This window comes from Neobacillus cucumis, assembly GCF_023715505.1.
In genome coordinates, this window is sequence record NZ_JAMBOH010000009.1 from 172,237 (window position 1) to 213,860 (window position 41,624).

The following is a 41,624-nucleotide window of genomic DNA, read 5'->3' on the forward strand; positions in this document are numbered from 1 at the left end:
TCCCTCTTTTAGGTTCTTCTTTAATACAGACTTCCCAAATTTATATTGTTCCTTTGAAGAGAGAGGAAGAGTGATTTTAGCAGCAGACTTTTTAAAAACATATTTCGTATACCCAGAAGCATCAAATCCTTTAGATGTTGTACCACCCCATTTAAAAGGTGTCCCAATATATAGTTTAGCCACTGTTGTTACTTCCTGTCCCCAAGATATTGAAGCTTCAGCCTTGTGTAAAAAAGGTGTAAACAAAAAAGCCATTACTAAAGCCAATGTTGTAAATCCTGCCATCATCCATTTTGGTAAACGCAATACTTGAATCATTCTCCAGCCTCCTAATAATTGGTATTTGTTGATCAACATCTAAATAGACTCAAGAAAGCATAGTTTAGTTTCAATATTAAAAAAAGATTTCAATCGACAAACTTCCTGCATTAAGTTTTAAACATCTGTTAAAAAGTAAATTAAGTTTTTATTAGACTTTAAGAATTTAAATAAAAATGGAAATTAAATCTTGACAGTTATTGGCAAATACAATATTATCATTATTGATAATGATAATATTAAGGGGAAGGCTGGAATAAGGGGGAGAATAGAATGGTTAGTACAGCAAAGATTATTTCGATGTTTGTGCCAATTATGTTTTCGTTTGTGTTGTTTATTGGGTTGATTTTGTATTTTCGAAAGAAAACAGGTATCGCGGTTAAGCCGTTAATTGCAGGTGCGATTGGATTTGTACTAATGACACAGGTTTTGGAAAAAGCGCTCCATCTTGCGGTCATTACGGCTTTTCCAAATTATGCGGACCACCCTTGGGCATTTGGGCTATATGGTGGTTTGGCAGCGGGTTTATTTGAAGAACTTGGGCGCTGTCTTTTATTCACTTGGCTGTTAAAAAAGTTCCATGACTACAAAGGCGGAATTTCTTTTGGAATCGGCTGGGGCGGCATAGAGGCTGTTCTACTGATGTTAACACTGATCGTGCCAAACATCATGTTTGCTTTTATGATTAATGCAGGTACACTAGAAAAAACTTTGGCAGGACAAATGCCAGTGGACCAGGTCGCAGCTATTAAAGAAACCGTGTTAAACAATGGTGTATCCTTTTATTTATTAGCCTGTGTCGAACGGTTTTTCGCTGTATTCATGCAGATCGCCTTGAGTTTATGGGTATTGATTGCGGTAGTAAAGAAGAAATTTGTTTACGTTATTTATGTTATTCTAATTCATGCAGCAGTTGATTTCCCGCTCGTATTCGTGCAGACCGGCCATTTTAGAAATTTATGGGTTGTGGAATTATATATAGCCATAGTGGGGATGATTTCATTTTGGTTGATTAAGAAGGGGAGAGCTTTGTTACCTTAACTATTGAGGGAGTTTTACGCCGAATTGGGCTCTACCTGTCAGTATGGAGAAAATTAAATAAAAACTAGTCTCTCGATTTACTTATGAAGGAGGGCAATACCGCATCCTTCATAAGTATATCTTTTATAAAGTCTGATTTTGCAAAGTTTGTTCCTCTCTTTACCACAATAACTTGAAAACCTAACCGCTATAAACAGTATCACATGTTCCAGCTTTCGGTTCATAATAACAATGATTTTTAAATTGACCAGATTGTGGTTGACCGTACCATGTTGGAGGGCATGGAGCATGTGGATTAAAATACCAAAGGGCATATTTCCCTGGGTGTTGTCTCCAATAATCCAAATTCTGTTTTGCTAATCTTCTTTCAGAAGTTCTCGCTCTTTGATAAAATACATTTCCTTTTTGAACAGCTTCAAAGGAAAAATTTCCTCCTTGTACTTGAAAAATAACTTGGTTAATCGTTCGTAAACCTTTAAAGTCTAAACAATTGGCGATAAGACGATTAACAATGACATTTCCAACATATAACATTCCCTGTTTTCCTTCACCTTCGGCTTCTGCTCGCATCATCCTTGCCATTAAATCAACGTCAGAACTTCTGTAATTTACTCTTGGCATTGTTTCACCTCCAAAATATAGTATGAAAAAAAGCCTACATTGATGTAGACTTTTTTAAATAAAATCACATTTCACCTATGTCCAAGACTTTTCAGTTTTACTGTTCGAATTCTGTACAAAAAATTTATATTAGTCTTTAGGAACTAAGTGAATTATAATGACAACTATGACATTTTCTATAACAGGGAGGAAAAACGAATGAAATTTCCAAATGATGCGGATGGAGAAGCTTTACAAAGTCTATATAAAGATGGAGTGAATTTTAAGAAACAGCAATCTGTCGAATTTTTTGTAGCTGTACCCGATCAAACAACAGGTGAAAAATTATTGGAAGTATTAAAAGGAGAAGGATTCAATGGTTTCTTAGAGCAGGATGACGAAACGGATGAGTGGGCATGTTGTTGCTCTAAAAGAATGCTTTTAAATTACAATGAAATAATTAACATACAAAAGAAATTAAATAACTTAAGTAAACCACATGGTGGATATTCGGATGGCTGGGGTGTTTTTGTAGATTAATTAAAAACGTAAAGCCTTAAAACAGGAATTATTTTAATAACGCTAGAGGTTTCATTAAAGGGGGCAATGATGATCTTCATCACTGCCTATTTGCGTTATTAAAATTATTTCCCTAATAATCCAGACAATTTGGTCTGATCAAATCCGAGGATAACTTCCTCACGGTCTTCGTATTTGATAATGGTTGCTGGTGTAGCAGCAGCACCTAATTCAATAAGTTCATAGAGATATTGATCGTTTTTACGTACGTCTCTTTCTTCAAACTCAATCCCATTTTCTTTAAACCATAGTTTTTCCGCATGGCATGGCGGGCACGTTTCTTGTGTATAAATAATCACTTTTCTCATTTCACAACCTCCTCTTCCTTAAGGTCATTGTACAACGATTTTTGTTTCCATACCATGAGTACGATTCATTTGGCCGGCATTAACTGATTTAACGTGGGTTTCCCTCTAACTCGATAGTTTTAGCAAGGAATAATTCGAGCTAACGTAAAATATTTATATAAGAGACAAATGGAAGTTAGTACATTTCCCTGTAACTGTTCTAGAAGGGAGCAAATAGTTTGAATCGAAATAAAAATGTACAGTTAACCATTTTCTTGCTTTCTTGCTTATTAATCATCCTTATTGTTCATGCCATACTTCATATAAAAATTTACTTTGTTTACTCTACGAGTCTTGGTCCTATTTTCTTAATCGGATTGATTATTTTCCTAATTGCTATTTTATATTATAAAGGCTAAAACACACGTGAATGGAATAAAAGTTCTCTGAATGGCATCTTCATAAATATTCCCATAAAAAAACATTGGTTCCTATCCACCAATAAGCAACAAATAGTTTGTATTATCATGTATCAAATGGTAAAATATAGCTCCATTATGAATGAAAGCATCTACAAAAAATTGTAGATGTTTCTTTTTGTTGCAGCCTTTACCATAAAAAAAACCTTCCTACTTGAGAGGTGACGAATAAAGAATGAGTCAGAAAAAACAAAAATCAGTTCGAGAACATAAAGATTATCAATCGGAAGTTGAGCGTTTAGAGTTTACAAAGGAATATATTAAAAGTGTTTTGGAAATGTCAAAAGGCAATAAAGAACAGATTGTTGAGAACTTGAAAGAGGCTTTTGCTGAACTTGATACATCAGATAGTAGTTTAAGCTACATGACCCTCCTTACCAATGCACAATATTTAGAATTGGCCGAAAGCGAATTGGAAAGGTTAGCAAGCGTAATTGGCAAACCGTACTTTTCAAGAATTAACTTTACCAGCTCGGGTGACAGCAAAGAAGAGATTCTGTATATCGGGAAAGCCTCATTGTTTGACCGTGTTAATCAGACCCCCATTATTGTCGATTGGCGTTCACCAATTGCGAATGTTTACTATGATGGCCGTCTGGGAGATGTATCCTATGACGCCTATGGGGAAATGCAAAGTGGTTATTTATCGTTAAAGAGACAATATGAAATCGTGAATGGAATATTAAAAGAGATTAGAGATATCGATTTAACTACACACGATGAACTACTCCAGAAATCTTTAACAGGAAAAGCAGACAATCGCTTAACTGAAATTGTCGCTACCATTCAAAATGAGCAAAACGAAGTGATCAGAGCCTCTCTTAAACACCCCATTATCGTACAAGGAGCTGCTGGAAGTGGTAAAACAACCATTGCTCTCCATCGAATTTCTTATTTTCTATACTCTTCTGGATATCGATTTCCTCCAGAAAAATTAATGATTCTTGCACCAAATAAATTATTTATCGATTATATTTCTGCCGTTCTCCCTGATTTAGGGGTAAATAAGATAAACCAGACTACTTATATTGAATTTATGAGAACTTGCTTAGGGAAGAAAATAAAATTGTTATCCCCTAATTCCAAATTAATGATGTTGATTAACAGTAACGAAAAATCAAAAAGGGTCCAATGGGTTTCTAGTTATAAAGGATCTTTGGAATTTAAAGGGATCATCGATCGCTATTTGAAAGAAATTGAATTAGATTTGGCACCTACCGAGGATTTTATTATTGAAAAATCCCGTTTAATGAGAGGGGATAAACTAAAAAGGTTATTCTTAAAAGAATTTAAATACTTACCGATCTATAAAAGACTGGATAAAATAAAAAATTTATTAGCAAATGATTTAAGAATAAAAAAGTCCATCATCCTGACTAAAATTAACAGTAAATATGACGATGCTTTAGAAAAGGCTCTATACAGCACAAGGCTGGATGCAGAAAAAAGAAGGGAAAAAGTAGTCAGCATCATGGATTCAAAAGAATTAAGAATAAAGGCAGTAGAGCAAGAGTCAAAAGTGGCTGTAAAAAATTATATGGATTCCTTTGTTGAAAAAGATATTTTTAGCTTATATAAGGGACTAATGACTTCGCCTGAACGATTACAAAAATATTCAACGTCGCTTTCAGAGATTGAATGCAAGAAATTAACTAACTATTGTCAACAGGTTTTTGCTAAAAATGCGTTAGAACTTGAGGATTTAGCACCATTATTTTATATGAAAGCAAAACTGGAAGGTATCGAAGAACAGTATAAAATGAAGAGTATATTTATTGATGAAGCCCAGGACTATAGCTATTTCCAATTTGCAGCACTAAAAGAAGGTTTTGAAACAGATTTGTTTACAATCGTCGGAGATTTGGCTCAAGGGATTCATTCTTACCGGGGGTTAAATAGCTGGGAACCATTAGTTAAGGAAATTTTCCCAAATGCTAATTATCAAGCATTACAAAAGAGTTATCGAACGACGGTCGAGATTATGCATTTAGCAAATGACATTCTTTCGATTATGGATAAAGACTTACCAAAGGTTGAACCAGTCATTCGACATGGAGACAAACCACGTTATACGAATATTGATCCAGCCAATCTGCATCAAGTAAAAGAAATACTTGAACATGATATCCATTTATTAAAAGAGGAAGAACTTAACTCCATTGCGATTATTGGAAGAACCGACAAAGAGTGCTTACGAATTCATAAAATGCTGGAAAATAGTAATCTGCCAATTCAGCTATTAGAAGAAAAAGAGGATATGAAAAAGGGATGCATAGTGATCTTACCCTCTTACCTTTCAAAAGGGTTAGAATTTGATGCTGTACTGATTCTAAACTTGGATGAATCGTACAGTGATGAAGAATTAGACATCAAATTGTTGTATGTAGCCATGACTAGACCAATGCATCGATTGTTTTTATATGCGAGTGCGCCATCGGATTTATTATTAAATAGGGTTAATTCCGATAATTTTGAAAATGAATAAATAAAGTGCCAGGAACCATTCAAAAATAATGGGGTGCCTGGCACTTATTTTACCAAGAATAGAAAAATGGTAAAGTAGGAGTGTATATATCGGTTAATCAAAAAGGTGTGTGAATTTCACATGTTTTTTTATAAAATAATACACTCTTAAGTAGATTAGAAGTAAATATGGGGGATAAAGAAAATGGATGAACAGGACTGGATCATCTTAAAGGTGCTATACGAAAAGAAGAATATCACGAAAACAGCTGAAAGTTTATATATATCCCAACCATCATTAACGAAAAAAATTCAACAAATAGAGAAGGAATATCAAGTAGAAATCGTCATACGGGGTACAAAAGGAGTTCATTTTACACCTCAAGGAGAATACCTAGCTCAGTGTGCAGATGAAATGCTGAATCGTCTCCAACAGATTAAAGATAGAGTACTTAATATGGGTGAAGAAGTTAGTGGAACCTTACGCTTAGGGGTTTCTAATTACATAACAAGGCACAAGCTGCCACAGCTTTTAAAGCTTTTTCGTGAACAGTTCCCAAAAGTAAATTATAAAGTTACAACGGGATGGAGCAGGGATGTGTTTAATCTTGTTTATTATGGGGATGCTCATATTGGGATAGTCCGTGGGGACTATCAGTGGCCAGATTAAAATACTACTCTTTGAAGAAAATCTCTGTGTAACTTCATTAGGAAAAATTGAACTTTGTGATTTGCCTTCTCTGCCGCGAATTGAATATGAAACAGATGCTTTACTAAAGACGATGATTGATAATTGGTGGAGTGGGGAATTTTCTCAGCCGCCTTTTATAGGTATGGAAGTGGATAAAGCCGATACATGCAAGGAAATGGTATTGAATGGATTGGGATACGGAATACTTCCTAGTGTTCTTGTTCAAGAGCATCAAAACCTTCATCAGATCATTCTAAAAGATAAAAAAGGGAATCCTATAGTGAGAAGAACTTGGATGTTGTATCATGAAAAATCACTTGGAACCAAAGTAATTAAAGAGTTTGTAGAATTTGTGAAAAAATTGGATTTTAAATCTACTATTTAAGAAAGCGTGGGCAAATGCTCAGGCTTTTTTATTGTTAAAGAAATTATAAAATTTTCTAGCCCCTCGATGGCCTACAGCCACTCAGGGAATGTTGTCATTCCTTTTTTGAATGACTGTCAATAATTTATTTGTATTTCAACTGTTTAGATATTGTTTTTAAAATGAAATGGAGGAGGAGGAAAGGAAATGGAGGACAATGCAAAGAAACTTCTTACATATTTAATAGAGCAGGAAGGGAAAGATTTCGATGCACTAATAAAGGATGAGATCGAAGGGATCGTTGGATTTAGTTTTATGACCTACATTAAAAGGGCAAGAATTCATATTCAAGCCGGGAGAATAACAGTTAGCGAACCTAAAACAGGAAAATACTTTTGCTTACCGGTCTTCGGCATCAAACAGATCTACGACGAAACCTGTGGAGAGTATGATAAGGCATTAACAATAAAATATATCAATGACTATTGCATCTTCATACAAATAGTTGAGCCGTCTTGGATGGAAAAAGGCAGATAAAGCGTAATAAGAGTTTTAATATTTCACAATCACAAGGTAACATAGCATTTTGATTCTTAAAAAAGCGAGGATTATTTTATGGGCGTTTTATTTCATATTATGTTAAATGTTATTTTACCAATATTTGTTCTTATTGGTGCTGGTATATTTCTTCATAGACAATATAAATTAGACATGAACACCTTATCTAAATTAAATTCATATTTACTAATGCCTGCTGTGAGCTTTACCAATGTATATCAGAGTAAAATAAAAGGAGATACGCTCCTTGAGATTCTTAGTTTCCTTGTAATACAAGGTCTTTGTTTAATGATCGTCAGCACAGGATTATCTAAAATGGCGAAATTTGAGAGCAGTCTTTCATCTACCTTTAAAAACAGTGTTGTACTAAGCAATTCGGGGAACTTTGCATTACCTGTCAGTCAAATGGTATTTCAGAATAATCCTCTGGGTCTATCAATCCAAGTTGGTCGTCATGGTTTTTCAAAATCTCTTAACTTATACATATGGATTATTTAATTCTGTTTCTGTTGATAAAGCAAAATTCCAAGCGATAAAGGCATTTTTAAAAAATCCTGTCATCTACGCTTTTTTGTTTGGGGTTTTTCTCCATGCCTTTTCAATAAGAATACCAGAATACATATGGACACCTATAAAAAATACTTCAAACGCATTTGTAGCGATCGCACTTGTTACACTTGGTGCACAAAGTGCTTTTCTAAAAATAAGTCGTTTTTCTCTGCCTTTAATTCTAAGTCTAATTGGAAGGCTAATTCTTTCACCCTGTATTGCGTACATCATCATATTAGCATTGAAGCTGGACGGTACGATCGCACAGTCATTGTTTATTGCGAGCTCTTTTCCAACTTCAAGAAATAGTTCGTTGTTTGCACTAGAATATGGAAATCATCCTGAATATGCTGCACAAGTCGTTTTATTGTCTACTGTATTCAGTATGATGACAGTAACCACAGTTATTTTTTCTGCTCATATGTTATTTTCTTAATTTTTTTATTAAAAAGTTATGTACATTTTAAATGTTCATTATTTTAAAAAGATTGACACTTTTGATCGAATCATGATATAAGCAATAATAATAACAAATAATATGACGAATGAACATACCACAGGGGGAGTTGCAATTATGGTACATAGCAGCAAAATATTAGACTGTACGATCCGTGATGGAGGGTTAGTCAACAATTGGGATTTCAGTGTTGAATTTGTTCAGGACCTTTATAACGGACTAAGTGAAGCCGGTGTGGAATATATGGAAATTGGCTACAAAAATTCCGCCAAGCTTCTTAACGCAACCGAGCCAAATCCATGGAGATTTCTAGATGATCATTTCCTAAAAGAAATCATTCCGGAGAAAAAGTTCACGAAGCTATCTGCTCTAGTAGATATTGGCCGAGTGGATCCGAATGACGTCCTGCCCCGTGAACAAAGTGTATTGGATATGATCCGGGTCGCATGCTATATTCGTGAAGTAGATAAAGGTTTAGAACTAGTACAAATGTTTCATGATTTGGGTTATGAGACTTCACTTAACATTATGGCTTTATCCAGCGTGCCAGAACATCAGCTGATCGAAGCAATGGAAATGGTGAAAGAAAGTCCTGTAGATGTTGTTTATATCGTTGACTCATTCGGAAGCTTGGATCCTGCGGGAATTGCGCATCAAGTAAAAAAATTCCAGTCATTGCTCCCTAATAAACAACTGGGAATCCATACCCATAATAATATGCAGTTAGCATTCGCCAATACGTTGACTGCGTACCAAAATGGAGTAACCTTCCTAGATTCATCTGTTTATGGTATGGGACGTGCGGCAGGTAACTGTAACACAGAGCTCCTCGTTAGCTATATTCAAAAAACAAGCTATGAACTACGGCCGGTACTTGGCATAATCGAAAAGCACATGGTAGAGATGAGACAGAAGTGGGAGTGGGGCTATATCATTCCATACATGATCTCTGGAGTGCTTAATGAACATCCACGTGTCGCAATGGCTTATCGTAATAGCGACGAACGAGACAAATTCGTGGATTTTTATGACAAGGTAACAACACCTGAATCTACTTTAGCGACGGCTTCGAAGTAGATTAAATTCATTATTCATAAGTGGTTTTTACCGCCGCCTACGGGCGGTTATTTTTTTTGAAATTTTCATCTTGATGAGTATGTGTTGTTACTCTAATATAAACAAGTACAAAGATTTTAAAATAGAGGTGTATTTATGAAGTTAGATGAATTTTCAATTGGACAGGTGTTCACAACTAAGTCCTTCAAATTAACAAAAGAAAATATTATGGGCTTTGCAGGGGAATTTGACCCTCAGTATATGCATTTGGATGAGGAAAAAGCAAATCAGGGAAGGTTTAATGGAATCATTGCTTCTGGTATACATACATTAGCCATTTCATTTAAGCTTTGGGTTGAACAAGGCGTCTACGGTGATGATGTTATTGCGGGAACACGGATGAATAATATAAAGTTCATAAAGCCCGTTTATCCTGATGATGAATTACACTCCGTAGTTGAGGTTATTGAGAAGAAAGCGAGAGAAAATGAAACGGGAATCCTTACTGTTTTGATATCAACATTCAATGATAAAGAAGAAAAAGTTTTTGAAGGTGATTTGTCCGCTTTGATAAAGCGATAATGGCTGTGAGTTTATGTGAAAAAGCAATTGAAGATTTTAACGAATATTAAAATGAATTTTAAATGAATTTCAAAGAATAATAAAAAAGATAAATTTTATTAGGATTATCTCAGGCGAAACCAATCTAGTGGTTTAACTGCTAACATACTAATGATATATTATTATCCGGAGGGGAAATCATGAGCAAAACAGAAGAATTAAAACAGGATTTGAAACAGGAATTACAAGTCTTAAGTAGTCGACGTGATCGGATGCAGAAGAATCTTTATGAGGTGGAAAAACGCATTAATGAGATTGTTAAAGAATTGAAAAAACAATAAAAAGAGAGATTGTGAAAAATTGTACGACTATAAAGTGCTTTAACGTAATAATCATAATAAAAGAGAAGGGACTAGGAGTATACCTCAGTCCTTTTTTTGTGACTAAGACAAGAATGTATGTTCTATAATGAAATAGATAATAATAAAGAGGTGCATAAGTATGGAGTTTAACCTGGAAGTACATTTAAATATTGATGAAACTGGTCTATTAGCTAGAGGAAGATTTTCAGCAAGGAAAAGAGAAGAAATGTCAAACGTTGCCCACCAGTACATACAAAGCATAAAACGAGAAACTGGGTACCGTAAAACGTTAATTGAAAAGGTAATCGTTAACGGCACAGAAGACATAACAGGGGAAGTAAAAAAAATAGAAAATAGGCCGATTCCACCTATGGATGACATTTTTTGGTAAGAGTTGACTACAAATGAAAACCCCTTCAGATTGGATTGAAGGGGTTTTTAAATACTATTATTTTTCTTTGATAACGAATAAAACACCTGTGAGAATTAGGATTGAGCCGATCCAAAACGTTACACCTATGTTCTCTCCTAAAATAAGCCATCCAAGTAATGTTCCAACCACGGGTTGAAAGAAGAAAAATATTCCTCCACTTGAAGCGTTAAGCATTTGTAATCCACGATTCCAAAGTAGAAATCCACCTGCAGTTGAGACAATACCCAAATACAAGATTCCTCCCCAAATGGTCGGGTGAGTCAGTTGAGAGATATTAATTTCATGTAACCGTGGCAAAACAAAAGGAGTCAACACGATTAAGGCTACCAAGATGGAATAGGTGGTTACCACTATTTGTGAATAATCACTTGGCAAACGCTTAACAAGTACTGACATAATTGCCCATGTTAAAGCTGCCATAAGTAGTGCAATACCTCCAAGTGTACTGGACATGTTCATGTCACCAATTCCAACAATCAGAAGCACTCCAATTGTCGCTAACAAAACGGAGATTACCTTTTTCAACGTCAACCGTTCTTTAAGGATTAACCGGGCAAAAATAACCATAAATGCTGGTGTGGAAGAAGTTATTATCGCTCCCATTTGTGCTGTAGATAGCATTGTACCAGTTTCCTGAGCAACAATTGAAATGGCATTCCCAATGATTCCAATGGCTATGATTATTAAAAAATAACGTTTTTCGATTCGCCATTTTTGCCTTGTTATGAACCCGATAATGAGAAGTGCGACAATAGCCACTATATATCGTAGCCACACAAGTTCTAGTGGAGGTATGACCGCTACTACAACTTTTACAACAACGTACATACCGCCCCAAATACTTGAGGCTAAAATTAAATATAAGGAACCTAATAAGGTGTTTTTCATTTTTTTGTACCCTCCGTCTTTTGTTTAGGTCGAAAATACCCCTAACGGAGAGATGTAGTCACCTTCACGCCATTAGGAGCAGAAGCGTGCTACAGGTATATCATTTTCAAATAATGGGGTCCAATACATTTTAATTCACCTCTAATCCATCTAAATAATTTTCTAATTTTTATTATAGCAACTTTATTCAGCCTGTGTGTTAAGAAATTATTATAAGTAGAATGTGAAGTGCACTTAAAGTAAGGGTGCGTTAGCAATAAAAAAACCATCTATCGATTTTTCACTATTAACATCAGTAAAGGAATTTCTAATTTTATTAACGGAACGAGCAGTTATCGATAATTCTTGGTTGAATCTTCGATAAATTTGTATAATATTTTTGTGAGTTATTAACTGCGAGAGGTCGATGAGAGAGATGAAAATTAAAAAAATCGTGAATAGGATTTTTGTGAACAACCTAGATGAAGCTATCCATTTTTACGAAGGACTGTTTCAGACCAAAGCAACAAGATTCAACTATTGGGATAAAAAATTGGACATTGCCGCTTTAGGAGACTTTTTACTAGTTAGTGGGACTGATGAAGATTTAGCAAATATACGAGATTCACTATCTGTTTCTTGATAGATGATATTCACGCTTATAAGACTTGGCTGTTGGATAATGGGACCGTAATACGTCAAGATATTACGAAAGACTTTTCAGGCTACAACATGATTGTACAACAACCAGATGGTACGGTGGTTGAATATGTGGAACATAATTTTAGTTACTAAGTAAAGAGCAAATAATAAACTAAGTTGGGCGAATACATAAAAATGCTTCACAGAGTATGATGACCATGTGCAACAGACCTTGAGAGTGCCGCAAAAAGAATGATTGTGAAGAAATGTATTTTAATTAACGGGTGCATAACTTAAAGATCCGGCTTTAGTTTCTGCCGGATCTTTTTCTTCAGCTAATGGCAGGTAAGTAGAAAAAATTTAAAAACAAACAAAAAGAGTTACTTCCAATAGCAAACCTTTTAAATCAACTCCTGGGAAAATGTTTTATTTCTTATAATTGAGAGATCGCCTGTTGTGTTGACCATGTAGCACTGCTGAATGCCTGATAATTTGTTACAGCTGCTTGAAAATCCTTCTCACTTATGGTGGCAGTGGCATCATAAACAACAGCTGTTTGGAATCCATTTTCGATTAAGTCTCTCATATGCGATTCTACACAAATGTTTGATAGGACGCCTGCCAGAATGACCTTTTCTTTCCTGTGCTGACGTAATTGGTAAACAAGATCATTTGTCTGTGGACTGGCAATCTTATGGGCGGTCGCAATGACTGTTTGGTTAGCTAAAATATATGGCTTAAGGGAAGGAACCCAGTCGGCTCCTACAGAAGTATAGTCATTTTGTTTTTGATATACTCGAAGATTTAATAACATTTCTTGTTCAGCTCCGGTAAATTGCCAACTATAATCATGGGGATATATATAATGGGGTGATATAAAAAGTTGATATCCTTTATTCATGGCTGTACTTATTAGAATTTCAAGGTTACCTAGTGTGTTGTAATGTTTAATAATTTTTTTTGTTAAATGGTACCCTTTACCTCCGGGGGACAGATAGTCATTTTGTGGGTCCGTTATTACAATTGCTGTATTAGCGGGATTAGGTTTAAACATTATTTTCCTCCAATTCACATAAATAAGTATCCTGTAATTTAATTCAATTTTTGTTCTTTGATGAATATATATTGATGGGTGCTTGGACACATTCTGTTTTAATGGAGCTAGGGTATAAATGTGTTCTCCTTTTAAAGATCAATTCAGGCGTAACCTAAAGTCCGCATATATATGCATTAGAAAGGGTAATACTTGTTTAACTACCGAGTGGGAATGTTCAATTAGAGGAATCTTTATTCTTATTCCGCAAAGGGCAGGATCGTTGAAGAAATGGGTAGTAAATTGATATAAATCGTAATAGGTTTCGGTGGGGAATACGAACCCGGCGGAGAGCGAGGCTATCTTGAACGCTTATCAAATTACTGTAGAAAATGCAACAGCGGAAAAATTGTGATAATTTAAAAAAGCGTACATTCATTTGGAATGTATGCTTTTTTTGACTATTATTGTTTATTTTGATTCTCCTGAGACTTGTCCTGTTGAGCGCTTCTTACATCCTGTTTAACAGGAGTTAATTCAGAAGACGCTTCTGTTTGAAATTGTGGTCTTGCAGTTTGCATGGTTTGTTGCTGATTGGAAGCCTGTTTGCCAGGTTCTCTTCCTAATAAGCGATGGAAGAAGATTTCGAAAGCTGTGATGGCTATCGAGCCAATAAGTGAAGCGGATAACACGTCATCCTCAATGGTCATATTATCGATCATTAGGTAGAGAATTACAAACGCTAAAGCAAAATCAGCAATAGTTGCCACTGTGTTATTGGTAACCCGTAAAATAAATAAGTCACCCACTACATAACTAACAATAGCTAATACCGCTGAAATTCCTAGGATATCAGAAGCACCCAAATTGTAGCCCAACGCATCGATAATACCCAGAACAACCACAGGTGCAATAAACTTCATGACAATTCTTAAAATATGCCCCATTTCTTACACCTCCTATGTATATTTTTCGTTAATCGCTTTTTAGATATACATTGAGATAAAAGGAGGTTTCAGGAGGCTAAATTGGATGCTAACTGAAAGTTATAATAGGTGTGTGATTGTCTAAGTGGCGGTCATTTTTTTATTGTTGTACTAAGTACGTAAAGGGATCACGTTTGCCGCCATATTGTTTACGTAAATTCAACTAATTGCGGGGTTTTTGCGGGAGCAAGCTAGAATGTTGGCAGTGGCACTTAGAGATGCTATTGCACACGGTACATTTCAGGAAATTGATACCGTGGCAGCAAGTTTTGGAATGTCTAGATTTATGGAAAATGACACTCTTCGAATGTTATTGTGGCGTGATGAAATAAGTTTATATACTGCTAAATTCAAGGGGTGTAAAAAGTTAATTAATTATTTTATCAATCGGTATAGGGGAAATTTGTTTTGATGTAGAAATAACTAACAGGTGACAGAATTAAGGAGGACAATATGAACAAATTTAGTTTGTTTGGCAAGTTTATCGTACAAGAAGGCGAACGTGACACAATGGTAAATATTTTGATGGAAGCAGCAGAATTAATGAAGAATCTGGATGAATGCGAGATATATCTAGTAAATATTTCTGAAAACGAGCCAAATTGTGTTTATGTTTATGAAGTGTGGAGTAATGAAAATGCTCATCAAGCCTCTCTAACTCTTGAAGTTACACAAACATTAATCAAAAGGGCAAAACCAATCATTACTGGAATGGAGAGAATCATGACCCTACAAACAAGGGGCGGAAAGGGCATTTAGCAGGCGGAGAAGCAAACGATATTAAAATTATTATTAAATCAGGACAGAGACTGAGAAAATTATGATTTAGATTGACAGTTTTTTCATTTTTTTGCTTCTTCCACGAACTGGTGGAATAGTTGAAGAAATGGGTGATAAATTGATATGTATCGTAATAGGTTTCGGTGGAAATTACGAACCTAGCGGAGAGAGAGACCATCTTGAACGTATATCAAATTGCCGTAGCAAATGCAACAGCGGGGGCGATAGGAGAGCGCGGTAAACAGAAAAAATGGCAGTTTGCGTTTGGGATGGCGGAATTGATTAAGGCTCACGAGATCATTGGATCAACTAGGAACGTATGAAAAAGCCAATCATTGATGTATACGTGAAGGAAGAGTTTGACCTACTTATCTGTCATGCGAAGGAGTATAACCTACCGGAAAAGATACCGATATGGTCTGACGGTTTTATACCCGAAATAACTGGTCGCATCCAATACTTAGATCCAATATCGCACCAACTAAGGATTGAACTTCAAGGAGGGGAGTTTCGAAGGATTGATTTCGGGGATGTTATAGAATTGTCTGTTGTTGATTAAATGTCGTTCGAATTTCTAAATTTATTTATCGCCTTCTTCAGTTAACTACCAAATAGTGGAGGGAGGAAATGGATAAGGCCTATATTAGGAAGAGGATATAACACATAAATTTTACAGCTTTGTAAATGATACCAAATAGAATAGTTTTGGAGGGAACATATTACATGCTCGAATCTATAAACGATGAAACTCCACATCACGTAAGATTAACTGCCCCCGAAATCGCAAACATTTGGTCACAGTATCAGAATGACTCAATGGCAATATGCATGTATAAATATATGATTAATATTGTAGAGGATGTATCTATTCGTCCAATATTGGAATGTACATTGAGATTAGCTGAGGAACACATTACCATAATAAGGGATTTTCTTATTCAAGAAAAATTTCCTATTCCTCACGGTTTCACTGATGATGATGTGGATTTATCGGCTCCTCGCTTGTATTCAGATGAATTTTTTTTATGTTATACCTACATAATGAGTATCAATGGTTTGGCTGGATATGCGGCTGCTTTATCAACAAATATGCGCAGGGACATACGAGATTATTTTGTCAAATGCCAAAATGATACGATGGAACTTTTCAACAAATCATTAGATTTATTATTGGAGAAAGGTATAGTATCCAGACCACCATTCATTAATCCCCCAGACAAGTATGAGTTTATTGAAAAGCATAATTTTATTGAAGGTGTGTTTGGAGGAAAAAGACCGTTAAATTGTATTGAGATAAGTAATTTATATTGGTATTTGAGAAAAATTCAGTTAAGTAAATCACTTACTATGGGATTTTCTCAAGTTGCTAAATCTCAAGAAGCAAAACTCTATTTATGGCGTGGTGTCGAAATTTATAATAAACACATTGAAATATTTGAATCAATTATGTCCCAAGACCATCTTCCAAAACCAAAATCGGAGGAAGCGGAAGTAACGAGTTCAACAACAGCACCTTTTTCTGACCGTCTTATGATGTATCATAAATGCATCTTAGGTTCCACAACCATAGGTTCGTACGGTTCAGGTATCGGTACATGCCAACGTATAGACTTGGGGATACATTTTGCAAGGCTTATTTCCGAAATGGCACAGTACATGGAAGATGGGTTAAATATTATGATTAAAAACAAATGGGCTGAACAGGCACCTTTGACAGATGACAGAGAAAACCTATCAACTAGGAAAAATTAATGAATGGTCCCTTTGTATAAATGTGTCTCAAACAAATATTGGTCTTCTTCAACTAAAGAGGGCAAGAGTTAAAGCTCCAGCTGCCATTTTGGCGGCTTTTTTTTATTGAGCTAACGGGTCATGTTAGTTTACAAGGAATCGTGAAATAGGGGCTCCAATTGAAGCCCTTATTTGGCTATTGTTTTTACAATTTTTGATAAGCGTTTAAGACCATCCTCTATATGTGGAAGAGGAGCAAATGAATAGGAAATTCGAAGATATTGTTCAGCTTGATGATCGTAAACATTTCCTGGATTCAGTAATATTCCTTCTGTAAGCGCAATTTCAAATAATTTTCTCATAGAGAGTGATGGTAACAAACGCAACCAAATATAAAATCCTCCAGTTGGTTTATCCCAAACTGCAATATCAGAAAAATACTTGTTCAAAGTATCTAAAGTAAAATCTCGTCGAGTTTTCATTTGTTTTCTTACTTCATGAAGATGTTCATTGTAAAGTCCACTGGAAAACCATTCTACTGCTGCCCATTGTGATATAGAACTAGACCCATAATCAGTTTGCATTTTAATATCTGCTAAGTGCTCAACTACTGGTTCTGGACCCACAATCCATCCAATACGAAGTCCAGGACTTAAAGATTTAGATAAACTTCCCAAATAAAGGACAAGTCCATGTTTGTCAAAAGCCTTAATTGGTTTTGGAGGATTTTCATCGAACCATAATTCTCGGTAAACATCATCTTCAATCAAAGGTAGTTGTTCTTGTTGACAAGTATCTAGCAATAATTTACGTCTTTCCACAGTCATTAAGGTACCAGTTGGATTATGAAAGGAAGGAATGGTATAGAGTAAAGCAGCTTTTTGTTGTTTTTTATATTGTTGAATATGATTGGCTTGAATTCCTTCTTTATCCAAAGGGATGCCCATTAAACGCATACCTGCTGACTGAAAGACATTTAAAGAGTGAAGATACGAGGGCTTTTCTGTTAATACGGTAGAACCCCTATGTAATAAACCCACACTTATAAGCTGTAGACCTTGTAATGCACCTGATACGATTAAAATGGAAGAAGGAGAAGCAGTAATCCCGATTGTCTTTAAATAGTTTGATATTTGTTCTCTTAAGGGCAGCAACCCCTTTGGTTCTTCATAGCCATAAGAAATTTCTCTATTCGACAATTGATGGAAAATTGTTTTCATTGATCTACTAGGAATAAGATTTGGCGATAATTCTCCAGTTCCTAAACGAATGATGTTCGGAGTAAATTCAGCTTGATTTATTTCTTGAATCGTTGGCAAGTTTGGCTTGTGAGTTCCGAATTTTACATATGAATTCCAATCGGGAGGAGGGCTAGTAGCTAACAGGTTCCACGTATTGTTCACGACTCTTGTTCCACTGCCGCTTTTTCCCTCAATAAGTCCTTCAGCTATTAATTCGTCATATGCGGTTACAATGGTACTTCTATTTACTCCTAATATCTTTGCTAAAGTACGCTGGGGAGGGAGCTTATAGCCGATCGTCCACTCTCCATTGGATATTTTTTCTTTCATAAAATCAGTTATTTGTTTATGTAATGGTACTGGCGATGATTTATTTGGTTTCCAATCGGTTTTAAACATCTAAATGGTCCTCCTTTTTGTATATTATATTACTTGGTTGGTTTGGATTCCATCCAATTGGTTGGAGACAAAAACAAAATTTCGAAATAAAATAGGAACCGTTGAATAATTAATAGGAAAGAGGGAAATTAGGATGTTAGAACCATTTTTTCATGGATTTATTCTTGCACTAGGACTGATTCTTCCTCTTGGTGTCCAAAATGTTTTTGTTTTTAATCAGGGGGCACTACAGCCGCGTTTTGTTTATGCATTACCAGTCATCATAACAGCTTCTTTGTGTGATACCCTATTAATCCTGATATCTGTTTTGGGTGTTTCATTTCTTATTTTAGGTTCATTTTGGATAAAAATGATTTTAATTGGAGCAGGTTGTATTTTTTTGATCTATATGGGATGGAGCACATGGAATAGTAAGCCAAGTAATGAAAGAGAAGTACGCGGGAATAAAATTTCTTTAAAGAAACAAGTATTGTTTGCAGCATCTGTTTCCTTACTGAACCCACATGCCATCATGGATACTGTAGGTGTAATTGGTACAAGTTCATTAAGGTACCAGGGGGAAGATAAAGTTATCTTTGCTTTTGCTTGTATTTTAGTTTCATGGATTTGGTTTTTTGGACTTTCACTGATTGGGAGAATAAGTAGAAAGGTTGATAAATCTGGAAACTATTTGTTGATATTAACTAAAATATCGGCCCTAGTAATGTGGGGGGCAGCAGTCTATCTTTTGTTAACTTTATTGAGTAAATAAATAAGATCAACTAGAAAAATCTGGCTAACCAAATAATACAAACGTGTGCTGGAATTCAAAAGCTATAGCAGAAGTATAATTATTTAATGTGTTGAATAAAAATTCATTCTATGTTAATATAATAATAGTTTAGATTCTTCGGAGTTTAGACCTCCTAAAATGGACTTAGCCTAGACCACTAAGTTCAACATTGACCTTTGATTTTATAAATCAAAGGTATTTTTTTGGATATTGATATAAATTGGTCACTCATTCTACATAATTATTGATTTAAATTGGATCATATCTTTGTAAATTTTGAAGCTAAACTAACTGGGCATTAATGGAAGAAGGACTTTTCCGATTTTTAACGAACTACCTATAATAACCTTTACAAGGATTGGTGGTATTTATAGGTAAGCACATGAAATTTAAGATTGATGACCAAATTCAAAAAAATATAATCGAGATACTTCGGACCGAAGGTTGTGTGTTTGCAGAAGAAGAGGCACGGCTTCTTATTTCTGAGGCACGGACATTGGAAGCCCTCTTCTCTATGGTCAATCTTCGAATGAAAGGTGCCCCTCTTGAATATGTCCTCGGTTGGGCGGAATTCTGCGGTATCAGAATATCAGTAGAACCAGGAGTCTTTGTACCCCGCCGCCGTACTGAGTTTCTCGTTCAAAAGGCAATTGCCCTTTCTGCTCCTGGAGCAGTAGTAGTTGATCTTTGCTGTGGTACTGGAGCGGTGGGTGTGGCGATAGCAAAAGCTCTTGGGCGTATGGAGTTGTATGCAGTAGACATCGACCCAAACGCCGTGCGCTGTGCTATCCGCAATGTTACATCCCTGGGTGGTCACGTATATGAAGGGGACCTCTATGAGTCACTACCTGCCAAACTGCGTGGAAAAGTCGATATCCTAGTAGCAAACGCGCCTTATGTACCGACCGAGGCAATCGAGCTGCTCCCCCGAGAATCGCGTCTACATGAACCGAAGGTGGCGCTTGACGGAGGAAATGACGGACTTGACATTCAGCGGAAAGTGGCCGAAGAAGCATCCCTCTGGTTAGCTGCTGGAGGGTACCTGCTGGTAGAAACGAGCGAAATGCAGGCACATCAAACCTTTGAAATCTTTACTCAACACGGGCTAATCTCTCAGTTGACCCACTATGATGAACTTGAGGCTACATTAGTAATTGGAACTAAACCCACCCGATTAAGTTGAACTGTGTATGTCTAATATTTAGTGAACACGCATCTTTCATATGAAGGAAGTGGGGCATTTTAGTTTGTGTATAAATATTCTTAAAGGAACGGGTGTAAGAGTTGAAGAACCAGCACCATTGGCGGCTTTTTCTTTTTGTTAAATGGGGCAGGTTAGTCAAGGGATTATATTTAATTTATCGAATAATATAGAATAAGAGATACCTATCATTTATTTAGGGGAAATGTTCAATGAAATTTATTGTCTATCCGATTAGTGCCTTGATTATTGGAATATCAATAATCATTGGCGCCTCAATCTTAAAGGGGACATTTTTTACAAACCAAAATAATTCTACCATCAAAAATTCTTCAACGTCGATTTCTACAGTTAATAGTACAAATATTATGACAAAAAAACAACTTGCTGAATATCTCCAAGTTAACGAAGGAACAATTGATAGCATTATGAGAGAAGATATTAAACGAAAAGTTGCAATTGGTGACTCTTATGAAACGTATATGTTTCTTCCTTATATGAAGATTGGTAACCAAGAACGTTTTTTAAAGTCAGAAATCGATAAATGGCTAAGATATCAAAATGATAATCCCCTTAATAAATAGGTTAACAAGTAAATTAAGCAATTTGATTATATTATTAGTTACTTAGAATATTTTTCTGATGCACTAAAGGTTACAAGACTTTAGAACCAGCTGCCATTCTTGGCGGCTTTTCTTGTTTCACTAACAGAGCCTTTTGCTGTTGAGTCGGGAAGCAGGGCTTGGGAATTCTCTTCAAAAGACAGTGAGTATGATGTTCGCTTTATCTATGTACATAAACAGAATGATTATCTAACAATAGACCAAAATGGGAATAGGGAAGAAAAGAGATGTAATTGAATTACCTTTAAATGACTTGTTAGATATAACAGGATGGGAACTTACAAAAGCATTGAGGCTATTTAGAAAATCTAATCCGCCATTAATGGAATGGCTAAAATCAGGTATAGTTTATTACCAATCTTTTTCTACTATCTACCAGATGAAAGAGCTTAGTAAAATTATTTTTTCTCCGAACTCCTGTTTACATCATATTTAAATATGGCAAGTAATAATTTTCGTGAATACTTACAGGGGGAGTTTCCACCGTTAGAGTTCCCTAAATATATGAGAGGACATATTACCTGATGGGGAACTAAAGAAACACATTGAAATCTTATTAAAAAGAAAAATTGATGTTAGACTAAATTACGGACACGATAAATTGGGCATAATAGTAAAATTAACCAATTTATAAAGGACGTGTCGATAATGGGATCTCATTTTGATAAGGAGTTTAAAACTCAAGCTGCTCGATTGGTTGTGGAGGAAGGCAGAACGGCTACTCAGTTAGCAGACGAGTTAAATATTTCGTCTAAAACCTTGGGGAGATGGGTTAGGGTTTATAGGGATCAGAAGGAAAATGGTTTTATTGGTAGTGGAAATATACATCCAGATATGAAGACACAAAAAGAGTTAGAAAAGAAAATTGAGGATCTTGAAGAGGAGAATGCAATTCTAAAAAAGGCGATGCACATCTTCACCAAAAGCCCGAAGTGATTTATAGATTTATTTCGGAACACGATAAAACGTTTCGTGTGGTGAAGATGTGCAAAGTATTAGGTGTATCCAAAAGTGGTTATTATGGCTGGCGAAATCGCCCTTTGAGTAAACAGGCAAAGCGTCGACAAGAGCTCACGAAAGAAGTAAAACGTGTTCATGCAGAGTCAAATCAGATTTATGGAAGCCCTAAAATTCATAAGCAGTTGGAAAATGAAGGAATAAAGACTTCTGAAAGAACTGTTCAACGAATTATGTCAGATGAATTAATACGTTCAAAGACTGTAAAAAAGTATAAAGCAACTACAAATTCAGACCATGATGACCCAATATATCCAAATATAATAAATCAAGATTTTACCACTACAGCGCCAGGTGAAGTTTGGGTGGCTGACATTACTTATGTTTGGACAAAGGAAGGTTGGCTATATCTGGCGTCAGTAATGGACTTGTATTCACGAAAGATTATTGGGTTTAATATGGGGAGTCGTTTGACAAAAGAATTGGCTATTATAGCGTTAGAAAGAGCTATGATTAATCAGCCGCCTAGAGAGGGACTTATTCATCATTCTGATCGAGGAAGTCAATATGCATCAATTGATTATACCAATAAGCTTAAGGGAGCAGAAATAACAATTAGTATGAGTCGTAAGGGTAACTGTTATGATAATGAATGCTTGTATAGAATCGTTTCATAGTTCAATAAAGAAGGAATTGATTTATCAAAAAAAATATAAAACCCGTGATGAAGCCACAATGAGCATTTTTGATTATTTGGGGGATTTTATAATTCAAAACGGATTCATTCTACTTTAGGATATGTTTCACCAAATACATTTGAAAAGCAGTATTTATCTAAGATACAAAAGGCTTAATTTTGACCATTTTCCTGTTAGACTAGTGAGCCTTTGGAAAAGGCTCACTAGTCTAACAGGTCAGCAAGCGAAGCGCGATAGGGGTTTTAAATAAAAAAGTCTCAATTTATTTTGTCCGTTTTCTTGACGTAGTACCAAAATAGACGGAGAAGAACTTGATTTTGAACCGGAAATTGAGGTCATAAACGATTTTTCAAACTTATGGATTACCAAATTGTTCAATTAAAAGGGCATTTTAGTATAAATAGATATCCTTCAATTGGACTATTGAGAATTGCCTTTCAATCTTATTGACCATTTTATCATCCTCACAGAAAACCAACTTTTAACACCATTGTATGGTAATAATTACCTGACATTTCTCTAACTGGTCTTCATATCTTTTAATGAAAGTGGATCAAATAATAAGGAGGATGTACCCAGGAACGTTTTTAATTCACTCTTCCGAATAACTAATAAAGCTAAAACAGCATCACAGATTCAATTAATTAAACGGATAAGAATTGGAGGAACAAATTATCAAAGGATAGGAAAAGCAATTTAAGAGATGATTGAGTATTTTATTATAAAAAAAATCACTAGGATTTTTATTTAATGATCCTTTTATCCATAAGGAGGATTTAATGAAAAGAGAATATTTTTGTTGTGGTTGTGGACTTTTTCATTGGCTTGATGTGGACACAGTAGATCCTGATACGGAGAAAATAGAACCTGTTTCGATACAAGGTTGCCCAAATCCAAACTGTAAACGTCAAACTCCTTTTCAAACAGATTTTCAAGTATTTGCGATAGATACTATTGATTGGATTAACTACAGTGAGAGTCATCAAGATTTCATAGAAAAAATTAAATGGAGTTCTCCAAAATATGCCCCCGAATTTGCTATTAAAATATACGAAAAACAAGGTATTAGAATTGAAACCTAATACAAAGTTTCAATATTATTGGAATTAGAGATAATGGGATTCTTCCACGAACGGGTGCAATAGTTGGAGATGAAGATCGCTGTTATGCGGTCTTTTTTTTGTTGAGCTAACGCGGCAGTCTTGTTCAAGAAGGTATTAGTACTAATGAAAAGAATATATTGTAATAAATACTGATTTCTGGTCGTTTGTCTTATTAAAGGATTAGATACGAAAAGGAGCTAAAAAGGTGTATATAGTAATTGGATTTCTGGTTTTAGTAGTAGTGTTAATTGTAGTTATTCAACTAACTTCAAATAGGAAATGGAAACTAATATGTACTGTATTTGGATATGAAAATTATTTTACGGTAATTGCGAAATTAAAAAGTGAAGGAATAAAATACAAAACTAAAACCCCTTTAAATTCAGTTGTCAAATATCATTTTAAAGATTCTACGCAATATGATGTGTGGGTAGAAAAAGAAAATGAACAAATTGCCCATAAAGCATTGCACAAAAATAATTGATTTATTGTTTGAACAAATAGGATGTAAGAGTTGAAAATGCTGTCATTTTGGCGGCTTTTTTAATTGCACTATATGGGATAGTTAAATAAGAAATTGATAGATTAATTGTAACATGTTAATCTAAATTAAATTTGAAAAAATCCTTGGATTGGGGATATTTAAAAGAGGAAGAATTAGCCACAAGAATTACTCTGAAAAGGGGATAAAAAAATATGTAAAGAATTCATTACTAAAAAACTGGAAATAATAATTAGGAATTATTATTCAACCCTCATATGCGAACTTCGAAGGCAAAGGATGAATGATTACATTGGATAATTCCAGAATTGATAGATTTGATAAAATTGTTAAAATGGGAAAACATAAAACTGAAGAATTAACAGACTTTTGGATGGATGTAAAAAAGCAGTGGGTTTCACAATTGAATCCCCACCACTTTTAGCATTTTTACCGATTTTGATAAGGTAAATTTAACAAAGATGCGTATTAGACTATTCCTCTTTTGCATAAACGGATGTAATTAATAAGAAACCATTTATAAAAAATCTTTATTATTTTTTCTTGGAACAAGGAGGTTTAGGAGGTTTAGGAGGTTTACGAGGTTTAGGAGGTTTAGGTTGACAAGGTTCACAGCTTACACCACATTCACAGCATTCACAGCATTCACAGCTTTCACGGCATTCACGGTCTTCACAAGGATCACAAGATTTAAAGGTTTACAAAATTCGTAAGATTTAAAGGACTGACAAGGTTCATAATGTCCATAAGATTGATTAAAGTAACCCATTCTAAACTACTCACTCCTTTCTAAAAGATAAAATAGTTTATGAAACTTTGATTAAATCTGAAACGGACAAGTATGTAACTTATATTAAAATAAATATTAAATACATACTTTGCTCTAATTCTGTTGTTAATAAAGCAAAAGAACACAATGCCATAATGAACAATAACATATCTTACACTTCTATTTTTCTGATATTAAATTATAAGTAAAGAAACACAAAAATGATTTATGTTAAACTTCTTGCAAATTCTTTTGAAATATGTTATTCTTTAGAAGAATTATTTTTGTTCGGTGTAAAGGATAGTATAAGATTAACTTTTCGTCTTGATGATCACTGAGTGCAAGGATAGTAACACATTGTGTGCAAAGCACACAGCAGGAGGAAACAAAATGGAACAAGGTAAAGTAAAATGGTTTAACGCAGAAAAAGGTTTCGGATTTATCGAGCGTGAAGGTGGAGAAGACGTTTTCGTTCATTTCTCAGCTATCCAAGGCGAAGGTTTTAAATCTTTAGACGAAGGTCAAACAGTTACTTTTGACGTTGAGCAAGGTCAACGTGGAGCTCAAGCAGCTAACGTGCGTAAAGCTTAATAATAGGAACAAACTAAAGCAGGCTCTTTTATAGAGTCTGTTTTTTTATTTCTTCTTTTTTAAAGGCTCTTTTCGTAAACTATGTTGCTTTAACACCTAAATTGGGGTATTTACTAAGTTTCTAGGTAATTTTCGCACATGTTCTTCAGAAAAGATGTCACGAAGCCTGGACTTATACGAAAAACAATAATTTATGCTAAAATAGCCTTTTTAAAAACAAGGAGCCCCACTCACGAATGAGTAGGGCACATGTAAACAAGTAAATCAAATGGTAAACAAATTGTATCACATAATCACCCATTCTCCTAATTACCTATGAATTATATTCAGGGCAAAAAGGAAACTAAGATTTGCGATTCCTAAGATTTTATTTATTTGCTTCGTTTAGGACACTAAGTGAATTATTAAGCGCAGATTTGCACCTGCTGGCATCGGGGTTCGATGATCGAACTGCTGATAAAACAATGTCAATTGTTCCATCGATTTTTGTCCAAGTTGTGTCATCGATTTTCCTGAGTTTCGCTTCAGATGTATCCCATTGATGTTCCAAATCATCTGCGCCTTTTTTCGCAGAAGTGAAGTTATGGGAATTTTCATTGACTTGCAAGTTATTTTCAATTTTAATAAAATCTGTTAATTGTCCACTTAATGTCGCTTGTGAAGAATTGGTTTGCGATGCGATTGTTTGACTCCGCCAAATATAACCGGCTACACCGGCAACTAAGAAAATACAAAGTACCAGAATAGTTTGTGTCAAAATATACTGCTTATTTCCATTTGCTTGGTTTGTCTTTGTTCTTTCACTTTTGGACTTTCGATCAATTTTTGAAACAGCAAGGAAAACAATAATCGCTAAAATAGCGACAAGGAAAATGACGCTCGTAATAGTTGTCCCCAAACCCAATCCGCCATTCACTTTTGATTGAGATAAGTAATCCCCTAATGATGCTCCGAGTGGACGAGTCAAAATATAAGCAATCCAAAACGCTAATACTCCATCCAATTTCACTTTCCATGCCAAGAATATACAAGCAATAATAATAATCACGGTTATTCCTGTTTTAAGATAGCCAAAACCAAGTTGTTCGGAGTATAAATCACCGACTGCGGTTCCAAGTGCAAAGGTGAATAGAATAGTGAGCCAATAGAAAACTTCTCTTTTGATAGTAAAAATCGAGTGTATCGAAAGTGTTTTTTCACTCAGATACCAAAATAGAAAAGTTAATCCTAACAGAACAGAGAAAACTGCTGTGCTAAGTTCCAATGGAACTCCTATGCCATCTGTCAAGTTATCGGTTACCAATGTACCAAATACGCTAATGAGAACAACGGTCACCCAATAAATGCCTGGAACATATTTAGAAGCTTTGAATTGGAAAAACAATACAATCAAAAATGCAACTCCCATAATGACGGTCGTTTTAGTTAACCCAAATCCAAGATTGAAATTCAGGAAATCTGCAAACGTTTCCCCAACAGTTGTACATAAAACCTTGATGATCCAGAAGAATATAGTAACTTCTGGTACCTTGCTAAACAATTGCAGTTTTGAAGGTTGTACCATTCCAGTTTGTTCAGAAACTGTTACGTTTTTTTTCAAAGAATTCATCTCCTATTTTTAGTACTATTGTTCCTATGCAATTCCATCCCTTATTCCTTTGAGATGACGCTCGGTTCTACTATAGTAGAAAACGGAGAGTTGTTTATTAAAACCCAATTAAAATTAACTTAAGTGTTTATTAAATATAGGCAGTATTTCTTATTGTACATTTGAATCATGATTGTTGGAAATTCCGTTTTACAAAATAGAGGAATATTTGAAGCTGAAGGTAGTCTTGCGGCAATCAGATTCAAGAGCGTTCTTTGAAACGGTGATGCTATGTTCGGCAAACCAAGTGGGTTTTGGGCATTTGAATAGCATAATTAAATAGCGAAAAGAAGAGTAAAAGAAGGGGGGAGCCCGGAGGCAGCCTAGAAAGAAAAGATTACTTCTACCTGTTTTGAACGATGTCATTTGTGGAAAACATACCAAAAGGAGAGGAGATGATTTCATGGAAGATTCAAAACACAGTTATTATATTAACATTCAATCTCACGAGATTTTTAGTGAACCATATGGAGCAGAATGGGATTTTAAAATTGAAGCAACGGCAAGTCAAGCTGCTGTTTTGGAACGGTTGTTTGATAAAACCGATGAAACGGATTGGGAAAGTTATGTCCGAGCCCACATTCCCTATCTTGAATATCATCATCAACCCCAAAACAAAGAATATGATCTACGAATGATATTGATCTATAGTTTACTATATTATTTGGGTGATGAAAAATCCCGTCACCATATTCGCGATATGGGGATATTAAATGAAGATTTAGTAAACGAACAAGCCATACTCGGGTACCGAGAATTTTGACCAAAAAAATAGAGGTTTATTACGTATTTGTAATAGGTAAGCGTCCATTACCGAAAGATGAGGAAACATTGAATAAATGTTGGGCAGGAATCATATAGGCAGTAGAGATAAAATCAGCAAAAAGAGCGTCCATTCAATGCTCTTTTTGTATTTTCATTAACAAAACAAGATGATCTCAAAAGAGGTCATCTTGTTTTGTTTGTTTTTATTTATTAAGTGATTTAGTGAGATCTAAGTCATGATGTAATTTTTTAGACGGAATACTTGGATTAGGTACTTGTCCTTTTGCGATTGGCTCTTCAATATATACAAAATCTCCAGAACCATCTGGTGCACTTCCTGTAGCCCAAAGACCTTCAGAAGATTCAAGGCCTTCCGATAGATTCCAAAATTCATAGGCCTGAGGTTGGGCTTCCTTTTCAGCTTCAGCGGGGAAAGAAGCAGGGACTACAACACCGTTTTTCTCTTCAAGCTCTGCAATTGCGGCCATCCATTGATATTGATGGTATCGGTCACGAGCAAGCATTTTTCGAAATGTCGCACGTACACCTTCATCTGTCGTCATATGGTATAGACGAGCTACTTGAAGTCTACCCTGGCTCTCTGCATGTAAATTAGAACGCATATCTGCTAATAAATTTCCGCTCGCTACAATGTACGCGCCGTTCCAAGGTACTCCATTTGCATTAGTAGGCAACCCGCCAAGACCGCTAACGAGTAAATGCTGAGGATTGACCCCGCCCATTATCGCAGCCATTGCAGGGTCTTTTGCCGCTTCAGCCTGATCTTCCGGAGAAGCACCATCAAGCAATTGACTGATTAGTGAGCATAGCATCTCCACATGTCCTATTTCCTCTGTACCTATATCCATTAACATGTCTTTATACTTTTCTTCACCACGACAATTAAAACCTTGAAATAAGTACTGCATCATAACAGTCATTTCTCCAAATTGACCACCAAGTACTTCTTGAACTTGCCGGGCGAGCATAGGATCTGGTCGGTCTACTTTTACCTCGAACTGTAATTGCTTTTGGTGACGAAACATAAAATTCCTCCTTTGTTAACTGAATTTCTATACTTAATTACCCATAGACACTTTACATTAATCATTTTTTTTAAAGGAAACCGTTTAGCAGAGGAGTGGAATAGTCTGCGATTACATTTGACGAGAAAAAAGGGCAGCGTTTTTATTGATTAAGTGCTTGAAAAAACAGAGACTTTATCGAGTCTCTGTTTTCTTATCATCTTGTTATCAATCTATATAACTATCTTTCCTTTTATATGGAATATCGCCAATTTTAGATTCAATTCCTTTCCTATCTAGCAGTTCTTCGTACTCTTCCAACTTTCTGGAAGGCAGTACGGTCTTTTGCTCACCAGTGATGTCTGTAGCAGAATAAGTTTCGTAATCCTCCGGAAGGGAATCTTCGTTTCTTCCTCGGTTATACAGCTCATTATAGCTAGTATAATCGCCAACGAGGTCGGCAGGAGTTTCCGAGGTTCCAAACCTGGCGACCTCCCTAAAACTATCTTGCGTATCGACAACGCCATGTTCCGGTTCATGCCTGAAGGAATTAACCTCGGATCGCTCTAAGATGTGTTCCTCAACTGGACTATATTCTCCTACAGATGTTACTGGAGAGTGATTTACACAATGTAAGGTGGAAGGAAGAACTTCCAGCCGCTCGAAAGGTATTTCGTCCCCGCAAACCTGGCACTTTCCATAGGTTCCCTTATCAATGGCCTCTAGTGCAGTATTTATTTTTTTTAGCTCTTTATCCTGGTGGCCCTCTAATGCAAAGTCTCGTTCACGCTCAAATAATTCTGTACCCAGGTCAGCGGGATGATTGTCATAAGCTGATAATTCACCGACTGTTTCCCGTATATTCGAATCCAGATTACTGTTAACATTTATCTGGGTTTTAATTGCCTGTTTTTCCTCCTCGAGACTCTTTTTTAAGCTTTTAAGCTGGTTTGTTGATAGCATTATGGTCACATCCTATTTTAAATTTACTATTAATCTCGTAGTGTAAATACCCTTTTTGTTTTTATAAAAACCCGATGCAATGATGATGGTTCCAGTATGGATTGCTAAAGGAAGGGAGGTTGTAAAACGAATTGGAGGAGGAACGGGTGGGATTTTTGATTTTATTGTTCCAATGTGTGTAACACTCCATATTGAGGGTCTGATTTAAGGGCAATGTTTCATTCCCCTTTAGGGAGGGTAGTTTTAATTAAGACTACTTAACCCAAAGGAGGAATTTCAATGTACGAACATGAAAAGCATTTGGTAGGAGTTTACGAGACTGAACATGAGGTTATTCAGGCGGTTGAAGATTTAAAAAAGCAGGGCTATGCTTCCGAGGATATTTCAGTAATTGGGAAAAATAAAGATGACGTAAACGAAATTAATGATGTCACTGGAACGACGACTGAAAAAAGTGCTATGGCTGGAGCGGCAACAGGCGGTGCACTTGGTGGGGTATTAGGACTGCTTGCAGGCGTAGGTGCCCTGGCAATACCAGGCATTGGACCTCTTGTAGCGGCTGGACCGATAGCCGCTACCCTGACTGGGGCTGCTGCCGGCGCTGGCGTAGGTGGGTTGGCAGGAGTTTTAATTGGATTAGGAATTCCTAAAGAAGAGGCTGACCGTTATGAAGACCTTGTTAAAGAAGGTAAATTCCTTGTAGTTGTGGAACGACGAGAAAATCGTGTAGGAGAGGGACAAACAGTCGATACAAGTGGGACCATAGTATCAAATGATCCATACACTACTCCGGTCACTTCCTTGAATCAAACTAATACTAACTTACGTAACAACAGAGATGTATAATAATTAAAAGTGAAAAGGGTACCTTTTCCTATTAGGGAAAGGTACCCTTTATTAATAGAATGTCCTTATTATTTAATTTAATCTAGAAGAAATGATGAAAAATAGACATAATCAACCTCCCTAAAAGTTGAAAAAAACCTACAAATAACCTCCATAACAGACCCAATATTCCATCAATAATAAATTCGATGATTTCCTCAACTATATAATGACGTATTTTTTTCTTGTGTTTTTCCTTTTCTTTAAATCGTTTCATCTGTGGGAACCTCTATAGAACGCTCGGTATTTTCAAAATAAATCCCTTTTCTCTTTTTATAGTGTTAACGCTAATTAAAAGATATACGTAGAAAATATTAACTAATTCTCAGGTTTGGATTAAGAACCTTCCAGAAACACTAAATTATATTATATTTAACATAACACCTTTAGGTGTTATAATTGTTAATGAAACTAAAAGGTGTCATAATATGATTTTTGTAGGAGGAAAAAGGAATGGACAAACAAGGTCAAGAAATGTTTTTAAATTTTATTTTACAAAGAGTTCAAGAGGGCAAAGAGGACGAAGCAAGAGAAATACTTGCAGAAAACTTTAAGAAACAAGAAGAAGGCACCTTCACAAAAGACGATATTGAACAGTTTATCCCTAAGATGATTAGCATATTAAAACCAGACAAAATAGAGGAAATACAAGCAGTTGCAAAGCAATTTGCAGGAAGTTACGGCAATAAATAAGGTTAACCAATCTAAGCACGATGCTTTCCAAGCAATATCACACCCTACCCGTCGAAGTATGTTAAAATTACTAGCTGAGAAGGAAATATCTATAGCTGAAATTACAGAATACTTTCCGATTAGCCGTACGGCTGTGAATAAGCATCTTCATATTCTTTCTGACTCTGGTCTTGTCAGAAGCCGAAAAGTAGGACGTGAAACTCATTATATGCTTCAACCCGAGTCATTAGTTCAAGTACAAAATTGGCTTAGCTTTTTTGAATATTTTTGGGAGGAAAAACTCTCTGCTCTTAAAGAATTTTTAGAGGAAGATGGCCATTAGTTCTAAGAGAACCGACATAGTGTTAGTTAAGACACTACGGTTCTCTTATTTTTTTGTACTTTTGGTGTTACTTAGGCCTTGTTGATGAATGTAAATTACTTGTTGTTATGGAACGCCGTGCAAATTAAAATTAACTATTGCTTGAATAATGGCGAACAACAATTCTTTACAATCATTGATTAAGCCGAAAAATGATCCATGATGAGTGATACCAATAGACCCAAGGCAGCAATCAATCCAGTTACAGACCCGCTTTCTTCGTATGCTTCGGGCATCATGGTTGAAGTGATCATCGCAATGATTCCTCCCCCTGCAAAAGCGGCTATTCCCGCCATAAGATAGTCCGGAGCGTTGGATAAGAAGAAGAAACCTCCCCAGGCACTAAAAGTAGAAATGATCAAAACAGATAACCACAACAGAAATATTTTCCTGTTCTGGTAACCGCTGTTTTTTAAACCAACGGTACTTGAGAGTCCTTCAGGAATGTTACTAAGGAAAATCGCCGCAACTAACAACCAACTGACAGACTGCTTTTCCAACAGACTTGCTCCAACCATGATGGATTCGGGAATCGCATCCATTACTGTTCCGATAAAAATAGCAAGTCCTGCCCCTTTCGTTGTTTGACTTGATCTTTTTCTTTGGTTCGCGCCTTTTTTAGAAACGAAATAATTTAAAATTGTAAATATAAGGGCACCCAAAGTAAATCCTATGGCAGTCGCTTTTAAGCCTCCATCGTGGAGGGAATCCTCGAGCAATTCGTAGGAAGCCGCTCCGATCAATATCCCTGTACCAAATGCCATAATGTCACCTATGATTCTTTGCTTTACGGGTAAAAATATAGCTGCAAGGGCACCTAGGAAAACTGCTGAACCGGAAATCGCTCCCCACATGGCAGCATCCCACATAGTAATTCCTCCTTCCAAAAAGTTACCATACTATTGAAAATGAATGACTATGTCTTAAGCATAAATAGGGTATCATTCAGACGAGGATTACCCGAACCTCCAATCAGATGACTGTTTATCCTCCTCAAGTCCCTTTTATGATGACTATTAATCTCTTAAGAGATACCCTTTTTGTGTATGATAAAAACCTAACACTGTAATGTAGAACGGGGTATGTATCGTTAAGGAAGTGTTGGTGGGGATGTTTTTAATTGAACCCATTTCCGTTTTCCCAACAATCCGATTGATGAGTGGTATATCGATTTACGGTTACTTTGAAAAAAAGTTTTAACTTTAGATGATTACGATATCCAAAACGGGGTATTTTAGTAGAAAGCAAAATGACATAGAATGAAGCGCTATTCAGATATTTATTGATGTGATGAGAAATCCTTACCAGAACAGTGTCCTCATTGTCGCTTTGCGAAAATCAATTTTGAGAACCTTGGCCTAAGAATCTATTACATTATTACATTCTCGAATGGGATTAAAAAACGGGCAGGAAGCCTTCCTGTTTTTTAGCAAATAAGGAGGAGACAGCTATGTTCAATTTTATGATTGGATTCATCCGAGGAATCACATTCATGCTTCCGTTTTGGTTTATGATTTTTTTAGGTGTATGGGGCAAAAGAGGAAGGCAAGCAGAATAATGAAGGCTTTCGCTAAATTTTCATCCCATTACCTGCAAATTTATATGATTCATATAATGGTAGTTGGGTATACAAAGCATAGTTATGTTAGCAACTGTTAATAAGGTTCATCAATCAATAGGAGTGGAAAGGAAAAGTTGATAGGAAAGAGGGGAGTTTAGGTGGAGTTTTTAGATTTAGGTACTTGGTTGGAATATTTCTTGTTGATTATTAGCGGATGTTTAGTTTTGTTGCTTTTATTGTTGTTTTATTCCAATAGGTATACACGGGAGAAAATAAATCAAATAGAGCAAAATGATGAAAGCGTGGAGTCATACACGGATTTTCGCTAACAGTGCAAGAGTTGAATATCAGCTGCCTTTTGGCGGTTTTTTTGCTTAGCTGAAGGGGGCAGTTTTGCTTTCTAGCTAAAAAGCAATAACAATAAATGTTTCATCATTTTCAGATATAAAGTACATCTTCTACAGGAGGTAAATTTATGACATCTAAACAATGTATTGCGATGCTTTTAGCTGGGGGTAGAGGTAGCCGGTTAAAAGAGTTAACTCAAAATATTGCTAAACCAGCCGTCCCGTTTGGTGGAAAATATAGAATCATTGATTTTACACTAAGCAATTGCCGTAATTCCGGGATCGATACAGTCGGTGTGTTAACACAGTATCAACCACATACCCTTCAAAATTATATTGGCGATGGAAAGCACTGGGACTTAAATAGGAAAAATGGAGGCGTTACCATTCTTCCTCCGTATCAATGCGATCAGGGGGAAAGATGGTATGAAGGGACGGCCCACGCGGTTTATCAAAACCTCGGATATATCGAAAGTTACAATCCGGAATATGTACTAATTATTTCAGGTGACCACATTTACAAAATGGATTACAGTAAAATGCTCGAGCAGCATATTCGAACAAAAGCGGATGCCACGATTTCTGTTATCCATGTACCATGGAAGGAAGCAAATCGGTTTGGCATTATGAATATAGATTCTGAGTCCAATAGAATAGTGGAATTTGAAGAAAAACCGAAACAACCAAAATCAAATTTAGCTTCTATGGGAATCTACATTTTTAATTGGAAATTGTTAAAAAAATATTTAGAAAAGCAAGAAAAAAAACCATTTTCATCTAAGGATTTTGGAAAGGACATCATCCCTGCGATGATTGAAAATAACCAGCAATTGTATGCCTATCAGTTCAAAGGATATTGGAAGGATGTTGGTACGATTCAAAGTCTTTGGGAAGCAAATATGGATTTGCTCTCCTATCAAACCAATCCTCTTTTACAGAATGAAGAGTGGGAGATCTATACCTATGAAACATCTCAGACACCGTTGTATTTGGATGGGAAAGGCAGCATACACCAATCACTAGTGAGTGACGGATGTAAAGTGTTTGGGACCGTTCAGAATTCAGTTCTTTTTCACGGAGTTACAGTAGGGAAAGGTGCCGTTATTAAGGACTCGGTTATTTTACCAAATACGGTAATAGGTCAAAACGCAATCATTAATCGGGCCGTCGTTGGTAGTGGTACGGTGATTGAATCGAATGTTCAAATCGGAGAAGCTACCCCATTTAGCGAGATTACTTTAATAGGGGATAACCATATAATAATAGGGGATAAATCTAAAACAATCAAAAACCATGCTGTGTAAAAAATAGGAGGTTAGTAAAATTTTTTGAGAACTTTGAAAGATTTGTGGAAATTGCCAAATCCTTAGAACTCCGAGGGAATAGTGTGAAAATTGATACAAAGGAACGAATACAGAATATCTTACCAAGATTACGGTTATATCTCGGAAACGGTCGAAATCTTCTAACCACCTTTTGGTCGTGAAGGCACATTCATGATGTAGTATAAATCTTTTCCTTTTTTCAGAGCTGTTTGTAGGTTTTCTCGATATTTTTGTATAAAATAGGAATAGAAAATCTAACAGAAAAGGTGAGAACATGAAACAGTTAACAGAGTTTTTATCCAATCATCATGATCAAAATGTCGAAGAATTAAAAGAATTGCTCCGTATTCCTAGCATTAGTTCCTTATCCGAGCATAAAGAGGACATCCAAAAAGCAGCTTCCTGGATTGCCAATAAATTAGAAAGCATTGGAATGGAACATGTGGAAATCGTCCAGACAAAAGGTCATCCGATTATCTATGCGGACTGGCTTCATCAGGAAAATGCCCCAACAGTCTTAGTATACGGGCATTATGACGTACAGCCTGTCGACCCTGTTCATTTATGGGAAACTCCTCCGTTTGAACCAACGATCCGTGATGAAAAGATCTTTGCCAGAGGGGCAACCGACGACAAAGGGCAGACGTTCTTACATATTAAAGCAGTAGAAACACTATTGAAATTAGAAGGTAAATTACCAGTAAACGTTAAATTTTGCATCGAAGGAGAAGAAGAAATCGGAAGTCCTCATCTTCCGGCATTTTTATCCGCTAATAAAGAAAAATTAGCTTGTGATGTGGTTGTTATATCTGATTCTGATATGTGGGACAGAGGCGTCCCAGCTATCACTTATTCTTTAAGAGGTCTATGTGCACTGGAATTTTCCCTTAAAACCGCTAATTCTGATTTGCACTCGGGCATGTTTGGCGGAGGAGTCCAGAACGCCAACCATCTCTTGGTTCAGCTTCTTTCTACCCTTCATGATGCAAACGGAAAAGTTAATGTGGACCATTTTTATGATGATGTCGAGCTACTGACGGAATTTGAAAAGCAACAGATCAAAGCATTAGGTTTCGATGAAGAAAAGCTAAAAAAATCATTAGGGTTGACGGAATTAACGGGCGGGGAAAACAATTTTCCTTACCCTGAGAGAATCAGTTCCCGGCCAACATTAGAAATCAATGGCCTGTGGGGAGGGTTTCAGGGGGAAGGAACCAAAACGGTGATTCCGAACGAGGCACATGCCAAAATCACATGCCGTTTAGTCCATAATCAAAACCCTGAAAAGATTCAGCAATTAATCAAAAAGCATTTGGAAGAACATGCTCCAAAAGGATGCACGGTAAAAGTAACTTTACAAGATACGGGCAATCCATTTTTAACGCCAATCGACAGTCCGATGATCCAAAAAGCCGCCGAAGCCTATGAAAACGTCTATGGAAAAGCACCAGTTTATAAAAGAGAAGGCGGTTCGATTCCGATTGTATCTGACTTTAACCAATCCCTAAATGCGCCTGTTGTCTTAATGGGATTCGGTTTGCCAGATGAAAATCTTCATGCACCAAATGAACACTTTAATTTGGAAAACTTTGATAAAGGCATCCTAACCATTTGTTCCTTTTTTGAACATCTAATTAGGTAAAATGGTGCCTGTCACCACCTGCTGGTGGTGACAGGCACTTTTATTAGGTTGTAGTGTTTGAATTTGAAGTTGTGTGTGTAGTATCGTATACACGAGGAGTGATCATATGAACGAAACCATTAAATTATTAAAAAATCATCGCTCAGTTAGGGATTTCGACATTGAAAGAGATGTAAGCGAAGCCCAAATCCAAACGATTATGGAGGCAGCTTTGGCTGGTCCGAATTGGATCAATGGCCAGCAAGTGAGCGTGATCGAAGTGAGGGAGTCTGAAAGGAAAGCCGCATTGGCGATAGCGGCAGGCAATCAAAAGTGGATTGAGGAGGCTCCTGTTTTTCTTGTGTTTTGCATCGATTTTTATCGGGCGAAGCTGGCCGCAGAAAAAAATGGGACTGATTTTAAAATCGTCGAGGACTTAGAAGCGATTATCATCGGTTCAACAGATGTTGGAATCGCACTGGGAAGCGCGGTGATAGCTGCTGAATCGATGGGTCTTGGGATCGTTCCAATCGGAGGATTAAGGAGAAATCCTCAAACCTTTGTTGATCTTTTGAAGCTGCCAGACTATGTTTTTCCTATTTCAGGTCTGGTCGTCGGACATCCACGAACGGTTCCAGGACAAAAACCAAGGCTGCCACTTAAGGCAACCCACCAGAAAGAACAGTATAATGCTAAAATTCAAATGGAGATCATTGACCAATATGATCAAACAATATCTTCCTACATGTCTGAACGGACGAACGGTAAGGATACCAGTGACTGGTCGAGTAAAGTTGCTCAATTTTATGATAACGGATTTGAACAATACGCAAAAAACTCCAGCCCAACGGTTAAAAATCAAAGATTTCAATACAAGTAGAAAAAGTGAGACTTACCCTATAAAGTTGAGTCATGATTATGTTTGTTTAAACAACGGATAGCTTTATTTATATTGAAAACCAACAATTTAACTCTGTTCGTCCATCCTACAAATGATTTTTATGATGTTGTTGTCCACACCTTATTAAAATACCAATCATATTTTATTAAAAAGAGCATGAAGGGAAGAAGAGTGTGATTGGTGGAAGATGAAAATAGATCAAAAAAGGAACCAAATGGAGAATTGGATCGGTTTTCGAGTTTCATGTTTGGAGCCAATAGGCGTAAAGAAGGAAAAAATAAGAACGAAAGTATTTCACCAGAAATTCCGGAACCAAAAGAGGCACCTCATTCCAATCGCAAGACCCATCAGTTTAATGACTGGTTTCTTGGCTCTAGGAGAGAAGAGGCGGAGTACAGTGCCCCAACTCCACAAAATCAACTAGAACAACAAATAGGTAATCTTCTTAACAAAGTGGATGTGGTATTGCTTATGGAAACGATTGATATGCTGGTCGAAACAACTAAACAATATAAACCATTGCTGAAAGAAATCTCTCCAATGTTTAAACAATTGAAAAAGAAATTCAAATCCAAATAGACTATCGACTAGCTGCATTTTTAAATGAAAAATATTAAAATTCCTACAATAAAAAAATGACAGGTTTGGATCATACCTGCCATTTTTTTATAGTTACGCTCTGTTAAATAATATTGTTGATATTCATACAAAAAAGCAGCCAGAAAATGTCTGGCTGTTTTCATAATTTAATTCTACTTCAATTTGATGAAAATATATCAAATTAAAGCAGCATCTTCCTTTTTTAGTTATTCATTCACTTGTTCATTTAAATGTAGTTCTCTTTCAATCGGTTTATATCCGCTCTTGGTGAAAAACCAAACATGCGGGAATATTCCCGACTAAATTGAGATTGACTTTCGTAACCTACTTTGAAGGCGACATCAGCTACATCTGATGATTCAGCTAATAACAAACGCCTAGCTTCCTGCAATCTCAATTGTTTTTGAAACTTAATCGGGCTCATAGCAGTTACCTCTTTAAAATGCCGATAAAACGAAGCGACACTCATATTCGCTAATTCCGCTAGATCCTCTATTCGAAAGGACTTTTCATAGTTATTAATGATATGTTCAATTACGTTTCTAATTCGGCTGGCATTGCTATTCTCTAACGCCATTTGCTCCAGTACTTCTCCGTGCAGACCTTGTAAAACCCAATAAAGTATTTCTTTCTTAAATAATGGGGCAAGTATCGGAATATGTTTCGGATTGTCCAGCAAAAAAGATAATCTGATTACTGCATCCAACAAAGATGGCTCAACTTCGCTAATAAACATCGCTCGTTTCGCATTTTTTCTCTTTCCTGGTTGAATATCCCTGTCACTTAAAACCTCTAAAATTTCACTCGGTGTAAATTCAAGTTTGAGTGCCAAATAGGGAGAATCAGGTGAGGCTTTTATAACTTGCCCTGTCACTGGTAAATCAACGGATGCAACAATGTAATTACCAGAACCATACCTAAAAGATTCCTCTCCCAACAATACCTCTTTCTCTCCTTGGACGATAATGCAAAAGGAGGGCTCGTTAACTCTAGAGATGGGTTCGGTGATAATGGATTCACGAATGAGAAATAATGATGGGATAGAGGTAGGATGGACACCATCTTGGCCTGTAAAACGCTCTATAAGTTTGCCTAGTTCATGCTGCTTGTCAATTTTCACAGACATGTTTCAATCTCCTTTTTTTCCTTCATATTAGATGGTTTCATTTTACTAGATATTTTCTGAGTGAGAAAGTGCTTTGATAGGATTAGGCAAAAACTTGATAGGATTGGGTTTAGGGTTTGTTTAATATTTGTGACATAATTACAAGTGCAATAAGCAAACTTAAATTGAAAAGTGCTAATAAGTTAAAGCGAGGATTAAATAAATGGAATATGTAAAATTAGGTAATACAGGATTGGATGTATCAAGATTTTGTCTTGGTTGTATGAGTTTTGGTGAAGCAGAAAAATGGATTCATCATTGGGTACTTAATGAAGAGCAAAGTCGCTCTATTATCAAAAAAGCACTTGATCTTGGCATCAATTTTTTTGATACAGCGAACGTGTATTCAATGGGAACCAGCGAGGAATTCCTAGGACGTGCACTAAAGGATTTTGCCAATCGTGATGAAGTTGTAATTGCAACAAAACTACATGGTCGAATGCATGAAGGACCTAATGGTGCGGGACTTTCCCGAAAAGCCATTATGAGTGAAATTGATAAGAGTCTTAAAAGACTAGGAACCGATTATGTAGATCTTTATATTATTCATCGCTGGGATTATAATACTCCGATTGAAGAAACGATGGAAGCACTACACGATATAGTGAAATCTGGAAAAGCACGGTATATTGGTGCTTCTGCAATGTACGCATGGCAATTCCAAAAGGCATTACATGTAGCCGAGAAAAATGGTTGGACTCGTTTTGTCTCAATGCAGAATCATTATAATCTCATTTACCGTGAAGAAGAACGGGAAATGTTGCCTCTTTGTAAAGAAGAAAAAATCGGAGTGACTCCATACAGTCCTCTGGCATCAGGAAGATTGACTCGTGATTGGTCAGAAACAACACAACGTTCCGAGACGGACCAAATACAAAAATCTAAATATGATTCGACCGCTGATGCAGACCGATTAGTTGTAGAACGGGTTGCATCACTTGCAGAAAAATATGGTGTTCCACGCATCCATATCGCACTAGCATGGTTGCTCCAGAAAGAACCAGTAACATCTCCTATTATCGGTGCCACAAAAATCTCTCATCTCGAAGGTGCGGTAGGTGCTCTATCGGTTAAGCTAACACATGATGAAATGGTGTTTCTTGAAGAGCCCTATGTACCACATCAAATCGTTGGTCATAATTAAATGTTTCGATGAGAATCAAGGAAACCCAATTTTCCATAGTAGGAGGATTGGGTTTTTCTCACCTTATGCTATAACAAACTTAGATCTTCTAAGACTATCATAGGATTCTTCAACTGGAAATAGGTAAGCAAAAATAAGCATATCCTTTAGATTGCTTTTTGTAGCTTCAATTTCAATGGTTTCTAAAAATAGGAACCACGCCAAATTTAAATTTAGGAAGAGGCTGGAATAAGTAAAGCTACCTTATATAATCACTTAGATCTTAAAGAACGAATTAATTTCTTGCGAAATCAACAAGAAAAAGGGTATATAGATTCGGGAATCAAACGAGATGAAAACAATCAAAATGCGGTAATCGCTTCGCTCAAAAGAAAAATTGAAAAATTGGAGTTAAAGAATGCACAGTTGGAAAAAGAAAACAAAAGTCTGCGTAAGAAAGAAACCGAAAAACTTAGTGAATATTTTAAGGAGTTATAATCTTCTTCCACTACCATGAAAATTTACTTCTGTACCTTCGATAAAAAGGCAATACTAAAGAAGACGCAGCTCATTCATTTTTTAAAAAGGGGAGAGCGTCTAATTCATTGATCTATGGAATTCAGTTGAATAGATTAGGATGCTTCAGGTTCTTGTAGAGTAACCCTGTATCCTAAACCTTCAAGTCTTCGAAGTGAATGCCGAACAATGGATTGCTGTCTCTGTTTATCAAAGTAGTCTTCGCCTAAGTCTACATACATTTCTTTCCGTGTTAAGAGATAATAAGAGATACGTAACATGGCATGTGCGACCACTATTCCGGCTCGTTTTTTGCCTTTTCGTGATGCTGTTCGTCGATACAGTGCTCCGAGATAGTTCTTCGAACCTTTTACTGAATGAGCTGCTTCAGTTAATGCTGATCTCAAATACTTATTTCCTTTTTTGGTTTTA

The 41,624-nt window shown here is 36.2% G+C and carries 45 protein-coding genes and 5 pseudogenes (1 of these 50 running past the window's edge); 36 read left to right on the forward strand and 14 right to left on the reverse strand.

The window, feature by feature from the left end; translation table 11 throughout:
* Window positions 1-318, reverse strand: partial view of a C40 family peptidase gene (locus tag M3226_RS15320; RefSeq protein ID WP_251566582.1) — the 5' portion only. Its footprint begins 168 nt before the window's first position; only the first 318 of its 486 coding nucleotides appear in the window; its start codon is at window positions 316-318; its stop codon lies off the left edge, out of view.
* A 273-nt stretch (window positions 319-591) separates the two neighbouring features.
* On the opposite strand from M3226_RS15320, the gene M3226_RS15325 reads away from it, so the two are divergent.
* The gene (locus M3226_RS15325) at window positions 592-1,359 is read left to right on the forward strand and encodes a YhfC family intramembrane metalloprotease (RefSeq protein ID WP_251566583.1); all 768 of its coding nucleotides are present in this window, start codon (window positions 592-594) and stop codon (window positions 1,357-1,359) included.
* 180 nt (window positions 1,360-1,539) lie between these two features.
* On the opposite strand, the gene M3226_RS15330 is transcribed toward M3226_RS15325, so the two are convergent.
* The gene (locus M3226_RS15330; protein WP_251566584.1) at window positions 1,540-1,980 is read right to left on the reverse strand and encodes a cell wall hydrolase; all 441 of its coding nucleotides are present in this window, start codon (window positions 1,978-1,980) and stop codon (window positions 1,540-1,542) included.
* 198 nt (window positions 1,981-2,178) lie between these two features.
* Here M3226_RS15330 and M3226_RS15335 point away from each other — a divergent pair, with 198 nt between their 5' ends.
* Window positions 2,179-2,499, forward strand: coding sequence for a ribonuclease E inhibitor RraB (locus tag M3226_RS15335; RefSeq protein WP_251566585.1), 321 nt, complete (start codon window positions 2,179-2,181; stop codon window positions 2,497-2,499).
* A 104-nt stretch (window positions 2,500-2,603) separates the two neighbouring features.
* Here M3226_RS15335 and M3226_RS15340 read toward each other — a convergent pair whose 3' ends face one another.
* A complete protein-coding gene (locus tag M3226_RS15340) occupies window positions 2,604-2,846 on the reverse strand; it encodes a glutaredoxin family protein (protein WP_251566586.1) in 243 nt (80 codons plus the stop codon).
* Window positions 2,847-3,064: 218 nt separating this feature from the next.
* Here M3226_RS15340 and M3226_RS15345 point away from each other — a divergent pair, with 218 nt between their 5' ends.
* The 10 genes and pseudogenes from M3226_RS15345 (at window position 3,065) to M3226_RS15385 (ending at window position 10,756) form a co-directional block, all read left to right on the forward strand.
* The gene (locus tag M3226_RS15345; protein ID WP_251566587.1) at window positions 3,065-3,244 is read left to right on the forward strand and encodes a hypothetical protein; all 180 of its coding nucleotides are present in this window, start codon (window positions 3,065-3,067) and stop codon (window positions 3,242-3,244) included.
* 235 nt (window positions 3,245-3,479) lie between these two features.
* On the forward strand, window positions 3,480-5,789 hold the full coding sequence (helD, locus tag M3226_RS15350; protein ID WP_251566588.1) for an RNA polymerase recycling motor HelD: 2,310 nt from the start codon (window positions 3,480-3,482) through the stop codon (window positions 5,787-5,789).
* Window positions 5,790-5,972: 183 nt separating this feature from the next.
* Window positions 5,973-6,843 (forward strand): annotated as a pseudogene (locus M3226_RS15355) (LysR family transcriptional regulator).
* Window positions 6,844-7,029: 186 nt separating this feature from the next.
* Window positions 7,030-7,359, forward strand: a complete 330-nt coding sequence (locus M3226_RS15360; protein WP_251566589.1) for a hypothetical protein — start codon at window positions 7,030-7,032, stop codon at window positions 7,357-7,359.
* Window positions 7,360-7,437: 78 nt separating this feature from the next.
* Window positions 7,438-7,878, forward strand: a complete 441-nt coding sequence (locus tag M3226_RS32495) for an AEC family transporter (RefSeq protein ID WP_308211945.1) — start codon at window positions 7,438-7,440, stop codon at window positions 7,876-7,878.
* A complete protein-coding gene (locus M3226_RS32500; RefSeq protein ID WP_308211946.1) occupies window positions 7,835-8,365 on the forward strand; it encodes an AEC family transporter in 531 nt (176 codons plus the stop codon). The genes M3226_RS32495 and M3226_RS32500 overlap by 44 nt, the downstream gene beginning before the upstream one ends.
* 138 nt (window positions 8,366-8,503) lie before the next feature.
* A complete protein-coding gene (locus M3226_RS15370; RefSeq protein ID WP_251566590.1) occupies window positions 8,504-9,463 on the forward strand; it encodes an aldolase catalytic domain-containing protein in 960 nt (319 codons plus the stop codon).
* A gap of 135 nt (window positions 9,464-9,598) precedes the next feature.
* Entirely contained in the window at window positions 9,599-10,024 is a 426-nt protein-coding gene (locus M3226_RS15375; RefSeq protein ID WP_251566591.1) for a MaoC family dehydratase, read from the forward strand.
* 179 nt (window positions 10,025-10,203) lie between these two features.
* Window positions 10,204-10,344 (forward strand): hypothetical protein, encoded by a 141-nt coding sequence (locus M3226_RS15380; protein WP_251566592.1) that lies wholly within the window; start codon window positions 10,204-10,206, stop codon window positions 10,342-10,344.
* Between the two features lie 160 nt (window positions 10,345-10,504).
* On the forward strand, window positions 10,505-10,756 hold the full coding sequence (locus M3226_RS15385) for a hypothetical protein (RefSeq protein WP_251566593.1): 252 nt from the start codon (window positions 10,505-10,507) through the stop codon (window positions 10,754-10,756).
* A gap of 57 nt (window positions 10,757-10,813) precedes the next feature.
* Here the strand turns inward: M3226_RS15385 and M3226_RS15390 are convergent, their stop codons facing one another.
* Window positions 10,814-11,686 (reverse strand): DMT family transporter, encoded by an 873-nt coding sequence (locus M3226_RS15390; RefSeq protein WP_251566594.1) that lies wholly within the window; start codon window positions 11,684-11,686, stop codon window positions 10,814-10,816.
* Between the two features lie 406 nt (window positions 11,687-12,092).
* Here M3226_RS15390 and M3226_RS15395 point away from each other — a divergent pair, with 406 nt between their 5' ends.
* Window positions 12,093-12,308 (forward strand): hypothetical protein, encoded by a 216-nt coding sequence (locus tag M3226_RS15395; protein WP_251566595.1) that lies wholly within the window; start codon window positions 12,093-12,095, stop codon window positions 12,306-12,308.
* Between the two features lie 432 nt (window positions 12,309-12,740).
* On the opposite strand, the gene M3226_RS15400 is transcribed toward M3226_RS15395, so the two are convergent.
* Entirely contained in the window at window positions 12,741-13,361 is a 621-nt protein-coding gene (locus tag M3226_RS15400; protein WP_251566596.1) for an isochorismatase family cysteine hydrolase, read from the reverse strand.
* Window positions 13,362-13,804: 443 nt separating this feature from the next.
* The gene (locus M3226_RS15405; protein ID WP_251566597.1) at window positions 13,805-14,287 is read right to left on the reverse strand and encodes a YndM family protein; all 483 of its coding nucleotides are present in this window, start codon (window positions 14,285-14,287) and stop codon (window positions 13,805-13,807) included.
* A 235-nt stretch (window positions 14,288-14,522) separates the two neighbouring features.
* Here M3226_RS15405 and M3226_RS15410 point away from each other — a divergent pair, with 235 nt between their 5' ends.
* The 5 genes from M3226_RS15410 (at window position 14,523) to M3226_RS15425 (ending at window position 16,858) form a co-directional block, all read left to right on the forward strand.
* Window positions 14,523-14,738 (forward strand): hypothetical protein, encoded by a 216-nt coding sequence (locus M3226_RS15410; protein WP_251566598.1) that lies wholly within the window; start codon window positions 14,523-14,525, stop codon window positions 14,736-14,738.
* A gap of 41 nt (window positions 14,739-14,779) precedes the next feature.
* Entirely contained in the window at window positions 14,780-15,085 is a 306-nt protein-coding gene (locus tag M3226_RS15415; RefSeq protein WP_251566599.1) for a putative quinol monooxygenase, read from the forward strand.
* A gap of 200 nt (window positions 15,086-15,285) precedes the next feature.
* Complete coding sequence (locus M3226_RS15420; RefSeq protein WP_251566600.1) at window positions 15,286-15,429, forward strand: hypothetical protein; 144 nt, start codon at window positions 15,286-15,288, stop codon at window positions 15,427-15,429.
* Window positions 15,426-15,665 carry a YolD-like family protein gene (locus tag M3226_RS32730; protein ID WP_374110608.1) on the forward strand — a complete coding sequence of 80 codons (240 nt, stop codon included), beginning with the start codon at window positions 15,426-15,428 and terminating at the stop codon, window positions 15,663-15,665. The genes M3226_RS15420 and M3226_RS32730 overlap by 4 nt, the downstream gene beginning before the upstream one ends.
* Window positions 15,666-15,829: 164 nt before the next feature.
* Window positions 15,830-16,858 (forward strand): DUF3231 family protein, encoded by a 1,029-nt coding sequence (locus M3226_RS15425; RefSeq protein WP_251566601.1) that lies wholly within the window; start codon window positions 15,830-15,832, stop codon window positions 16,856-16,858.
* Between the two features lie 167 nt (window positions 16,859-17,025).
* On the opposite strand, the gene pdxR is transcribed toward M3226_RS15425, so the two are convergent.
* Entirely contained in the window at window positions 17,026-18,477 is a 1,452-nt protein-coding gene (pdxR, locus tag M3226_RS15430) for a MocR-like pyridoxine biosynthesis transcription factor PdxR (protein WP_251566602.1), read from the reverse strand.
* Between the two features lie 133 nt (window positions 18,478-18,610).
* On the opposite strand from pdxR, the gene M3226_RS15435 reads away from it, so the two are divergent.
* The 8 genes and pseudogenes from M3226_RS15435 (at window position 18,611) to M3226_RS15475 (ending at window position 25,693) form a co-directional block, all read left to right on the forward strand.
* Entirely contained in the window at window positions 18,611-19,228 is a 618-nt protein-coding gene (locus M3226_RS15435) for a LysE/ArgO family amino acid transporter (protein WP_251566603.1), read from the forward strand.
* Between the two features lie 415 nt (window positions 19,229-19,643).
* Entirely contained in the window at window positions 19,644-20,432 is a 789-nt protein-coding gene (locus tag M3226_RS15440; protein ID WP_251566628.1) for a putative protein N(5)-glutamine methyltransferase, read from the forward strand.
* Window positions 20,433-20,662: 230 nt separating this feature from the next.
* The gene (locus M3226_RS15445; RefSeq protein WP_251566604.1) at window positions 20,663-21,034 is read left to right on the forward strand and encodes a helix-turn-helix domain-containing protein; all 372 of its coding nucleotides are present in this window, start codon (window positions 20,663-20,665) and stop codon (window positions 21,032-21,034) included.
* Window positions 21,035-21,166: 132 nt separating this feature from the next.
* Window positions 21,167-21,644 (forward strand): annotated as a pseudogene (locus M3226_RS15450) (DNA polymerase beta superfamily protein); the annotation flags it as partial.
* A gap of 77 nt (window positions 21,645-21,721) precedes the next feature.
* Window positions 21,722-22,884 (forward strand): annotated as a pseudogene (locus M3226_RS32975) (IS3 family transposase).
* A 623-nt stretch (window positions 22,885-23,507) separates the two neighbouring features.
* The gene (locus M3226_RS15465; RefSeq protein WP_251566606.1) at window positions 23,508-23,810 is read left to right on the forward strand and encodes a hypothetical protein; all 303 of its coding nucleotides are present in this window, start codon (window positions 23,508-23,510) and stop codon (window positions 23,808-23,810) included.
* Window positions 23,811-24,036: 226 nt separating this feature from the next.
* Complete coding sequence (locus M3226_RS15470) at window positions 24,037-24,315, forward strand: hypothetical protein (protein ID WP_251566607.1); 279 nt, start codon at window positions 24,037-24,039, stop codon at window positions 24,313-24,315.
* A 1,177-nt stretch (window positions 24,316-25,492) separates the two neighbouring features.
* Window positions 25,493-25,693, forward strand: coding sequence for a cold-shock protein (locus M3226_RS15475; RefSeq protein WP_042463323.1), 201 nt, complete (start codon window positions 25,493-25,495; stop codon window positions 25,691-25,693).
* A 367-nt stretch (window positions 25,694-26,060) separates the two neighbouring features.
* Here M3226_RS15475 and M3226_RS15480 read toward each other — a convergent pair whose 3' ends face one another.
* Window positions 26,061-27,293 (reverse strand): COG4705 family protein, encoded by a 1,233-nt coding sequence (locus M3226_RS15480; protein ID WP_251566608.1) that lies wholly within the window; start codon window positions 27,291-27,293, stop codon window positions 26,061-26,063.
* A gap of 451 nt (window positions 27,294-27,744) precedes the next feature.
* Between M3226_RS15480 and M3226_RS15485 the strand changes: the two genes are divergently transcribed.
* Window positions 27,745-28,104, forward strand: coding sequence for a hydrolase (locus M3226_RS15485; RefSeq protein ID WP_251566609.1), 360 nt, complete (start codon window positions 27,745-27,747; stop codon window positions 28,102-28,104).
* A gap of 205 nt (window positions 28,105-28,309) precedes the next feature.
* Here the strand turns inward: M3226_RS15485 and M3226_RS15490 are convergent, their stop codons facing one another.
* Entirely contained in the window at window positions 28,310-29,152 is an 843-nt protein-coding gene (locus M3226_RS15490) for a manganese catalase family protein (protein WP_251566610.1), read from the reverse strand.
* Window positions 29,153-29,359: 207 nt separating this feature from the next.
* Window positions 29,360-30,094: a TraR/DksA C4-type zinc finger protein gene (locus tag M3226_RS15495; RefSeq protein ID WP_251566611.1), complete on the reverse strand. Its 735-nt coding sequence runs from the start codon at window positions 30,092-30,094 to the stop codon at window positions 29,360-29,362.
* Window positions 30,095-30,373: 279 nt separating this feature from the next.
* On the opposite strand from M3226_RS15495, the gene M3226_RS15500 reads away from it, so the two are divergent.
* From M3226_RS15500 to M3226_RS15510, 3 genes are all read left to right on the forward strand, one after another.
* Window positions 30,374-30,940: a general stress protein gene (locus tag M3226_RS15500; protein WP_251566612.1), complete on the forward strand. Its 567-nt coding sequence runs from the start codon at window positions 30,374-30,376 to the stop codon at window positions 30,938-30,940.
* A 492-nt stretch (window positions 30,941-31,432) separates the two neighbouring features.
* Window positions 31,433-31,672: a hypothetical protein gene (locus M3226_RS15505; protein WP_251566613.1), complete on the forward strand. Its 240-nt coding sequence runs from the start codon at window positions 31,433-31,435 to the stop codon at window positions 31,670-31,672.
* The gene (locus tag M3226_RS15510) at window positions 31,635-31,994 is read left to right on the forward strand and encodes an ArsR/SmtB family transcription factor (RefSeq protein ID WP_285857861.1); all 360 of its coding nucleotides are present in this window, start codon (window positions 31,635-31,637) and stop codon (window positions 31,992-31,994) included. Before M3226_RS15505 ends, M3226_RS15510 begins: the two co-directional genes overlap by 38 nt.
* A 179-nt stretch (window positions 31,995-32,173) precedes the next feature.
* On the opposite strand, the gene M3226_RS15515 is transcribed toward M3226_RS15510, so the two are convergent.
* Window positions 32,174-32,902: a ZIP family metal transporter gene (locus M3226_RS15515; RefSeq protein WP_251566614.1), complete on the reverse strand. Its 729-nt coding sequence runs from the start codon at window positions 32,900-32,902 to the stop codon at window positions 32,174-32,176.
* A gap of 1,167 nt (window positions 32,903-34,069) precedes the next feature.
* On the opposite strand from M3226_RS15515, the gene M3226_RS15520 reads away from it, so the two are divergent.
* The 4 genes from M3226_RS15520 to M3226_RS15535 all read left to right on the forward strand — a co-directional run bounded on the left by M3226_RS15520 (window position 34,070) and on the right by M3226_RS15535 (window position 38,367).
* Complete coding sequence (locus M3226_RS15520) at window positions 34,070-35,245, forward strand: glucose-1-phosphate adenylyltransferase (RefSeq protein WP_285857862.1); 1,176 nt, start codon at window positions 34,070-34,072, stop codon at window positions 35,243-35,245.
* Window positions 35,246-35,540: 295 nt separating this feature from the next.
* Complete coding sequence (locus M3226_RS15525) at window positions 35,541-36,908, forward strand: dipeptidase (protein WP_251566615.1); 1,368 nt, start codon at window positions 35,541-35,543, stop codon at window positions 36,906-36,908.
* A 106-nt stretch (window positions 36,909-37,014) separates the two neighbouring features.
* Window positions 37,015-37,767, forward strand: coding sequence for an NADPH-dependent oxidoreductase (locus tag M3226_RS15530; protein WP_251566616.1), 753 nt, complete (start codon window positions 37,015-37,017; stop codon window positions 37,765-37,767).
* 201 nt (window positions 37,768-37,968) lie between these two features.
* Complete coding sequence (locus M3226_RS15535) at window positions 37,969-38,367, forward strand: hypothetical protein (RefSeq protein WP_251566617.1); 399 nt, start codon at window positions 37,969-37,971, stop codon at window positions 38,365-38,367.
* Window positions 38,368-38,614: 247 nt separating this feature from the next.
* Here M3226_RS15535 and M3226_RS15540 read toward each other — a convergent pair whose 3' ends face one another.
* Window positions 38,615-39,514: an AraC family transcriptional regulator gene (locus M3226_RS15540; RefSeq protein WP_251566618.1), complete on the reverse strand. Its 900-nt coding sequence runs from the start codon at window positions 39,512-39,514 to the stop codon at window positions 38,615-38,617.
* Window positions 39,515-39,716: 202 nt separating this feature from the next.
* On the opposite strand from M3226_RS15540, the gene M3226_RS15545 reads away from it, so the two are divergent.
* The gene (locus M3226_RS15545; protein WP_251566619.1) at window positions 39,717-40,697 is read left to right on the forward strand and encodes an aldo/keto reductase; all 981 of its coding nucleotides are present in this window, start codon (window positions 39,717-39,719) and stop codon (window positions 40,695-40,697) included.
* 63 nt (window positions 40,698-40,760) lie between these two features.
* Here the strand turns inward: M3226_RS15545 and M3226_RS15550 are convergent.
* Window positions 40,761-40,907: pseudogene (locus M3226_RS15550) on the reverse strand (IS1595 family transposase); the annotation flags it as partial.
* 18 nt (window positions 40,908-40,925) lie between these two features.
* Between M3226_RS15550 and M3226_RS15555 the strand changes: the two are divergent.
* Window positions 40,926-41,174 (forward strand): hypothetical protein, encoded by a 249-nt coding sequence (locus tag M3226_RS15555; protein WP_374110612.1) that lies wholly within the window; start codon window positions 40,926-40,928, stop codon window positions 41,172-41,174.
* Between the two features lie 134 nt (window positions 41,175-41,308).
* On the opposite strand, the pseudogene M3226_RS15560 reads toward M3226_RS15555, so the two are convergent.
* A pseudogene (locus M3226_RS15560) lies at window positions 41,309-41,624 on the reverse strand (IS110 family transposase); the annotation flags it as partial.

Excerpts from the sequence above, each read along its gene's own strand:
- M3226_RS15325 (WP_251566583.1), top strand. The coding sequence starts at position 592 with ATGGTTAGTACAGCAAAGATTATTTCGATGTTTGTGCCAATTATGTTT.
- M3226_RS15330 (WP_251566584.1), bottom strand. The coding sequence starts at position 1,980 with ATGCCAAGAGTAAATTACAGAAGTTCTGACGTTGATTTAATGGCAAGG.
- M3226_RS15335 (WP_251566585.1), top strand. The coding sequence starts at position 2,179 with ATGAAATTTCCAAATGATGCGGATGGAGAAGCTTTACAAAGTCTATAT.
- M3226_RS15340 (WP_251566586.1), bottom strand. The coding sequence starts at position 2,846 with ATGAGAAAAGTGATTATTTATACACAAGAAACGTGCCCGCCATGCCAT.
- helD (WP_251566588.1), top strand. The coding sequence starts at position 3,480 with ATGAGTCAGAAAAAACAAAAATCAGTTCGAGAACATAAAGATTATCAA.
- M3226_RS15360 (WP_251566589.1), top strand. The coding sequence starts at position 7,030 with ATGGAGGACAATGCAAAGAAACTTCTTACATATTTAATAGAGCAGGAA.
- M3226_RS32495 (WP_308211945.1), top strand. The coding sequence starts at position 7,438 with ATGGGCGTTTTATTTCATATTATGTTAAATGTTATTTTACCAATATTT.
- M3226_RS32500 (WP_308211946.1), top strand. The coding sequence starts at position 7,835 with ATGGTTTTTCAAAATCTCTTAACTTATACATATGGATTATTTAATTCT.
- M3226_RS15370 (WP_251566590.1), top strand. The coding sequence starts at position 8,504 with ATGGTACATAGCAGCAAAATATTAGACTGTACGATCCGTGATGGAGGG.
- M3226_RS15375 (WP_251566591.1), top strand. The coding sequence starts at position 9,599 with ATGAAGTTAGATGAATTTTCAATTGGACAGGTGTTCACAACTAAGTCC.
- M3226_RS15380 (WP_251566592.1), top strand. The coding sequence starts at position 10,204 with ATGAGCAAAACAGAAGAATTAAAACAGGATTTGAAACAGGAATTACAA.
- M3226_RS15385 (WP_251566593.1), top strand. The coding sequence starts at position 10,505 with ATGGAGTTTAACCTGGAAGTACATTTAAATATTGATGAAACTGGTCTA.
- M3226_RS15390 (WP_251566594.1), bottom strand. The coding sequence starts at position 11,686 with ATGAAAAACACCTTATTAGGTTCCTTATATTTAATTTTAGCCTCAAGT.
- M3226_RS15395 (WP_251566595.1), top strand. The coding sequence starts at position 12,093 with ATGAGAGAGATGAAAATTAAAAAAATCGTGAATAGGATTTTTGTGAAC.
- M3226_RS15400 (WP_251566596.1), bottom strand. The coding sequence starts at position 13,361 with ATGTTTAAACCTAATCCCGCTAATACAGCAATTGTAATAACGGACCCA.
- M3226_RS15405 (WP_251566597.1), bottom strand. The coding sequence starts at position 14,287 with ATGGGGCATATTTTAAGAATTGTCATGAAGTTTATTGCACCTGTGGTT.
- M3226_RS15410 (WP_251566598.1), top strand. The coding sequence starts at position 14,523 with ATGTTGGCAGTGGCACTTAGAGATGCTATTGCACACGGTACATTTCAG.
- M3226_RS15415 (WP_251566599.1), top strand. The coding sequence starts at position 14,780 with ATGAACAAATTTAGTTTGTTTGGCAAGTTTATCGTACAAGAAGGCGAA.
- M3226_RS32730 (WP_374110608.1), top strand. The coding sequence starts at position 15,426 with ATGAAAAAGCCAATCATTGATGTATACGTGAAGGAAGAGTTTGACCTA.
- M3226_RS15425 (WP_251566601.1), top strand. The coding sequence starts at position 15,830 with ATGCTCGAATCTATAAACGATGAAACTCCACATCACGTAAGATTAACT.
- pdxR (WP_251566602.1), bottom strand. The coding sequence starts at position 18,477 with ATGTTTAAAACCGATTGGAAACCAAATAAATCATCGCCAGTACCATTA.
- M3226_RS15435 (WP_251566603.1), top strand. The coding sequence starts at position 18,611 with ATGTTAGAACCATTTTTTCATGGATTTATTCTTGCACTAGGACTGATT.
- M3226_RS15445 (WP_251566604.1), top strand. The coding sequence starts at position 20,663 with ATGAAATTTATTGTCTATCCGATTAGTGCCTTGATTATTGGAATATCA.
- M3226_RS15465 (WP_251566606.1), top strand. The coding sequence starts at position 23,508 with ATGAAAAGAGAATATTTTTGTTGTGGTTGTGGACTTTTTCATTGGCTT.
- M3226_RS15475 (WP_042463323.1), top strand. The coding sequence starts at position 25,493 with ATGGAACAAGGTAAAGTAAAATGGTTTAACGCAGAAAAAGGTTTCGGA.
- M3226_RS15485 (WP_251566609.1), top strand. The coding sequence starts at position 27,745 with ATGGAAGATTCAAAACACAGTTATTATATTAACATTCAATCTCACGAG.
- M3226_RS15490 (WP_251566610.1), bottom strand. The coding sequence starts at position 29,152 with ATGTTTCGTCACCAAAAGCAATTACAGTTCGAGGTAAAAGTAGACCGA.
- M3226_RS15495 (WP_251566611.1), bottom strand. The coding sequence starts at position 30,094 with ATGCTATCAACAAACCAGCTTAAAAGCTTAAAAAAGAGTCTCGAGGAG.
- M3226_RS15500 (WP_251566612.1), top strand. The coding sequence starts at position 30,374 with ATGTACGAACATGAAAAGCATTTGGTAGGAGTTTACGAGACTGAACAT.
- M3226_RS15505 (WP_251566613.1), top strand. The coding sequence starts at position 31,433 with ATGGACAAACAAGGTCAAGAAATGTTTTTAAATTTTATTTTACAAAGA.
- M3226_RS15515 (WP_251566614.1), bottom strand. The coding sequence starts at position 32,902 with ATGTGGGATGCTGCCATGTGGGGAGCGATTTCCGGTTCAGCAGTTTTC.
- M3226_RS15520 (WP_285857862.1), top strand. The coding sequence starts at position 34,070 with ATGACATCTAAACAATGTATTGCGATGCTTTTAGCTGGGGGTAGAGGT.
- M3226_RS15525 (WP_251566615.1), top strand. The coding sequence starts at position 35,541 with ATGAAACAGTTAACAGAGTTTTTATCCAATCATCATGATCAAAATGTC.
- M3226_RS15530 (WP_251566616.1), top strand. The coding sequence starts at position 37,015 with ATGAACGAAACCATTAAATTATTAAAAAATCATCGCTCAGTTAGGGAT.
- M3226_RS15540 (WP_251566618.1), bottom strand. The coding sequence starts at position 39,514 with ATGTCTGTGAAAATTGACAAGCAGCATGAACTAGGCAAACTTATAGAG.
- M3226_RS15545 (WP_251566619.1), top strand. The coding sequence starts at position 39,717 with ATGGAATATGTAAAATTAGGTAATACAGGATTGGATGTATCAAGATTT.